51 protein-coding genes, 1 tRNA gene and 1 pseudogene (1 of these 53 only partly in view) are annotated in these 57,258 nt (G+C 74.1%); 29 read left to right on the top strand and 24 right to left on the bottom strand.

Translation table 11 applies throughout. The features are described 5' to 3' along the window. The 7 genes from BMZ50_RS22830 to BMZ50_RS22800 form a co-directional block, all read left to right on the top strand. Positions 1-300 carry the 3' end of an ABC transporter permease gene (locus BMZ50_RS22830; RefSeq protein ID WP_091329868.1) on the top strand. Its footprint begins 642 nt before the window's first position, so only the last 300 of its 942 coding nucleotides appear in the window; the start codon falls outside the window, past its left edge; its stop codon occupies positions 298-300. Continuing rightward, the gene (locus tag BMZ50_RS22825; RefSeq protein WP_091329847.1) at positions 297-1,217 is read left to right on the top strand and encodes an ABC transporter permease; all 921 of its coding nucleotides are present in this window, start codon (positions 297-299) and stop codon (positions 1,215-1,217) included. Before BMZ50_RS22830 ends, BMZ50_RS22825 begins: the two co-directional genes overlap by 4 nt. Next, a complete protein-coding gene (locus BMZ50_RS22820) occupies positions 1,214-2,212 on the top strand; it encodes an ABC transporter ATP-binding protein (RefSeq protein ID WP_091329845.1) in 999 nt (332 codons plus the stop codon). Before BMZ50_RS22825 ends, BMZ50_RS22820 begins: the two co-directional genes overlap by 4 nt. Position 2,213: 1 nt before the next feature. Then, positions 2,214-3,239 (top strand): ABC transporter ATP-binding protein, encoded by a 1,026-nt coding sequence (locus tag BMZ50_RS22815; protein ID WP_245753818.1) that lies wholly within the window; start codon positions 2,214-2,216, stop codon positions 3,237-3,239. A gap of 172 nt (positions 3,240-3,411) precedes the next feature. Then, positions 3,412-3,499, top strand: a tRNA-Ser gene (locus tag BMZ50_RS22810). A 73-nt stretch (positions 3,500-3,572) separates the two neighbouring features. Next, on the top strand, positions 3,573-4,553 hold the full coding sequence (locus BMZ50_RS22805; protein ID WP_091329841.1) for a magnesium transporter CorA family protein: 981 nt from the start codon (positions 3,573-3,575) through the stop codon (positions 4,551-4,553). A 49-nt stretch (positions 4,554-4,602) separates the two neighbouring features. Further along, positions 4,603-4,806: a hypothetical protein gene (locus tag BMZ50_RS22800; protein WP_091329839.1), complete on the top strand. Its 204-nt coding sequence runs from the start codon at positions 4,603-4,605 to the stop codon at positions 4,804-4,806. 5 nt (positions 4,807-4,811) lie between these two features. Here BMZ50_RS22800 and BMZ50_RS22795 read toward each other — a convergent pair whose 3' ends face one another. Both BMZ50_RS22795 and BMZ50_RS22790 read right to left on the bottom strand, forming a co-directional pair. Then, entirely contained in the window at positions 4,812-5,081 is a 270-nt protein-coding gene (locus BMZ50_RS22795) for an STAS domain-containing protein (protein ID WP_091329837.1), read from the bottom strand. Further along, a complete protein-coding gene (locus BMZ50_RS22790; protein WP_245753816.1) occupies positions 5,078-5,425 on the bottom strand; it encodes an STAS domain-containing protein in 348 nt (115 codons plus the stop codon). The genes BMZ50_RS22795 and BMZ50_RS22790 overlap by 4 nt, the downstream gene beginning before the upstream one ends. A 143-nt stretch (positions 5,426-5,568) precedes the next feature. Here BMZ50_RS22790 and BMZ50_RS22785 point away from each other — a divergent pair, with 143 nt between their 5' ends. From BMZ50_RS22785 to BMZ50_RS22775, 3 genes are read left to right on the top strand one after another with little or no spacing between them, the layout of a single operon-like run. Next, entirely contained in the window at positions 5,569-6,288 is a 720-nt protein-coding gene (locus BMZ50_RS22785) for a response regulator transcription factor (protein ID WP_091329835.1), read from the top strand. After that, positions 6,285-7,703: a sensor histidine kinase gene (locus tag BMZ50_RS22780; protein WP_091329833.1), complete on the top strand. Its 1,419-nt coding sequence runs from the start codon at positions 6,285-6,287 to the stop codon at positions 7,701-7,703. Before BMZ50_RS22785 ends, BMZ50_RS22780 begins: the two co-directional genes overlap by 4 nt. Further along, positions 7,700-8,329: a GerMN domain-containing protein gene (locus BMZ50_RS22775; protein WP_091329831.1), complete on the top strand. Its 630-nt coding sequence runs from the start codon at positions 7,700-7,702 to the stop codon at positions 8,327-8,329. The genes BMZ50_RS22780 and BMZ50_RS22775 overlap by 4 nt, the downstream gene beginning before the upstream one ends. An 18-nt stretch (positions 8,330-8,347) precedes the next feature. Here the strand turns inward: BMZ50_RS22775 and BMZ50_RS22770 are convergent, their stop codons facing one another. Next, positions 8,348-9,466 carry an NAD(P)/FAD-dependent oxidoreductase gene (locus tag BMZ50_RS22770; protein WP_091329830.1) on the bottom strand — a complete coding sequence of 373 codons (1,119 nt, stop codon included), beginning with the start codon at positions 9,464-9,466 and terminating at the stop codon, positions 8,348-8,350. Positions 9,467-9,526: 60 nt separating this feature from the next. After that, complete coding sequence (locus BMZ50_RS22765) at positions 9,527-10,096, bottom strand: LOG family protein (protein WP_091329828.1); 570 nt, start codon at positions 10,094-10,096, stop codon at positions 9,527-9,529. Positions 10,097-10,149: 53 nt separating this feature from the next. On the opposite strand from BMZ50_RS22765, the gene BMZ50_RS22760 reads away from it, so the two are divergent. Continuing rightward, entirely contained in the window at positions 10,150-10,614 is a 465-nt protein-coding gene (locus BMZ50_RS22760; protein WP_091329826.1) for an NUDIX domain-containing protein, read from the top strand. Positions 10,615-10,640: 26 nt separating this feature from the next. Here the strand turns inward: BMZ50_RS22760 and BMZ50_RS22755 are convergent, their stop codons facing one another. Further along, complete coding sequence (locus BMZ50_RS22755; protein ID WP_245753815.1) at positions 10,641-11,447, bottom strand: endonuclease/exonuclease/phosphatase family protein; 807 nt, start codon at positions 11,445-11,447, stop codon at positions 10,641-10,643. 317 nt (positions 11,448-11,764) lie between these two features. On the opposite strand from BMZ50_RS22755, the gene BMZ50_RS22750 reads away from it, so the two are divergent. From BMZ50_RS22750 to BMZ50_RS22735, 4 genes are all read left to right on the top strand, one after another. Next, a complete protein-coding gene (locus BMZ50_RS22750) occupies positions 11,765-12,352 on the top strand; it encodes a hypothetical protein (RefSeq protein ID WP_143087262.1) in 588 nt (195 codons plus the stop codon). Between the two features lie 34 nt (positions 12,353-12,386). Next, positions 12,387-13,274, top strand: coding sequence for a 1,4-dihydroxy-2-naphthoyl-CoA synthase (locus BMZ50_RS22745; RefSeq protein ID WP_091329822.1), 888 nt, complete (start codon positions 12,387-12,389; stop codon positions 13,272-13,274). 85 nt (positions 13,275-13,359) lie between these two features. Continuing rightward, positions 13,360-13,692 (top strand): hypothetical protein, encoded by a 333-nt coding sequence (locus BMZ50_RS22740; RefSeq protein WP_091329820.1) that lies wholly within the window; start codon positions 13,360-13,362, stop codon positions 13,690-13,692. Positions 13,693-13,814: 122 nt separating this feature from the next. Next, positions 13,815-14,408 (top strand): TetR-like C-terminal domain-containing protein, encoded by a 594-nt coding sequence (locus BMZ50_RS22735; RefSeq protein WP_091329818.1) that lies wholly within the window; start codon positions 13,815-13,817, stop codon positions 14,406-14,408. Positions 14,409-14,419: 11 nt separating this feature from the next. On the opposite strand, the gene BMZ50_RS22730 is transcribed toward BMZ50_RS22735, so the two are convergent. Continuing rightward, positions 14,420-15,127 carry a TetR/AcrR family transcriptional regulator gene (locus BMZ50_RS22730; RefSeq protein WP_091329816.1) on the bottom strand — a complete coding sequence of 236 codons (708 nt, stop codon included), beginning with the start codon at positions 15,125-15,127 and terminating at the stop codon, positions 14,420-14,422. A 334-nt stretch (positions 15,128-15,461) separates the two neighbouring features. Here BMZ50_RS22730 and BMZ50_RS22725 point away from each other — a divergent pair, with 334 nt between their 5' ends. After that, entirely contained in the window at positions 15,462-16,424 is a 963-nt protein-coding gene (locus BMZ50_RS22725; RefSeq protein ID WP_091329813.1) for a Gfo/Idh/MocA family protein, read from the top strand. Beyond that, entirely contained in the window at positions 16,424-17,512 is a 1,089-nt protein-coding gene (locus BMZ50_RS22720) for a zinc-dependent alcohol dehydrogenase (RefSeq protein ID WP_091329811.1), read from the top strand. Before BMZ50_RS22725 ends, BMZ50_RS22720 begins: the two co-directional genes overlap by 1 nt. Here BMZ50_RS22720 and BMZ50_RS22715 read toward each other — a convergent pair. The 6 genes from BMZ50_RS22715 to BMZ50_RS22690 form a co-directional block, all read right to left on the bottom strand. After that, positions 17,457-18,674 carry a glycosyltransferase gene (locus BMZ50_RS22715; protein WP_091329862.1) on the bottom strand — a complete coding sequence of 406 codons (1,218 nt, stop codon included), beginning with the start codon at positions 18,672-18,674 and terminating at the stop codon, positions 17,457-17,459. The two genes, BMZ50_RS22720 and BMZ50_RS22715, sit on opposite strands and share 56 nt — an antisense overlap. Further along, positions 18,671-19,633, bottom strand: a complete 963-nt coding sequence (locus tag BMZ50_RS22710) for a glucosyl-3-phosphoglycerate synthase (protein WP_091329809.1) — start codon at positions 19,631-19,633, stop codon at positions 18,671-18,673. The genes BMZ50_RS22715 and BMZ50_RS22710 overlap by 4 nt, the downstream gene beginning before the upstream one ends. A 110-nt stretch (positions 19,634-19,743) precedes the next feature. Further along, on the bottom strand, positions 19,744-20,721 hold the full coding sequence (locus tag BMZ50_RS22705; RefSeq protein ID WP_091329807.1) for a glucosyl-3-phosphoglycerate synthase: 978 nt from the start codon (positions 20,719-20,721) through the stop codon (positions 19,744-19,746). Positions 20,722-20,784: 63 nt separating this feature from the next. Then, positions 20,785-22,923, bottom strand: a complete 2,139-nt coding sequence (locus tag BMZ50_RS22700) for a phage holin family protein (protein WP_091329805.1) — start codon at positions 22,921-22,923, stop codon at positions 20,785-20,787. Next, the gene (locus BMZ50_RS22695; protein WP_091329803.1) at positions 22,920-23,546 is read right to left on the bottom strand and encodes a DedA family protein; all 627 of its coding nucleotides are present in this window, start codon (positions 23,544-23,546) and stop codon (positions 22,920-22,922) included. Before BMZ50_RS22695 ends, BMZ50_RS22700 begins: the two co-directional genes overlap by 4 nt. Beyond that, positions 23,543-24,352, bottom strand: coding sequence for an MBL fold metallo-hydrolase (locus BMZ50_RS22690; RefSeq protein WP_245753814.1), 810 nt, complete (start codon positions 24,350-24,352; stop codon positions 23,543-23,545). The genes BMZ50_RS22695 and BMZ50_RS22690 overlap by 4 nt, the downstream gene beginning before the upstream one ends. 328 nt (positions 24,353-24,680) lie before the next feature. Here BMZ50_RS22690 and BMZ50_RS25350 point away from each other — a divergent pair, with 328 nt between their 5' ends. The 4 genes and pseudogenes from BMZ50_RS25350 to nrfD all read left to right on the top strand — a co-directional run bounded on the left by BMZ50_RS25350 (position 24,681) and on the right by nrfD (position 30,029). Beyond that, positions 24,681-25,241: a dehydrogenase gene (locus BMZ50_RS25350; protein WP_091329801.1), complete on the top strand. Its 561-nt coding sequence runs from the start codon at positions 24,681-24,683 to the stop codon at positions 25,239-25,241. A 12-nt stretch (positions 25,242-25,253) separates the two neighbouring features. Then, positions 25,254-27,974 (top strand): annotated as a pseudogene (gene fdh, locus BMZ50_RS22680) (formate dehydrogenase); the annotation flags it as partial. Between the two features lie 22 nt (positions 27,975-27,996). Then, positions 27,997-29,007: a 4Fe-4S dicluster domain-containing protein gene (locus tag BMZ50_RS22675; RefSeq protein WP_091329797.1), complete on the top strand. Its 1,011-nt coding sequence runs from the start codon at positions 27,997-27,999 to the stop codon at positions 29,005-29,007. After that, complete coding sequence (gene nrfD, locus BMZ50_RS22670; RefSeq protein WP_091329794.1) at positions 29,004-30,029, top strand: NrfD/PsrC family molybdoenzyme membrane anchor subunit; 1,026 nt, start codon at positions 29,004-29,006, stop codon at positions 30,027-30,029. The genes BMZ50_RS22675 and nrfD overlap by 4 nt, the downstream gene beginning before the upstream one ends. A gap of 82 nt (positions 30,030-30,111) precedes the next feature. Here nrfD and BMZ50_RS22665 read toward each other — a convergent pair whose 3' ends face one another. Both BMZ50_RS22665 and BMZ50_RS22660 read right to left on the bottom strand, forming a co-directional pair. Further along, positions 30,112-31,257 (bottom strand): glycoside hydrolase family 26 protein, encoded by a 1,146-nt coding sequence (locus BMZ50_RS22665; RefSeq protein WP_143087260.1) that lies wholly within the window; start codon positions 31,255-31,257, stop codon positions 30,112-30,114. Beyond that, positions 31,254-33,242, bottom strand: coding sequence for a glycosyltransferase (locus tag BMZ50_RS22660; RefSeq protein WP_091329790.1), 1,989 nt, complete (start codon positions 33,240-33,242; stop codon positions 31,254-31,256). Before BMZ50_RS22660 ends, BMZ50_RS22665 begins: the two co-directional genes overlap by 4 nt. Before the next feature lie 168 nt (positions 33,243-33,410). Between BMZ50_RS22660 and BMZ50_RS22655 the strand changes: the two genes are divergently transcribed. From BMZ50_RS22655 to BMZ50_RS22635, 5 genes are all read left to right on the top strand, one after another. After that, positions 33,411-33,842: a DUF4190 domain-containing protein gene (locus tag BMZ50_RS22655; protein ID WP_091329788.1), complete on the top strand. Its 432-nt coding sequence runs from the start codon at positions 33,411-33,413 to the stop codon at positions 33,840-33,842. 599 nt (positions 33,843-34,441) lie between these two features. Continuing rightward, positions 34,442-36,121, top strand: a complete 1,680-nt coding sequence (locus BMZ50_RS22650) for a polysaccharide deacetylase family protein (RefSeq protein ID WP_091329786.1) — start codon at positions 34,442-34,444, stop codon at positions 36,119-36,121. A gap of 53 nt (positions 36,122-36,174) precedes the next feature. After that, the gene (locus tag BMZ50_RS22645) at positions 36,175-37,362 is read left to right on the top strand and encodes a glycoside hydrolase family 5 protein (protein WP_091329784.1); all 1,188 of its coding nucleotides are present in this window, start codon (positions 36,175-36,177) and stop codon (positions 37,360-37,362) included. 220 nt (positions 37,363-37,582) lie between these two features. Beyond that, entirely contained in the window at positions 37,583-38,461 is an 879-nt protein-coding gene (locus BMZ50_RS22640) for a hypothetical protein (protein ID WP_143087259.1), read from the top strand. Positions 38,462-38,574: 113 nt separating this feature from the next. Further along, entirely contained in the window at positions 38,575-39,822 is a 1,248-nt protein-coding gene (locus BMZ50_RS22635; protein ID WP_177212950.1) for a glycosyltransferase, read from the top strand. A 41-nt stretch (positions 39,823-39,863) separates the two neighbouring features. Here the strand turns inward: BMZ50_RS22635 and BMZ50_RS22630 are convergent, their stop codons facing one another. The 9 genes from BMZ50_RS22630 to BMZ50_RS22590 form a co-directional block, all read right to left on the bottom strand. Next, on the bottom strand, positions 39,864-40,664 hold the full coding sequence (locus BMZ50_RS22630; protein ID WP_091329778.1) for a phosphatidylserine decarboxylase: 801 nt from the start codon (positions 40,662-40,664) through the stop codon (positions 39,864-39,866). Between the two features lie 2 nt (positions 40,665-40,666). Further along, positions 40,667-43,381 carry a hypothetical protein gene (locus BMZ50_RS24590; RefSeq protein ID WP_218146395.1) on the bottom strand — a complete coding sequence of 905 codons (2,715 nt, stop codon included), beginning with the start codon at positions 43,379-43,381 and terminating at the stop codon, positions 40,667-40,669. An 11-nt stretch (positions 43,382-43,392) separates the two neighbouring features. Further along, positions 43,393-44,769 (bottom strand): AAA family ATPase, encoded by a 1,377-nt coding sequence (locus BMZ50_RS22620; protein ID WP_177212949.1) that lies wholly within the window; start codon positions 44,767-44,769, stop codon positions 43,393-43,395. 89 nt (positions 44,770-44,858) lie between these two features. After that, positions 44,859-46,382 carry a hypothetical protein gene (locus tag BMZ50_RS22615; RefSeq protein ID WP_143087258.1) on the bottom strand — a complete coding sequence of 508 codons (1,524 nt, stop codon included), beginning with the start codon at positions 46,380-46,382 and terminating at the stop codon, positions 44,859-44,861. Continuing rightward, positions 46,379-47,980, bottom strand: a complete 1,602-nt coding sequence (gene murJ / locus BMZ50_RS22610) for a murein biosynthesis integral membrane protein MurJ (protein ID WP_177212948.1) — start codon at positions 47,978-47,980, stop codon at positions 46,379-46,381. Before murJ ends, BMZ50_RS22615 begins: the two co-directional genes overlap by 4 nt. An 80-nt stretch (positions 47,981-48,060) precedes the next feature. After that, on the bottom strand, positions 48,061-48,798 hold the full coding sequence (locus tag BMZ50_RS22605) for a sugar transferase (RefSeq protein WP_091329771.1): 738 nt from the start codon (positions 48,796-48,798) through the stop codon (positions 48,061-48,063). Continuing rightward, positions 48,789-49,364 carry a DapH/DapD/GlmU-related protein gene (locus BMZ50_RS22600; RefSeq protein ID WP_218146394.1) on the bottom strand — a complete coding sequence of 192 codons (576 nt, stop codon included), beginning with the start codon at positions 49,362-49,364 and terminating at the stop codon, positions 48,789-48,791. The genes BMZ50_RS22605 and BMZ50_RS22600 overlap by 10 nt, the downstream gene beginning before the upstream one ends. A 67-nt stretch (positions 49,365-49,431) precedes the next feature. After that, positions 49,432-50,610, bottom strand: coding sequence for a DegT/DnrJ/EryC1/StrS family aminotransferase (locus BMZ50_RS22595; protein WP_177212947.1), 1,179 nt, complete (start codon positions 50,608-50,610; stop codon positions 49,432-49,434). 195 nt (positions 50,611-50,805) lie between these two features. Continuing rightward, the gene (locus BMZ50_RS22590; RefSeq protein WP_177212946.1) at positions 50,806-51,471 is read right to left on the bottom strand and encodes a histidine phosphatase family protein; all 666 of its coding nucleotides are present in this window, start codon (positions 51,469-51,471) and stop codon (positions 50,806-50,808) included. A 283-nt stretch (positions 51,472-51,754) separates the two neighbouring features. Here BMZ50_RS22590 and BMZ50_RS22585 point away from each other — a divergent pair, with 283 nt between their 5' ends. Genes BMZ50_RS22585 through BMZ50_RS22575 form a run of 3 tightly spaced genes read left to right on the top strand, consistent with a single transcriptional unit; the run spans position 51,755 to position 54,543 of the window. Beyond that, entirely contained in the window at positions 51,755-53,098 is a 1,344-nt protein-coding gene (locus BMZ50_RS22585; protein ID WP_091329765.1) for a cation:proton antiporter, read from the top strand. A 37-nt stretch (positions 53,099-53,135) separates the two neighbouring features. After that, positions 53,136-54,332 (top strand): sulfate adenylyltransferase, encoded by a 1,197-nt coding sequence (gene sat, locus BMZ50_RS22580; RefSeq protein WP_091329763.1) that lies wholly within the window; start codon positions 53,136-53,138, stop codon positions 54,330-54,332. Further along, positions 54,307-54,543, top strand: coding sequence for a hypothetical protein (locus BMZ50_RS22575; protein ID WP_091329761.1), 237 nt, complete (start codon positions 54,307-54,309; stop codon positions 54,541-54,543). Before sat ends, BMZ50_RS22575 begins: the two co-directional genes overlap by 26 nt. Before the next feature lie 207 nt (positions 54,544-54,750). Here the strand turns inward: BMZ50_RS22575 and BMZ50_RS22570 are convergent, their stop codons facing one another. Then, positions 54,751-55,905, bottom strand: coding sequence for a Gfo/Idh/MocA family protein (locus BMZ50_RS22570; protein ID WP_091329760.1), 1,155 nt, complete (start codon positions 55,903-55,905; stop codon positions 54,751-54,753). Positions 55,906-57,258 lie beyond the last annotated feature (1,353 nt).

The following is a 57,258-nucleotide window of genomic DNA, read 5'->3' as shown; positions in this document are numbered from 1 at the left end:
ACGGCGCAGGCCAAGGGGCTGCCCGGGCGGCAGGTGCTCACCTGGCACGTGCTGCGCAACGCGCTGCTCCCCCTGGTCACGGTGACCGGCGTGCAATTGGCCTACCTGCTCTCCGGCGTGGTCGTCGTGGAGATCGTCTTCTCCTGGCCGGGGCTGGGGCAGCTGGCGCTGCAGGCGGTCCAGGCCCGCGACTACCCCGTGCTGCAGGGGGCGATCCTGCTCTTCGCCCTCGTCTTCCTCGTGATCAACCTGGTGGTGGACCTGCTCTACACCGCCATCGACCCGCGGATCCGCCGATGACCGTCCCCGCTCAGAAGGCCCCCGAGGCGGGGGCGCCCGCGTCGCTGCGGCCGGCCCGGCCGCGCTGGCGGGAGACCCTCGGGCTGCTGGTCCGCAACCCCACCGCGGCGGTCGCCGGGCTGGTGCTGCTCGCGATCGTGCTGGTCGCGGTCTTCGACGAGGCCCTCGCCCCGAGCGGCCCCAACGAGATCGCGGTCGAGGACCGGCTGCGGCCGCCCAGCTGGGCGCACCCGTTCGGCACCGACGACCTCGGCCGGGACATTCTCAGCCGGGTCGTCCTGGGCGCCGCCGTGTCGCTGCGGGTGGGCTTCCTCGCGGTGGGCATCGCGCTGGTGGTCGGCAGCGTCATCGGCCTGCTCGCGGGTTTCTACGGCCGGTGGGTGGACGACGTCCTCATGCGGGTCATGGACGTGCTCTTCGCCTTCCCGGCGGTGCTGCTGGCCATCGCCGTGCTCGCCGTCCGGGGCCCGGGGCCGGGCAACACCGCGCTGGCCATCGGCATCGTCTACGTGCCGATCTTCGCCCGGGTGACCCGCGCCAGCGTGCTCGGCGTCCGGGAGGAGGTCTACGTGCGGGCCTCCCGCTCGGTCGGGGCCTCGGACTGGCGGCTGCTCACCCGGCACGTGCTGCCCAACGCCGCACCGCCGATCATCGTGCAGACCTCGATCAGCCTCGCCTTCGCCGTTCTGGCCGAGGCGGCGCTGTCCTTCCTCGGCCTGGGCACCCAGCCGCCCGATCCCTCCTGGGGGCTGATGCTGGCCGAGGGGCGCGGCTTCATCGACCTGGCCTGGTGGCTGGCCTTCTTCCCGGGGATGGCGATCTTCGTGACCGTGCTCTGCTTCAACCTGCTCGGCGACGGGCTGCGGGACGTCCTCGACCCGCGCCAGCGCACCCTGATGGCCGGGGGCGGCCGGTGACCGCGCCGGTCTTGGAGGTGGAGGACCTCCGCGTGCAGCTGCGCACCCCGCGCGGGACGGCGCACGTGGTCAACGGGCTCAGCTACAGCGTCGGGCCGGGCGAGACGGTCGCGGTGGTGGGCGAGTCCGGCAGCGGCAAGAGCGTGTCGGTGCTGGCCCTGCTCGGCCTGCTGCCGGCCCGGACGGCGACGGTGTCCGGGCGGGCGCTGCTGCACGGGGAGGACCTGCTCGCGATGCCCGCCGACCGGCTGCGGGAGGTCCGCGGTCCCGGGGTCGGCATGGTGTTCCAGGACCCGATGACCTCGCTGAACCCGATGCTCACCGTGGGCCGGCAGCTGGTCGAGGGCATCCGGGCGCACGGGGAGGTGCCCAAGACCGAGGCCCGCCGGCGGGCGGTGGAGCTGCTCGGCGAGGTGGGCCTGCCCGACCCGGGGCGGGCGGTGGACCGCTACCCGCACGAGCTCTCCGGGGGGATGCGGCAGCGGGTGATGATCGCGATCGCGCTGTCGAACTCGCCGGCGCTGCTGATCGCCGACGAGGCCACCACCGCGCTGGATGTCACCGTGCAGGCGCAGATCATCGACCTGGTCGAGAAGCTGCAGGCCGACCACGGCACCGGCGTCGTCTGGATCACCCATGATCTAGGCGTCGTCGCCGGCATCGCCGACCGGGTGCTGGTCATGTACGGCGGGCGGTGCGTGGAGGACGGCACGGTGGACGACGTCCTGGAACGCCCCGCGCACCCCTACACCCGCGGGCTGCTCGGCGCGCTGCCGGACCTGACCGCTCCGGCGGACGAGCTCGCCACCGTGCCAGGGGTACCGCCCGCGCCCACCGCCCTGCCGTCTGGCTGCGTGTTCTGGCCGCGCTGCCCGGTGCGCGCCGACCCGCGGTGCGAGACCGAGCAACCCCCGCTGGCCGTCGTCGGGGCGTCGGGCGGATCCCTACCGCACCGGGCGGCGACGTGGTGTGCGGAGGAGGTGTCTCTTGTCTGACGTGCTGGTCTCCGCGCGCGGGCTGGAGGTGCACTTCCCGGTCCGGTCCGGCGGGGCGCTGCGGCGGACCGCGGGCGTGCTGCGCGCCGTCGACGGCGTGGACCTCGACATCCACCGCGGGGAGACGCTGGGGCTGGTCGGGGAGTCCGGCTGCGGCAAGTCGACGTTGGGCAACGCGCTGCTGCGGCTGGTGGAACCCACCGGTGGGCGGGTGACCTTCGACGGCACCGATGTGACCGGGCTGGGCCGGCGGGCGCTGCGCGACCTGCGCCGGCGAGCCGGGATGGTGTTCCAGGACCCGTTCGCCTCCCTGGACCCGCGGCGGACGGTGGCCCAGACCGTGGCCGAGCCGCTGGAGGTGCACGGCCTGCGGTCCGGGCGGCGGGAGCGGGCCGCGCGGGTCGGCGAGCTGCTGGAGCTGGTCGGGCTGGACCCGGCGGTGGCCGGGCGCTACCCGCACGAGTTCTCCGGCGGCCAGCGGCAGCGGGTGGGCATCGCCCGGGCCCTGGCCGGTGAGCCGGACTTCCTGGTCTGCGACGAGGCGATCGCCTCCCTGGACGTCAGCGTGCAGGCCCAGGTGCTCAACCTGCTGCGCCGGCTGCAGCGGAAGCTCGGGCTGACCCTGCTGTTCATCTCCCACGACCTGTCCGCCGTCCGGCACATCTCCGACCGGATCGCGGTCATGTACCTGGGGCGGGTGGTCGAGGTCGGGCCGGCGTCGGCGGTCGGCGCGGAGCCGCAGATGCCCTACACGCAGGCGCTGCTGTCCGCCGTCCCGGTCCCGCACCCGGCGCTGGAGCGCTCCCGGCAGCGGATCGTGCTGCGCGGCGACGTCCCCTCGCCGGCCGACGTGCCCAGCGGCTGCCGGTTCCGGACCCGCTGCCCGCACGCCTTCGAGCCCTGCCCCGGCGTCGACCCGGCGCTGCAGCCGGTCGGCGCGGCGCCCGGTCACGTCGCCGCATGCCACCTGCACGGCGTGGTCGGCGGCCCGGTCGAGCGGGAGGGGACTGTCGCCTCGGCCAGGTGAGCGCCCCGTCGTCATCGTCGGGCCGTGATCATGGGGTTGTTGCGCGCGGACACGCGGGGGCACGGCGTGTCCCGCGGCGACACCCCCATGCTCAACGGGAGCAGGAGGCCCGGGACCGGCGTCAGATGCAGGCGCGGCAAGGCGCGGGCCGCGGGATAGCCTCGACCCGCCAGGAGGGCTCGCCTAGTGGCCGATGGCGGCGGTCTTGAAAACCGCTAAGAGGTAACCCCTCTTCGTGGGTTCGAATCCCACGCCCTCCGCGACGCACGGGGCCGCGGCCCCCGGCGGGATCCCTCGAGCAGTAGGTTGCCCATCTGCGAGGGCAGGTGGGCCATGGAGGTTCGCGTCGTGACGCCCGACGGCGTCGAGCGGCACAAGCCCGGCGACCTCCCGGACCTGGTGACCCGTGGGGACGGCGTCCTGTGGGTGGACGTCCCCGAGGCCGATCCGGACGCGGCCAGGGTGCTGGGCGAGGTGTTCGGCTTCCACCCCCGGGCCGTGCAGGACTGCCTGCAGCGCAACGCCGTGCCCAAGGTGCACCTCTACGGCGACCACGTCTTCGTCGTGCTGCACGCACCCGAGGCGGGGCGGGGCGGGCACATCCACTACGTCGAGCTCGACCAGTTCGTGGGGCCGCGGTATCTGGTCACCGTCCACGGCCCGGTCAACCCGGCGGTCGATCCCGCGGTGGCCCGGCGCGAGACCGACGCGGTCGCCGCGCGGACCGACGGAGGGCGCTTCCGGCCCGCGTCGGGCCCCGAGCTGTCCGCGGCCGTCGTCTCGGCGCTGAGCGGGCGCATGCGCGATCACCTGAGCACCCAGACGCGTGAGGTCTGGCGCTACGAACAGCAGGTGACCGGCGGCCAGCTGGGGGACCCGGAGCGCTTCCTCGACGGCATGTTCCGGGTGCGGCACGGGCTGCTGGCGGTGCGCACCATGGCCTCGCTGAGCCACGAGGTCTACGGCCGGATGCACGCCCTCGCCGTCTTCGGGCCGGAGGGGCAGCGGCTGCTGGAGAACACCGTGGACCAGTTCCAGCGGCTGGCCACCATGGCCCGCACCCAGGAGGACTACCTGCAGGGCGTCATGGACTTCTACCAGACCCGCGCCAACACGAAGATGATGATCGCGGCCGAGCGGCTGGCGGTCATCGCCGCCGTCACGCTGCCGGTCACCGCCCTCTCCTCGGTGCTGGGGATGAACGTCATCGTCAACTCCGCCACCGATCCCGCGCTGCTCACCGAGCTGCTCATCGTGATGGTGGCCATGTCGATCACCCTGCTGATCTGGGCCAAGCGCCAGGGCTGGTGGTGACCCCGCCCCGGCGCCGGAATTCGCTCGACTGCGCCCCGATGCTGGGGCCGTGCGGCTGACCTTCGAGCGGATGACCGACCGGCGTCCGGTGGAGACCCGCGTCGAGCGGGACGACGGCGTCGCGTTCCGCATGCACGCCGCCGCCCTGGCCGGGGCCGCGGACCGCTGGGCCGCGCTCGCGCCGGGGGCGACGTGGACGGTCGAGTGGCTGGTGCCCGCCGGCCGTCGGGACGCGCGCAGAGGGGCGCGCTGACCGGGTCAGGACCGGATCAGCAGCTCCCCTCCGGCCAGGGCGAACTCGCTGTGCAGCTCGCGCAGGATGCGCAGCGCGTCGTCGTCGGCGCCCCGCACCCCGCGCAGGTCGAGCACCACCCGCCGGTGCCCGCTGTCGCGCAGCCGGTCGGCGGTGCCGCGCACCAGGTCTGCGCCCAGCGAGGTGAGGTGGCCGCGGGCGCAGATCAGCCCGGCGTCGCCGACGACCACCTCGGTGCGCGCCGTGCCGGCCGGGGGCGGCGTCACGGCGGTCATGCCGCGGCGCGGTGGGCTGCGGGCTCCAGCTCGATCACGCGCCACAGCCCGGTGCGGTGCAGCAGGTCCTCGGTCCGGCGGTTGGCGCCCCGCAGCACCACCGCGCCGCCGCGGGCCCGGCAGGTGCGGTGCGCCCACAGGAAGCTGGCCACCACCGAGCTGGACAGGTGCTGGACGCGGGTGAGATCGACGACCAGCCGCCGGGCGCCGGCCAGCAGCGCGTCGTGCAGCAGCCAGCGGACGTCGGCCAGACCGTGGGCGAGCAGGTCGTCGTCCAGGTGGATCGTCACCTCGTCGGCGCGCCGCCCGGCGTCCCTGGCCGGGTGCACCCGAGGCATCGTCATCACCGTCCCCCTCCGTCAGCGGTCGCGCTCGTGCAGGCGTCCACCGCCAGCGTCCTGCGCGCACTTTGCGATCCCGCGGGGAACTGCTTTGCGATCGTGTGACGGAACGCCGACGCGCCGGTGACCGGTGGCAGCATGGGCCGGTGCCGCCGCGCCTCCTGCTCGTCGAGGACGACGACCCGATCCGGACCGCGCTGCGCTGGGCGCTGGAGGACGAGGGCTACGAGGTCGCGGAGGCGGTCAGCGGGGAGGACGCGATCGCCCAGGTGGCGCTGCACACCCCGGACCTGATGGTCGTGGACCTGATGCTCGGCCCCACCGACGGGTTCGCCGTCATCCGCGAGGTCCGCCGCGACCACGACCTGCCGATCATCGTGGTCAGCGCGCGGGCCGACACCCACGACGTGGTCGCCGCGCTGGAGGCCGGCGCCGACGACTACGTGACCAAGCCGTTCCAGGTCAAGGAGATCACCGCGCGGCTGCGGGCGCTGCGCCGGCGGGCGGGGAGCGGTTCCGGTGCCACGGGGGCACCGGAACCGCGGCCCGACGAGGTCGTCCTCGACCGGCACCCGGAGGCGCCGCTGGTGCTGCGGGAGATGGCCGGCACCGTGCACCGCGGTGCCGACCAGGTGCCGCTGACCCTGACCGAGTTCCGCCTGCTGTGCGAGCTGGCGGCCGCGCCCGGCCGTGTCTTCAGCCGCCAGGCGCTGCTCGAGCGGGTGTGGGAGCACGGGTTCTTCGGCGACGAGCGGATCGTCGACGTCCACATCCGCCGGCTGCGCACCAAGATCGAGCACGATCCCGGTGCGCCGCGGCTGGTCGTGACCGTCCGGGGGCTGGGTTACCGGCTGGACCCGCAGTGAGGGAGGCCCTCGGATCGCGGGGGCTCCGGGCGCGGATCGTGCTGGGCTTCGCCGCGGGCACGCTGCTGGTCTCGGCGGTGCTCGTCGTCACGACGTTCCTGCTCGCCCGCGGCTACCTGCTCGACCAGCGGGAGCGCTCGCTGACCCGGCAGGCCTTCGCCGACGCCAACGTGTTGAGCAGCCGGTTGTCCACCGCGGGGACCGAGGTCGGGGACGTGGTCGGCGAGCTGATCCCCTCGGGCGGGGCGGCCGTCGTCGTCCGCAGCGGCAGCTCCTGGTACTCCTCGAGCCTGGACGTCGGCGCGCGGGACGTGCCCGCCGGCCTGCAGGAGATCGTCGCCGGGGGCGCGGCCGGCAGCGTCCGCGTCGACACCCCGGGCGGCCCGGCCCTGCTGGTCGGCGTCCCGGTGGCCAGCGCGGGCGTGGAGTTCTACGAGCTCTCCCCGCTGACCGAGCTGCAGATGGTGCTGCGCACGCTGGCCGTCGTCCTCGGGGCCGGTGCGCTGGCCGCCACCGCGGCGGGGGCGGCGTTCGGCGTCTGGGCCAGCCGGCGCGCGATCTCGCCGCTGGAGCAGGTCGCCGCCGCCGCCACCAGGATCGCCGGCGGCGAGCTGACCACCCGGCTGCCGCCCACCGACGACCCCGACCTGCTGGCGATCGTGGCCGGCTTCAACAGCATGGTCGATGCGCTGGCCGCCCGGATCGACCGGGACGCCCGCTTCGTCGGCGACGTCAGCCACGAGCTGCGCAGCCCGCTGACCAGCGTCGTCACCAGCGTCGAGGTGCTCGCGGCCCGCCGGCACGAGCTGTCCCCGCGGGCCGACCAGGCGCTCACCCTGGTCGAGCGGGAGCTGGGCCGGTTCCGCCGGATGCTCGACGACCTGCTGGAGCTCGCCCGCATCGACGGCGCCCCGTCCTCGGCGCGCGCCACGGCGGTGTCGATGGCCGTGCTGGTCCGGGAGGTGCTGAGCGCGGGCGGGCGGGACGCCGGTCTGCTGGACGCCGACGGCGAGGCGGAGACGACGGTGCTGGGAGACAAGACGAGCCTCGAGCGGGCGGTGCGCAACCTGCTCGACAACGCCGACCGGCACGCCGGCGGGCCGTCGGCCGTGCAGGTGCGGCGGCGCGACGGAACGGTGGTGCTCAGCGTGGACGACGCCGGCCCGGGTGTCCCCGTCGAGGACCGGGAACGGGTGTTCGAGCGGTTCGCCCGGGGGCCGCGGGCGGCCCGCCGGTCACTGCCCGGCGCCGGCCTGGGGCTGGCCATCGTGGCCGAGACCGCCGCCCGGCAGCAGGGGGCCGCCTGGTGCAGCGAGGCGCCCGGGGGCGGCGCCCGGTTCAGCCTCTCGCTGCCGGCGGCCCGGGCCATCGACGAGCTGCCGTCGGTCGACGCGCTCCCGGGGGCCGGGCGATGACCCGCGGGATCCGCGCACTGGTCGCGCTCGCCCTGCTGTGCGCGCTCGCCGCGTGCGGGGTGCCCACCGGCGGTCAGGCGCAGACCATCCCGGCGTCGGACGTCCCCTACGGGCTCACCACGCCCAGCCCCGAGCCGGCGACGGCCACCGCCCCGAGCCCGATGCTCACCTCCACGCTGGTCTACCTGGTCGCGGGCGACGACGGTCTGGTCGGGCGCGGGCGGGACGTGACCGGGGCGTCGTCGCGCGACCGGCTCGACGCGCTGCTCGACGAGCTCGCGGAGGGGCCCACGGCGCGGGAGCGCGACGAGCAGCTGTCGACCGCGCTGCCACCCGAGGTGGAGCTCACGGTGACCGGGGTGTCCGACGGCACGGCGACCATCGACCTCAGCGGCGCGGAGCAGGCGCCGTCGGGCGGGGCCGGCCGGCGGGCGGTCGCGCAGCTCGTGCTCACCGCGACGAGCGTTCCCGGGGTGGATGCGGTCGTGCTGACCCTCGACGGCCAGCGGGTGGACGCACCGCTGCCCTCGGGGGAGCTCACGCCGGTCCCGCTCACCGCCGCCGACTACCAGAGCTTCCTGTCCCCGGCCCCGACGGCGAGCGCGCTCCCCGCCCCGCCGACCTGACCGCCGGCGGGGTCGCGGTCAGCCCCTCCTGGCGGCCAGCCGGCGGGCCGCGGCGGCCAGCGTGCGCGCGGTCAGGGCGCCGTCGGCCAGGCCGAGGGCGACGACGTCGTCGAAGACCCGCTGGTCGGCGTCGGCCGCGCGGAACGCCGCGTCCATGAGGGCCGGCCAGCGGGAGAGCCGCGCCGCGATGCCCGAGGACGGCAGATGCCGGGCCAGCCGCCGGCGCATCGCCGCCCGGTACCGCGCGCCCGCACCGGCGCCGGCGGCGGCCGCCTGCCCGGCCAGGGCGCCGGACAGGACCGCGTAGTAGATCCCCTCCCCGGTGAGCGGGTTGACCAGCGAGGCCGCGTCGCCGGCCAGCAGCACCCGACCGTCGGGCAGCCGCGGCCGGCCGGTGGACAGCGGCAGCCGGTGCGCGCGCAGCGGCCCCGGTGCGACGCCGGGCAGCAGCCGGTACAGCCCCGCCACCAGCGCCGCCCGGGTGGCCCCGCCCGAGACCAGCTCGCCGTAGCCGACGTTCGCCCGGCCGTCGCCGAGCGGGAAGGACCACGCGTAGGCCGGCCACCGCTGCTCCGTCGTCACCAGGAGCTGTGTGCCGGCCCGGCCGGGCAGCTCGGGGGCGTAGCCGCGGATCGCCACGGCCAGCCGGTCGGCCCGGTTGCTCCCCAGCCGCAGGGCCCGCCGGACCACCGACTCCGCGCCGTCGGCCCCGACCAGCACCCCCGCCCGGATCCCGTCGACCACCACGCCGTCCGGGCCGGCGTGCACGCCGCGGACGGTGTGCCGGCGGAACTGCGCGCCACCGGCCCGGGCCGCCGCGAGCAACCGCTCGTCCAGCACCCGGCGCGGCACGACGAACGAGGGCCGGGCGGTCGCCCGGTCGACGGTCGCGCCGCCGGGGGAGCGCAGCGCGAGGCGGGGGACCGGCGGGTACCCGGCGACCACGGCGGCCGGGTCGACGCCCAGGCCCGCGAGGACGTCGAGCGTCTCGGCGGCGATCCCGTCGCCGCACACCTTGTCGCGGGGGAAATCGGCGCGGTCGAGCACGAGCACCGACGCGCCGGTGCGCCGCGCGGCCAGCGCCGTGGCCGTCCCGGCGGGGCCGCCGCCGACCACGAGGACGTCCCAGCGCTCCACCGCGCCGACGCTAGGGGCCGCCCGGGCTTTCCGCGCGGAAACTCCGCTCTCCGGGCGGGGTCACGGCGGGGTGGGCGTCCACTTGCGGGCCGGGTGCTCGTAGCCGGCGACGAAGTCGAGCAGCCCGGCCGCGTCGGTGACCACGCCCAGCGCGTCGAGCCGGCGCCGGTCGAGGTAGCCGTCGCCGACCATGCGGTGCAGCTGCTCCAGCAGCGGCTGCCAGAACCCCTCGACGTCGACCAGCACCGTCGGCTTGGTGTGCAGGCCGAGCATCCCCCAGGTCCAGGCCTCGAACAGCTCCTCGAGGGTGCCGGCCGCGCCGGGCAGGGCGACGAAGGCGTCGGCGAGCTCGGCCATCCGGGACTTGCGCTCGTGCATCGACCCGACGATCTCCAGCTTGGGCAGGCCGGGGTGCGCCAGCTCGTCGTCCACCAGGTGCTGGGGGATCACGCCGACGACCTCACCCCCGGCGGCCAGGGCGGCGTCGGCCACCACGCCCATCAGGCCGACGTGGCCGCCGCCGTAGACGATGCCCACCCCGGCGCGGGCCAGGCCCGCGGCGAGGTCGGCGGCGGCGGAACGGTGGGACGGCGGTCCGCTCTGGGACCCGGTGAAGATCGCGACGCGCACGTTCTGAGCCTGACACGCGCCGACGGGCGGGCCGCGCGCGGTTCACTGGAGGCGTGTTCTCCTCCACCGACGGCTGGGTGCACTGCTCGCTCGGCCACCGGCACTGGGGTGTGGTCGGCGCCGCCGGACTGCTGGTGCACCGGGACGGCGGCGACGGTCCCGAGCTGCTGCTGCAGCACCGGGCCGGCTGGTCGCACCACGGCGGCACCTGGGGCACGCCGGGCGGGGCGCTGCACGCCGGTGAGACGCCCGAGCACGGCGCGCTGCGCGAGGTCCGCGAGGAGCTGGGCCTGCTCGCCGACGACCTGGTGCTCGGGGCGAGCTCGGTGGACGACCACGGCGGCTGGTCGTACACGACGGTCCTGGCGCGGCCGCTGCGCAGCATCGAGCCCGGTGACCTGCGGCTGGACGGCGAGAGCGACGGCGTCGCGTGGATCCCGCTGGGCGAGCTGGCGTCGGTGCCGCTGCACCCCGGGTTCGAGGCCTCGCTGGGCCGCCTGCACGCGCTGCTCTTCTGACGGTCGTCGCGCGAACCGCCCCGGGGTCAGCGCCGGGAGACGGTGACGGTCAGGGCGCGGTGGTCGCCCACCGGCAGCTCGGTGGCCGCGGCGTGGCGGGCGGCCAGGCCGTCGCCCACCGCCAGGACGTGGTCCAGCTGCACCCGCGGGTCGGGGGCGGGAAAGCTCGCGGCACGCACCAGCGGGGTCGCGCCCAGCACCCGCGCCGGCACCCGGCCCGGCAGGTTGAGGTCACCGGCGAGCACCACCGGGCCCGGGAGGCCGGCCGCCCAGCGGCCCAGCCGCAGCAGCTGGCGCACCGCGGTGTGCGGCGCGAACGACAGGTGCGTGGCGATCACGGTGAGGTCCTCGAGCCGGGCGGCGACCGCGACCCGCGGCTCGTCGGGAAACCAGGACCAGCGGGGCCGGCCGGTGCGCGGGTCGTGCCCCTTGACCGGCAGCCGGGCGCGCCCGGTGCCGAGGCCGAGCACCGACCACTCGACCACCGGCAGCCGGCTGATCAGCGCGATCCCGTAGACCGGCCCCTCGGCGGGGCGCCGCGCGGCGCGCAGCGCCGGCTCGACCGGCTGCCAGCTGCCGAACCGGTCCGGGGTGCCGGCGACGGTCGCCGCCCCCCGCCAGTGGCCCGCGCCCAGCCCGTCGGCCAGGACGGCGGCCTGGTCGGTGCCGTGCGACCGCGGCTGCCCGCAGTCGACCTCCTGGACGGCGAGGACGTCGACGTCCAGGCCGGCGAACACCGCCCGCAGCTGCGCTGCGGTCAGCACGGTGCCGGTGCGGTCGCGCCCCGAGGCGATGTTGACGGTCCCGATGCGCAGTCCGGGGACATCGGGCACTTCCCCGACGCTACCGGCGCGTTCCCGCGACGGCCCGATCCCGATCTCGGCATGCCGTTCGGTGCCGGGGCACTTACCGTGAGTGCGCCCCGACGTCGCCCGCACCCGAGGAGCCGGTCCTGTCCGCCCCACGCCACCGCGCCGCCGACACCGGCCGCCCCGCGGCGGGCCGGCTGCGCGACGCGGCGCACGCCCGCGGACCGCTCGCCCTGCTGTTCCTCGCCGGTGTCCTCGCCGCCGCGTCGCTGGTGATGCTGGCGCTGGGCCCGGCGCAGCAGGCGACCGTGAGTGAGGGACCGGTCCGCACGGAGCGGCCCGTGGACGATCGGGACGAGGGCCTCAGCACCGCGGGCCGCCGCACACCGACCCCGCCCGCCACCGACGCGCCGGCCGAGCCCGCGCCGGGGACGCCGGTGGGCGACCCGGCCGGGCACCCGGAGCCGGGGAGCGGTGGGGAGGGCCCCGCGCCCTCCGGCGGGGGAGCGGCCCCGGCCGCGGGCGAGCCGGCCTCCGCGCAGCGCGGCACTCCTCCGGGCCCCGGCGCGGCGACGGGCGGCACGGCCGCGGGCAGCCGAGCCCCCGGAGCCCCGACCGGCGGCGGCTCGACCGGCGGTGGCTCTACGGGCGGCGGCTCCACGGGTGGTGGTTCCACCGGCGGGTCCGCCCCGGCTGCGCCGTCGCCGGGCGGCCGCTCCGAGGGCGGCGGCGGCTCCGGCGAGGCCGGCTCCGGCGGGTCGGACGGTGGCCCCGGGGGCGGTAGCGGTTCCGGCGGCGACTGCGGCTGCGAGGGCGGCGTCGTCGGCGGCGTCACCGACGGGGTCGGTGAGGTCGTCGGCGGGCTCGGCGGCGCGGTGGGCGGCCTCGGTGGCGCCGTCGGTGGAGTCGTGGGTGGGCTCGCCCCCTGACAGCCCGTTCCCGGGGCGCACTAGGTTCGGGTCCATGAGCGCCCGCGACGACGTCTCCGAGATCTTCGACAGCGCGGCGTGGCGGCCGGTGGAGGGGTTCGACTTCGCCGACCTCACCTACCACCGCGCCGTGGACGCCGGCGTCGTCCGCATCGCCTTCGACCGGCCCGAGGTGCGCAACGCCTTCCGCCCGCAGACCGTCGACGAGCTGATCACCGCACTCGAGCACGCCCGGCTGACCACCGATGTCGGCTGCGTGATCCTCACCGGCAACGGCCCGAGCCCGAAGGACGGCGGCTGGGCGTTCTGCTCCGGTGGCGACCAGCGGGTCCGGGGGAAGTACGGCTACCAGCACTCGGCCGACAGCAGCGGCCGGTTGCACATCCTGGAGGCGCAGCGGCTGATCCGCTTCATGCCGAAGGTCGTCCTGTGCGTCGTCCCGGGCTGGGCCGCGGGCGGCGGGCACAGCCTGCACGTGGTCTCCGACCTGACCCTCGCCTCGGCCGAGCACGCACGGTTCAAGCAGACCGACGCCGACGTCGGGAGCTTCGACGGCGGCTTCGGCTCGGCCTACCTGGCCCGCCAGGTGGGGCAGAAGTTCGCCCGCGAGATCTTCTTCCTCGGCGACGAGTACACCGCCGAGGACGCCCACCGCATGGGCATGGTGAACCGGGTGGTCCCGCACGCGGAGCTGGAGGCGACCGCGCTGGACTGGGGACGGCGGATCGTCGCCAAGAGCCCGACCGCCCAGCGGATGCTGAAGTACTCGTTCAACCTCATCGACGACGGGCTGGTCGGCCAGCAGCTGTTCGCCGGCGAGACGACCCGGCTGGCCTACATGGCGGAGGAGGCCGTCGAGGGGCGCGACTCGTTCCTGGAGAAGCGGCCGGCCGACTTCTCCCAGTTCCCCTGGCACGTATGAACGGGCCCTCCTGCCCCCACCACTCGCAGGCTCGTGGCGGGGCCCTGCAGGAGGGCCGCGGATCGAGACCTACGAGGAGGCCGCAGTGATCGTCGAGGTGGTCGGTGGCGCCGACGAGCGGCCGGAGGTGCGGGTGGTCGACGTCGACGACCTGACCCGGCTGCACCTGGCGCTGGGGGCGGTGACCGACGGGGAGGCCGACCGGGTGCTGCGCGAGGCCGGGCTGGGTCGGGTGCAGGACGCCGAGACGGGGATCCTCGACGTCGCGGCGCTGCGCTCGGCGGCCGCCGCGCAGGCGTCCACGGAGGACTGGGACCGCCGGTGGGACGGCATGCTCGAGTACGCCGGCAGCAAGGGCTGGCTGGTCGATGACGGTGCCGGCCTGCAGGTTCACGTGGAGAGCGCCGCGGGAGCCTGATCTCGCGCCGCCCATGGCCCGTTTCTTGACGGTTGCAAGAAAAAGTTCGCCGCGGTCATTGTGGTGACTCCAATGAACGTCCACGATGACGCGGTGATGACCAGTCGTGAGGGGGCCGCGGCGTGACCGGCACCCCGGGGCGCCCGCTGAGCGCCGAACTGTCGGAGCAGCTCCTGGCCGTCGCCGTGGACATCCTCGCTGAGGAGGGCTGGGGCAAGCTCAACAGCGATCGCGTCGCGGCCCGGGCGCACGCGGGCAAGGCCGGCATCTACCGCCGCTGGCCCACGATGGCCGCCATGGCCCGGCACGCGATCCGCCGGTTCACCCTCGTCACCGTCCCGTCGGACACCGGCTCCCTGCGGGACGACCTCGCCGCGCTCGTCGAGCGCTGGCGGCGGCCGCTGAACCGGGAGGAGCGGGCCGCGGCGAGCCTGGTCGGCGCCGCCCGCAACGACGAGGACCTGCAGGCCGGGCTGGACGAGGCGCTCGTCCGCCCGCTGGCCGCGGCGGTCGCGGAGCTGGGGGAGCGGGCGGCCGCGCGCGGGGAGGTCGTCGCCGAGGAGCGCCTGGCACTGCTGGCCTCGGTGCTGGAGGCCTTCTGGTGGCGGCGCTTCACCTCGCCCGCCGGCGTGCTCTCGGCCGAGCAGCTGGATCGGCTGATCGACGACGTGCTCGTCCCCGTCGTGCAGCCGGCGCGGGAGACGGCCGCGGCCTGAGGCGGGGCCGGTCAGCCGGCCTGCCGCACCCCCCGGGGGGAGCCGGCGTCGGGCGACCGGGGCGGCGCACCGTGCAGCGGGCGCAGCCCCTGTTCCAGCTGGATCAGCATCATCTCGGTCAGCGGCACGATCGCGGCGTCGTCGGTGTCGTTCGCGGCCTCCGTGCGCCGGCCGGTCAGGAGGACCCGGGGCACCGCCAGCCACGTGGCGGCGGTGAGCGCTGCCGCGGTGGCCGGGTCGGTCGACGCGGGACCCGCGTCGACCGGGGCTGCGTCGGCGGACCACGCCTGGGCCAGCGCCTCGGCCAGCCGGCACTCCGCCTCGTGCACGAGCTCCCGCTCCCGGGCGAGCAGCGCCGGCGAGGCGCCTATGGTGGCGAGGTAGCACCGCTGCTCGGGATCGCCGTCCGCGCCGACCTGGCCGGCGACCAACTCGACCAGGTATCCCCGCAGCGCGGTCAGCGGCGGGACGGCGGGCGGCCGGGTGCGCACCGCCGCCGCGGCGCCCTCGACCCATGGCGTCCGGCCGTCGAAGAAGAGGTCTTCCTTCGTGGCGAAGTGGTTGAAGACGGTCTGCACGGCCACGTCGGCGGCGGCCGCGACGTCGGCGATGGTGACCGCCTCGAAGCCGCGCTCGGCGAACAGGTCCTGGGCAGTCCGGCGGATCAGCTCGCGGGTCTGCGCCTTCTTCCGGGCCCGCCGGTCACTGAGCTCACCCACAGTATCAGTCTAACTCCGGTGCGTAATGATCATCGACGGGTCCCGGGCGGTTCGGTGCTCCGGCCGGCCAGTCCTCCGCCGCGGCGCGGGTCCGCGTCTGACCAGCGCGGTCAGGTCGACCACGTCGAGGTAGGGGGCGACGTCGGCGATCCTGGCCTGCCGGGCCACCGGCAACGGGGTGGGCGGACTGCGACATGAGCCGATCGTGCCGGAGCGCGGCGGAACGCGCGGGTCCGCGCGGCCGGGGCCGGAGCGGTCGCTGGTTTCCTCGGCCGTGGCCTGGGCAGATGCTCGGCATGCGCGCAGCAGTCGGCGTCCCACGCAGGCCGCCGTCATGACCGTCCGGGTCGGGCTCGTGGGCGCCGGTGGGGTGGGCGCGCGGCACGGGCGGACGCTGGCGGGCTTCCCCGACGTGGAGCTGGTCGGGATCACCGACGCGGTCCCCGGCGCCGCCGACGCGCTGGCCGTGGAGCTCGGCATCCCGGTCGTGGACGGCGTCGACCGGCTGCTGGCGCAGGCGCCCGACGGTGTCTGGCTCTGCGTGCCGCCCTTCGCGCACGGCGAGCTGGAGCTGGCCGCCGTGCGTGCCGGGGTGCCGTTCTTCGTGGAGAAGCCGCTGGCCACCGGGCCGGCGCCGGTCGAGGAGGTGGCCGGTGCCGTGGCCGCGGCCGGGCTGCCCACCGCGACCGGCTACCACTGGCGGCACCTGGACACCGTCGCCGCGGCCCGCGCCCTCTGTGCCGACCGCCCGCCCCGGCTGGTGGACGTCACCTGGCTGGACAAGGTGCCGCCCCCGGCGTGGTGGTCCGACCGCGCGCGCTCCGGTGGCCAGGTGGTGGAGCAGGTGACGCACGTGCTCGACCTGGCCCGGCTGCTCGCCGGCGAGGTGGTCGAGGTCCGGGCGCTGGCCGCCCCCTCGAGCGCGGCCGGGCGGGACGTCGACGACGCCACCGCCGCGCTGCTCACCTTCGAGTCCGGCGCGGTCGGGACGGTCACCGCCGCCTGCCTCCCAGCCGCAAAGGTCCGCGCCGGCGTGGGGGTCGTCTGCACGGGCGTGGCCCTGGAGCTGACCGAGACGGAGCTGACCGTGACCACGGCCGGGGGCACCGAGCGCCGCACGCCCGCGGTGCACGCCCGCACCGCCGTCGACCGGGCGTTCGTCGACGTGCTGGCCGGTGCCGCCCCGCCCGAGGCGCTGGTCGACTACGCCGAGGCGGCGCGCACCCACCGGCTCGCGGTGGCGATCGCGGAGGCGGTGCGCACCGGCGCCGCCGTCCGGCCGGACGGCGGCGCGTGATGAGCACGGTCCGCACGCTGGTGGTGCCCCGCCCCGGTGAGCTGGACGTCGTCGAGACCGAGGAGCCGGCCCTGGCCGAGGGGCGTTTCCGCGCCGCGACGCTGTTCACCGGGCTCTCGGCCGGCACGGAGCTGACCTGGTACCGCGGCACCAGCCCCTGGTTCGCCGCCGGCTGGGACGCCGAGCTGGGCCTGTTCGACCCCGGCCGCCCGGCGGCGCACTTCCCGGTCGAGCGGCTGGGCTACATGGAGGTCGCCCGGGTCACCGGCAGCCGGACGCCGGCGGTCCCCGAGGGCGCGCTGGTGGCGATGGCCTACGGGCACACCACCGTCCACCACGGCGACCCGCGCACCGAGCACGTCGTCCCGCTGCCCGACGAGCTGGACCCGGTCCTCGGCGTCTACGTCGCCCACCTGGGCCCCATCTGCGCCAACGGGCTGTTGCACGCCGCGGCCGAGGCCGGCGGGAGCACCCTGGACGCCGGCGTCCGCGGCCGGCTGGTCGTGGTCACCGGCGCCGGGGCGATCGGGCTGCTCGTCGGCCTGCTCGCCCGCCGGCACGGGGCGGCCGAGGTCGTGGTGGTCGACGCGACCGCCGAACGCCTGGCGGCCGCGGCGCGGCTCGGGCTCGGCGCCGTCGAGGACACCCCCGACCTCGCCGCCGAGTTGAAGCTGCGCTGGCGACACGGGCCGGCCGACCACGGCGCCGACATCGTCTTCCAGTGCCGCGGGCAGGACGCGGCGCTGGCCACCGCGCTGCGCGTGCTGCGGCCGCAGGGCACCGTGGTGGACCTGGCCTACTACACCGGCGGAGCGGCCGGCGTGCACCTGGGCGAGGAGTTCCACCACAACGGCCTGGGCATCCGGTGCGCGCAGATCGGCCGGGTGCCGCGCGGCCTGGCGGGGACGTGGGACCGCCGCCGGCTGTCGGCGGCCACCCTCGAGCTGCTGGCCGCCGAGGGCGACGCCCTCCGCGCGCACCTGCTCACCGACGTCGTCCCCTTCGCCGACGCACCGACGGTGTTCGCCGAGCTCAGCGCGCGGCGACGTCGGGCCCTGTCGACCGTGTTCGCGGTGCCGGCACCGTGACCCGCCTGCGGACTGCCCGCCGGAGCACCTGCTCGTAGAGCCGCTCGTACCCGGCGGCCATCACCGCGGGGGCGAAGCGACGCCGGGCGTCGGCGGCGCAGGCGGCCGGGTCGATCTCGTCGAGGCGGCGCAGCGCGGCGGCGAACCCGGCCTCGTCGGTGGTGAGGAACCCGGTGCGGCCGTCGTCGACCAGCGTGGGCAGGCAGCCGCGGGCCATCGCCACCACCGGGGTGCCGGCGGCCAGCGCCTCGCAGACCGCGGTGCCGCCGGGCTCCTCCCAGCGGATCGGGAAGAGCACCGCCCGCGAGCAGCGGAGCAGGTCGGCCTTCGCCGCGCCGCCCACGCTGCCGATCCACCGGGCCTGTACGCCGTCCAGATGCGGGTCGACGTGCTCGAGGAACCAGGCGACGTCGGGGTGCGAGCGCGCGGGGTGACCCGGCACGGCCAGCGCGGCGGCCAGCGCGTTGCGGTCGGGCAGGCCGCCGACCGGACCGGCCAGCACCAGCGGCACCCCGGCCTCCTGGCAGGCCCGCAGCGCGGTGTCCACGCCCTTGAACTCGCACAGCCGCGCCAGCATCAGCACCGAGTCCGCCCGCTCCTCCCGCGGCACCGGCGGCCGGTCGTCGTCGGTGGGCACCGCGAGGGGGACGACGCCGATGACCTGCTCACGCAGCCGTTCCGGCGCCCGGGCCACCTGGGAGTCGGAGACGCCGGCGAAGAACACCCGGCCGGCGCCGTCGAAGGTCGCCCAGAACGCGGCGTTGCGCTGCGCGTCCCAGTGCAGGGTCGCCAGCGCCGGGGGGCCGGCGTCGCCCAGCGTGGCGAGCAGGGCCGGGCCGACCACCTCGACGTGGGTGTGCACCAGGTCGAAGGGCTCACCGGCCTGCGCGTGCTCGGCGAGCGTGGCGAGCACCACCTGCTCGTGGGCGTGCGCCGTCCCCACCACCGTCGGGTACGGGCCGCCGAGCTGCCCGAACTGGCCGGTGGGGAAGGCGCTCACCAGCCCGTCGACCGGCAGCGTGGATTCCCCCACCGACGCGAGGACGACGCTGTGCCCGCGGGCGCGCAGCTCGGTGGTGAGCGTGGCGACGACGTTCTCCAGGCCCCCGTAGCCCGGAGGTGGCACCGGCAGCCACGGGCCGGCGTCCATCAGGATCTTCATGCCTGCCGCCACGCGCGGGCCTCGGCGTCACGGAGGGTGCGCATCGGTGGCCGTTCGACGACCGTGACGTCCCAGCTGACCGCCTCCAGACCGTCGCCGGTGCGCAGGAACTGCAGCAGTTCGCCCTCCGGGCGGCCGGCCCCCGGCCGCCGGGCGAGGGCGGTCTGCAGGATCTGCCCGGCCATCCGGCCCAGGGCGGCGTCGTTCTGGTGGCTGTGCCGGCGGACGCCGAGGTCCACCTGGGCGAGGGCGTTGAGCCCGGCCCGCCGCAGCAGGTCGACCAGCAGCCCGAACTCCACGCCGTAGCCGGAGACGAACGGCACCTCCTCCAGCAGCGTCCGGCGGCCGGCGTACTCCCCCGACAGCGGTTGCACGAACCCGGCCAGCTGGGGCCAGAAGGCGTTGAGCAGCGGCCGGGCGACCAGCTCGGTGACCCGGCCGCCACCGGAGGGCACGATCCCCTCCGTCGTGCTCAGCGGCCGGTCGTAGAGCGCCTTGACGTAGCCGATCGTGGAGTCGGTGAGCAGCGGGCCGAGCAGGCCGATGACGAAGCGGTGGTCGAAGCGGATCAGGTCGGAGTCGAGGAAGACGACGAGCTCCCCCGTCGTGACGTGCAGCGACTTCCACAGGGCCTCGCCCTTGCCGGGGCGGCAGCCGTGGCCGGGCAGCACGGTGTCGACGTGGACCACGCGGGCGCCGGCCGCGGTGGCCACCTCGGCCGTGCGGTCGACGGACCCGCTGTCGATGACCACCAGCTCGTCGACCAGCGGGCACCGCTCGACGAGCCGCTCGCGGATGGTCGAGACGATCGTGCCCACGGTGCGCTCCTCGTCCAGCGCAGGCAGGACGACGCTGACCGTGGCGTTGCGCTCGGCCTTCGCGGCGAGCAGCTCGCTCGCATACCACGAGTCGGCGGAGAAGGTGCGCTGGTGGAGCCAGTCGCGGACGTCAGGGCGCACGGTGGGCTCCCTCAGGTCAGGTGCCGACACCGTTGTCGGCACGGACCCCCCGTCGGGTCAGGATGCCCGAAGATCACCGATTCCGCCCGGTTCGGCCGCGCCGCGATCGATCAGCCCACGCCCTCCGCGCGCAGCGCCCGGTACTCGGGCACGGTGCGCATCGGTGGGCGCTCGTCCACGGCCACCGGCGTGCTGTGCGGGACGAACGCGGCGCCGTCGTGGGCGAACTGGGTGAGCAGCCCGGCCGCCCCGGCGTGCCCGGCCCCCGCCCGGGAGAGCACGGTGGAGACCACCTGGCCGGCCATGCGCCCGAGCGCCTGCTCGCTCTGCGAGGTGTGCCGGCGGACGCCGAGGTCGACCTGCGCCAGCCCGGCCAGCCCGGTCACGCACAGCAGGTCGATGAGCAGTCCGATTTCCACCCCGTACCCGGAGACGAACGGCACCTGCTCCAGCACCGACCGGCGCCCGGCGTACTCCCCGCCGAGCGGCTGCACGAAGCCGGCGAGCTCCGGCCACAGCGCGTTGAGCAGAGGGCGGGCGGTCAGCTCGGTGACCCGCCCGCCGCCGGCCGGCCGGATCTCGCCGTCGACCTCCAGCGGCCGCGTGTAGCAGCCCTTCACGTAGTCGATCTGCGGATCGGTGAGCAGCGGCGCCAGCAGGCCGGGGACGTAGTGGCCGACGTTGCCGAGCAGGTCGGCGTCCAGGAACACCACGAGGTCGCCGGACGTGGCGGCCAGCGACTTCCACAGCGCCTCGCCCTTGCCGGGGCGGCTGCCGTGCGCGGGCAGGACGTCCGCGGTGGCCACCACCTCGGCGCCGGCCGCCCGGGCCACCTGCGCGGTGCGATCGGTGGAGTCCGAGTCCATCACCAGCAGCTCGTCGACCAGGGGCACGTCGAGCACCCAGCGCGCGCGCAGGTCGGCCACCAGCGCCCCGACCGTCGCCTGCTCGTCCCGCGCCGGCAGGACCACGCTGATCCGGTGCCGCCCGCGGCGCTTGGCGCGCAGCAGCCGCCCGAGGTCCAGCCGTTCCAGCGACGGCGCCGCGGTCGTGTGCTGGTCGAACCACGCGCGCGCGTCGGGCCTCATCGCTCCACCTTCCGGGAGCGGACCGGCGTGCCGCTACGGAGTGCGCCGGAGTTCACCTGTTCGTCACCGGCCGGCAGCGCTCCCCACCGAGCGCAGCGCCGTCGTGCTCTGCGGGCCCACGGCGGCGCCGTCCCCGGTCGGCTCGGGGTGGCCCAGATCGGTCAGCCAGCCCCGGAACACCCGGTGCAGGTGCTCGGCGCCGACGACCTCCCCGGGCGGGGTGAAGGACCGGGGGTGCAGCAGGAACCCGCGCTGCTGGGGGCCGCCGAGCCCGCCGTGGGAGCCGACGTGCGGTTCGAACGCCGAGGCCTCGTCGGTCTCGGGGTCGTACCGGCTGTTGATCACGACGTCGGCGCAGTGCGGGAACCCCGACACCCGGGCCACCAGCGCCGGCGCGTGCTCCCCGTACGGGGCCAGCGGGTCGGTCCCGAAGACCTCGCCGGTGGCCAGCCGGTGCACCCCGTCGCGGCCGAGCGCCACCGGCCCGTACTCCTCCGAGTGCACCAGCAGGAACCCGACGCCGTCGTGGTCGACCAGGCCGGGCAGCAGGTGCGGCCAGTGCGCCTCGATCTCCTCCAGCGAGACCCGGCCGGGGATGGCTGGGAACGACACCATCGCGGTGTGGCCCGAGACGGTGACGACCACGCCGGGGGCCACCCCGGGCACCTGCCCGCGGGCCTGCGGCTCGTGCTCGTGCGGCGCGCCGTCGGCCCGCTCCACCCGCTGCCGCAGCGCCCGGGCGATCGGGCCGCCCTCGGCGAGGGCGGCGCCCACCTGCCAGCCCTCGGTGAGCCGGCGGCTGTCGCGCGGGCCGGTCGAGGACTGCTCGCCCGCGGTCCCGCACAGCCGGCCGACCAGCTCCTCGATCGTCTCGCCGAACCGCTGGCTGAACGCCTCGCCCTGCGTCTGCCCGTGGTCGGAGAGGCACACCAGGTGGTACTCCCGGGGCGCCAGCTGGGCGGCCCGGTGCAGCCGGCCGATCTGCTGGTCGATGCTGCGCAGCACGGCGAGGCTGTCGGCCCGCTCCAGCCCGGCGTGGTGCGCGGCCTCGTCGTAGCCGAGGAAGTCGGCGTAGGCGACCGGCCGGCCGGCGAGCATGTCCTCGAGCAGCGCGAAGACGACGACGTCGCGGGAGATGACCGTCGTCCCCGGCCGGGCCAGCGGGTAGATGCCGCCGCGGGGCACCCGCGGCCGGACGTCGTCGCGCCGCTCCCGGGCGGCGGCGACCAGCTCGCGGTAGATGTCGACGGCGGAGACGGCGATCGTCCGCAGCGCGTTCACCGGGTTGGCGAAGTAGGCGTAGTAGCCCGAGCCGGCCCGGTCGCGGCGGCGATCCCGGCGGGCGCGGGCGGGCACCACGTGCGCCAGCGAGCTCATCGTCAGGCTCACGTGCTCGGCGTCGCCGGTGAACAGGTTGCCGCGGCTGGCGCCGCCGCCCGCGAGCAGCCCGCGGCCGTCGGAGATGCGCCGCTCGATGGCCGCTGCGTCACCCGGGTGCGACACCCGCACCACCCGGTTCTGGTCCTTGTCGTACCAGCGGAACCCGGGGATGTCGTGGTTGGAGCCGTGCAGGATGCCGCTGACCGCGGCGCCGGTCTGCGAGCTCCAGTCGGTGTGCCAGGAGGTCAGCACGTGGCTGCCCGAGCGCAGCCAGCGGGCGAGGGTGGGCATCGAGCCGTCGCGGACGGCGCGGCGGGCGGTGTCGTAGGACAGCGCATCGATCTGCAGGAACAGCACCCCGGGCGGGCGGGGACCCTCGCTCGCGGCGGAGCGGGCCCGGCGGCGGGCACGGCGGAAGAACAGCTCGTCCTCGTCGATGGCCAGCAGGCTGCTCACCAGGCCGGACACCGCCGCCATGCCGAGCGCCACCCACAGCGCGGTGCCCAGGTCGGCGATGACCACGCCGGGGATGAGGAAGGACAGGCCGAGCACCGCGGCGCCCAGCAGCAGGAAGCTGCCCAGCCCGAGGGTGAAGAAGGCGATCGGCAGCGCCACCCGCATGACCAGCGGCCAGATCACCGCGGTGAGCAGGCCGAGCAGCAGGGCGGCCACCGGGGGCTGCCAGGCCGCGGGCATGGAGAAGGCGGCCAGCCATGCGTCGAGCGCGACCAGCGCGGCGGTGGAGGCCCCCCAGGTGAGCAGGACGCGGGCCGGCGTCCGGCCGCGTTGCAGGACCCGGCCGACCGGAGCGTGCCGGGTCATGCCGGTCGACAGGAGTCGGGCTCGGAGGCCTTCCCGGTCGGGACCCGCCGCCGGCGGGAGGTGACCAGGTTGAGCACCGCGCCCGCGAGCAGTACCAGCGCGGTGGCGATGAGCACGGCGGTGAGCGGGGAGTCGAAGACGCCGCCGCTGATCACGCCGAGGGAGACGTAGGCCAGCGCCCAGAGGAAGGCGGCCAGCAGCGACGCCGGCAGCAGCCGCCGCCACGGGTAGCTCAGCGCCCCGGCGGCCAGCAGCACCGGGATCCGGCCGGCGGGCAGCAGCCGGCCGATCACGATGATCTGCCAGCCGTGCCGGCGGAACTGGTCGCGGACCTCCTCGAGCCGCTCGGCGTGCTGGCCGCGGGCGACCCAGCCCACGGCGTGGGGGCCGCCGAACCGGCAGACGGCGAAGGTGACCACGTCGCCGGTCCAGGCGGCGAGGGTGGCGACCACCAGCACCAGCGGCAGGTTCAGCGCGTCGGCGGTCATCGCGAACGCGGCGGCGGCGCCCACCACGGCACCGGTCGGGACGACGGGGACGATCGAGCCCAGCAGCACGCCGCCGAACAGCACCGGGTAGCCGATGACCGACCCGTCGGAGAGGCCGGCGAGCGCGCTGCTCATGCGATCTCCGTCGCGGCCGGCAGCAGCACCGGCCGGCCGGGCTCGGTCACCGCCACGTGGGTGTCGAGCCCGAGCGCGGCCACCTCGGCGGCGTAGGTGTGCGGCGGCTCGGTGAGCAGCGAGCGCATCCGCCCGCGCAGACCCGGCAGCACGGTGGTGCCGCGGACGGCGAGGGTGCCCCAGTGGACCGGGACGGCGACCCGCGGCCGCAGCCGGGCGGTGGCCGCGGCGGCGCGGGCCGGGTCGAGGTGGCCGGGGCCGAGGGTGGGTCCCCACCCCCACACCGGCAGCAGCGCGACGTCGATGCCGCGCGCGCCCAGCAGGTGCATCCCGTCGAAGAGGTCGGTGTCGCCGCTGACGTAGACGGTGCGCCCGGCGCCCTCCACGAGGTGGCCGACGGCGTCGGTGTCGGGGCCGTGGGTGAGCCGGGGCCCCCAGCGGTGACCGCTGTGCTCGGCGGGGACGGCGGTGATCCGCAGCTCGCCGTGCCGGAACGACTCGCCCGGCATCAGCTCCTCGACGTACCGGAACCCGCGGGCGCGCAGCCACGCCCCGGCGCCCCGGGGGACGGCGATCCGGACGTCGGGGTCGAGCATCCGCAGCGAGGGCAGGTGCAGGTGGTCACCGTGCAGGTGGCTGACGAGGACCAGGTCGACGCCCGACCAGCTCGCCGGGGGCGGGGCCGGCACGACCCGGCGCAGCAGCCCGACGTGCGGGGCGAGCAGTGGATCGGTGAGCACCGTGTGCCCGGCCAGCTCGACGCGGACCGTCGAGTGCCCGAGGAAGTGCATCTCCGGATCGCTCACGGGCCCAGTATCGGCCTCCCCGCTGACGAGACGACCGGATTCGGACCGGGCCGTGATCATGCCGAGTCCTGCCCGTGATCATGGGGAGTCCTGCCGTGATCATGGGGTTGTTGCGGGCAACACGCGACGACGCGCCGCAGCGGCGGGCAGGAAGCCCATGATCACGGAAGAGCGCGGGCCGGGGCGGTCAGCTGGCTGGCCTCCACCGGGTGGGAGAGCGCGAAGCCCTGCGCGCCCGGGCGGAGTGGGCCGTATACCAGCCCCGACGGGGGAGCGCTACGCCGGGTTCGACAGGTCGGGCCCGGCAGCAGATGGCAAGGTGGGGCGCGTGAAGACCTGGCTCGATTCGTGGCCGGTGTTCCGGCAGTTGACCGGCCCGGACCCGCTCGGCCGCGGCCGGGCCGCGCGCAGCAGGGCGACCGAGAACGTGGTCAGCCGCACGGCCACCGCCGACCGCGTCGTGCAGAGCGTCTGCCCCTACTGCGCGGTCGGCTGCGGGCAGCGGATCTTCGTCAAGGACGAGCAGATCATCCAGATCGAGGGCGACCCGGACTCGCCGATCAGCCGCGGCCGGCTGTGTCCGAAGGGCAGCGCGAGCAAGCAGCTGGTCACCAGCCCGACCCGGGTCACCACGGTCAAGTACCGGCGTCCGTACGGGACGGAGTGGGAGGACCTCGACCTCGACACGGCGATGGAGATGATCGCCGACCGCGTCCTCGACGCCCGCCGCAAGGGCTGGCAGGACGAGCACGAGGGCCGGCGGGTCAACCGCACCATGGGGATAGCGAGCCTCGGAGGGGCGACCCTCGACAACGAGGAGAACTACCTCATGAAGAAGCTCTACAGCGCCATGGGCGCGATCCAGATCGAGAACCAGGCCCGCATATAGCACTCCGCCACGGTCCCCGGTCTGGGGACCACGTTCGGTCGTGGCGGTGCCACGAACACCCTGGAAGACCTCGCGAACTCCGACTGCATCGTCATCGAGGGTTCGAACATGGCCGAGTGCCACCCGGTCGGCTTCCAGTGGGTCGGTGAGGCGAAGGCGCGCGGGGCGAAGGTCGTGCACATCGACCCGCGGTTCACGCGGACCAGCGCGCTGGCCGACCTGCACGTGCCGCTGCGCATCGGCACCGACATCGCCTTCCTCGGCGGCCTGATCAAGTACGTGCTCGACAACGAGCTGTACTTCAAGGAGTACGTGGTCGCCTACACCAACGCCGCGGCGCTGGTGGGCGAGGAGTTCGTCGACGCCGAGGACCTCGACGGCCTCTTCTCCGGCTTCGACCCGGAGAACCGCACCTACGACGAGGCCAGCTGGCAGTACGAGCCGGAGGAGCCGCCGCACACCAACGGCGACGACCCGGCCAAGGCGGCCGAGCAGGAGCGCTCGGAGCAGCACCCGGACGTGAAGCGGTCCGACCGTGCCCAGGCCGCCGGCAGCGGCGGGCCGCCGATCCCGGCCAAGCCGAAGCGGGACGAGACGCTGCAGCACCCGCGCACCGTGTTCCAGGTCCTCAAGCGACACTTCGCCCGCTACACGCCGGAGATGGTGGCCGAGGTCTGCGGCATCGAGCCGGAGGTGTTCCTGCAGGTCGCCCGGTGGGTGACGGAGAACAGCGGCCGCGACCGGACGACGGCCTGGGTGTACTCGGTGGGCTGGACGCAGCACAGCGTCGGCGCGCAGTACATCCGGACGGCGTCGATCCTGCAGACGCTGCTGGGCAACATCGGCCGCCCCGGCGGGGGGATCATGGCGCTGCGTGGGCACGCGAGCATCCAGGGCTCGACCGACGTCCCGACGCTGTTCAACCTGCTGCCCGGCTACCTGCCCATGCCGCACGTGCTGCAGCACGACACGCTCGAGGACTACGTCGCCGACGCCGCCGGCAAGGCCGGCTTCTGGGGGAACAAGCGGGCCTACACGGTCAGCCTGCTCAAGGCCTGGTTCGGGGACGCCGCGACGGCGGAGAACGACTTCTGCTTCGACCACCTGCCGAAGATCAGCGGTGACCACAGCTCGTACCAGACGATCGCCGCGATGATCCGGGGCGAGGTCTCCGGCTACTTCCTCGTGGGCGAGAACCCGGCGGTCGGCCACCCGAACAGCCGGATGAACCGGTTCGGGCTGGCGAACCTCGACTGGCTCGTCGTCCGCGACCTGCAGATGATCGAGTCGGCGACCTTCTGGAAGGAGGCCCCGGAGATCGAGACGGGGGAACTGGCCCCCGAGTCGATCGCCACCGAGGTCTTCTTCGTGCCCGCGGCCTCGCACGCGGAGAAGGAGGGCACCTTCACCCAGACCCAGCGGGTGCTGCAGTGGCGGCACAAGGCGGTCGACCCGCCGGGTGAGGCGCGCAGCGACCTGTGGTTCTACTACCACCTGGGCCGCATCCTGCGGGAACGGCTGAAGGACTCCACCGACCCGCGGGACCGCCCGCTGCTGGACCTCACCTGGGACTACCCGACGCACGGCCCCGAGGCCGAGCCGAGCGCCGAGGCCGTGCTGCGGGAGATCAACGGCACCGGGCCGGACGGGCGGGCGTTGTCGTCCTACCTGCAGATGCAGGACGACGGCTCGACCGCCGGTGGCTGCTGGATCTACTGCGGCGTCTACGCCGACGAGGTCAACCAGGCCGCGCGCCGCAAGCCCGGCCGCGAGCAGGGGCAGGTCGCCTCCGAGTGGGGCTGGGCCTGGCCGCTGAACCGCCGGGTGCTCTACAACCGCGCGTCGGCCGACCCGTCCGGCAAGCCGTGGAGCGAGCGGAAGAAGTACGTCTGGTGGGACGAGGAGGCCGGCCGCTGGACCGGTCTCGACGTCCCCGACTTCGAGGCGCAGAAGCGGCCGGACTACGTGCCCCCGGAGGGCGCGCGGGCGCAGGACGCGATCGCCGGCATCGACCCGTTCGTCATGCAGGGCGACGGCAAGGCGTGGCTGTTCGCGCCCGCGGGGCTGGTCGACGGCCCGCTGCCGGCGCACTACGAGCCGGCGGAGTCGGTCGTCGAGAACGGGTTCTACAAGCAGCAGGCCAACCCGACGCTCGAGATGATCGACGGGCCCTGGAACCGCGCCAACCCGACGCGCAGCGAGGTCTACCCGTTCGCCGTCACCACCTACCGGCTCACCGAGCACCACACGGCCGGCGGGATGAGCCGCACGCTGCCCTACCTGGCCGAGCTCCAGCCGGAGTTCTTCGTGGAGGTCAGCCCCGAGCTGGCCGAGCTGCGCGGGCTCACCAACGGAGAGTTCGCCACGCTGGTCAGCGCGCGCACGGCGATCGAGGCCAAGGTGCTGGTGACCGAGCGGGTCCGGCCGATCCGGCTGCGCGACGGCCGGGTCGTGCACCAGATCGGCATGCCGTACCACTGGGCCTATGCCGGCATCTCCACCGGGGACTCGGCCAACGACCTGCTGGGGATCGTGCTGGACGCGAACACCCACATCCAGGAGTCGAAGGTCAGCACGTGCGACATCGTCCCCGGACCGCGGCCGCGCGGGCCCGAGCTGCTGGAGTTCGTGGAGTCCTACCGCCGGCGGGCCGGGGTGGCCTCCGGGAAGGTCGGGTTGAACGGGCGCGACCCGGTCGAGGCGGTCGCCGGAGAGGGATCCACCGCATCGTGAGCACGGCAGAGAGGAGGCCGGCATGACCTCGATCAGCTCGGCGAGCCCGGCCTTCACCGGGCGGGATCCGGAGAACCGGCTGTTCGGGCCGCTGCCCGACGTCCAGGGCGAGGCCGGCTACGACGCCGACCACCCGGCGCGGGTCGGGTTCTTCACCGACACCTCGGTGTGCATCGGCTGCAAGGCGTGCGAGGTGGCCTGCAAGGAGTGGAACCTCCTGCCGATGGACGACGCGCACGGCACGCGTGACGTCATCGGCCTGACCGGGATGTCCTACGACAACACCGGCCAGCTGGGCGCCAACTCCTGGCGGCACGTGGCGTTCATCGAGCAGAGCCGCACCGTCGACCTGCCGATGCCGGCCGTCGGCCTGCCCGGCGCCGACCGGCCGGCGAACGTGCTCAACACCGAGGCGCTGACCGAGTTCGACCCGCAGGCGGCGACCTCCGGCGCGGACAAGCAGATCCGCTGGCTGATGAGCTCGGATGTGTGCAAGCACTGCACGCACGCCGGCTGCCTGGACGTCTGCCCGACCGGGGCGCTGTTCCGCACCGAGTTCGGCACCGTCGTCGTCCAGCAGGACATCTGCAACGGCTGCGGCTACTGCGTGCCCTCCTGCCCGTACGGCGTCATCGACCAGCGCAAGGACGACGGCCGGGTGTTCAAGTGCACCCTCTGCTACGACCGGCTGACCGACGGGCTGCAGCCGGCGTGCGCGACCGCCTGCCCCACCCAGTCGATCCAGTTCGGCAACCTCGACGAGCTGCAGGCCCGCGCCGACGCCCGGCTGGCGACGCTGCAGGCGCAGGGCGTGGAGGGCGCGCGGCTCTACGGCCGGGACGAGAACGACGGCGTCGGCGGCAACGGGGCGTTCTTCCTGCTGCTCGACGAGCCGGAGGTCTACGGCCTGCCGCCGGACCCGGTGGTCACCACCCGGGACCTGCCCGCGATGTGGCGGGCCGCGGCCAAGGGCGCAGCGATGATCGTCGGGGTGGCGCTGTCGGCGGTCCTCGGCTCACGGAGGAAGCGGTGACGGAGGGGATCACCCAGCCGGGCGGCGGCTGGCGCCGGGCGGACCGGTGGGCCGGCAACGGCAAGCGCCGGCGCAGGGGCGGCGGACGGCGCAACGCCGAGATGCCGATGGTGGACGACGTCGAGTTCACCTCGTACTACGGCCGGCCGATCATCAAGCCCCCGGTGTGGAAGACGCCGGACGTGCCGCTGTATCTGTTCCTCGGTGGCGCCGCGGGCTCGTCGGCGGTGCTCGGCGCGCTGGCCGACGTCACCGGCCGGCCGCACCTGAGCCGGGTCGCCCGGTTCATCGCCGGCGGCGGCTCGATGGCCTCGGTGGGCTTCCTGGTCCACGACCTGGGCCGGCCCGAGCGGTTCCTGCACATGCTGCGGATCTTCAAGCCGACGTCCCCGCTGTCGGTGGGCACCTACATCCTGTCGCCGTTCAGCGCGGCGGCCGGGGCGACGGCGGCGGTGGAGCTGCTGGGCTGGTTCCCGCGGCTCAAGCGCTTCGGCGGGGCGGTGTCGGCGCTGTTCGGCGGGCCGATGGCCACCTACACCGCGGTGCTGCTGTCCAACACCGCCGTCCCGTCGTGGCACGCGGCGCACGAGCAGTTGCCGTTCGTCTTCGGCGGCTCGGCCATGGCCGCCGGCGGCGGTCTCACGATGGCCCTGACGCCGGTCGAGGAGGCCGGCCCGTCGCGGAAGATGGCCGTGGCCGGGGCGGCGATCGAGCTGGCCGCGATGCACCGGGTCGAGCACGACCACGGCATCGTCAGCGAGCCCTACCACGAGGGCCGGGCCGGGAGGCTGCTGCGCGCGGCCAAGGCCTGCACCGCGGCCGGCGCGGCGCTCACCGTCGTCGCCGGGCGGCGGCGGCCTGGTGCGGTGCTGTCCGGCGTGCTGCTGGCCGCCGGGTCGCTGCTCACCCGGTTCGGGGTGTTCGACGCCGGCATGGCCAGCGCGAAGGACCCGAAGTACATCGTCGTCCCGCAGCGGGAGCGGATCGAGGCGGGGAAGGGCTCGGGCGCGGTCACCCGCTGAGGCCCGGCAGCTGCAGTCGATCATGGAGTTGTCATCGCCCGACCCGCTGGCAACGTCGTGTCCTGCGGCAACGACCCCATGATCACGGGGAGGGGGGAGACCCGCAGCGGGGGACGGCGTCGGCCCAGCGCGCCCAGCCGGGCAGGTCGGCGCCGTAGGCCTTCCCGATCGTGCCGGTGGTCGCCGTCCAGTCGACGCGGCCGCCGATCTCGGGCTCGTCCTTGTCCCACTCGAACCAGTTGACCATCGCCAGCCGGGGCAGCTGCACGGCGATCGCCGGGTCGTAGACCTGCCGCCACCACGCCTGCTTGAGCTCCAGCTCGGCGGCGCCGCGGCGGCCGGGCGCGTACAGCGCCGCGGTCTCCGGGACGGCGACCGGCTTGCCGTGCTGCTCGCCGTAGACGCCGTAGAAGTCCGGCAGCCCCCGGTCGTCGCCGGCCAGCCCGGCGTAGGTGCCGGTCAGCTGGGCGACGAACTTGCCCGGCTCGGGTACCTCGTTCTCGCCCCAGGGCCAGGCGCTGCCCCAGTGGTAGAGGGACATGCCCACCCAGTCGACGGCGTCCTCCCCCGGCCAGTAGGGGGCGTACGGGTCGTCGGCGCCGGTGACGGTGCCGTCCCCGTCGGTGTCCAGCGCGGAATCGTCGCCCTGGTGCTCCCCGCCGGCGAACGGGTAGCCGCCGCCGTAGTTGGGCGCCCACATCATCGCCGAGCCGGGTGCGCCGGCGTGGACGGCGTCGGCGACCCGGCGGAACGCGGCCACGTACTCGGCCGGCTGCTGCCCCCAGGCGTACCAGGAGCCGTTCATCTCGTGCGCGAAGCGGACGATCACCGGCACGCCGCGGCGGTTCCAGCCGTCCAGCCGCTCGGCCAGGTCGCCGGAGGCGGGCCCCGTGACGGCGGGCAGCCCGTCGTGCGGCTCGAGGGTGAGCAGCAGCATCCCGCCCGCGGCCGCCAGCTGGTCGACCGCGAGGTCGAGGTTGCGCTCCTCGCCGGGGGCGAACGGGAAGTGCGCGAAGCTCACCGCGACGGCCGGCTGCTCGCCGAGGTCGGCGGCGTACTCGGCCAGGGTCTGCCGGCCCCACTCGAGGTTGACGCCGAGGTAGGCGCCCGACGCCGGGACGAGGTCGGCGGCCGGGGTCGGGGCGCACGTCGAGCGCTCGGCCTGCTCCTCCGCGGGCGCGCAGCCGGCGAGGGCCAGCACCAGCGCCGCGGCCAGGGCGCGCTTCACGCCGGCTCCAGCACGCGTGCCCCGGGGCGGACGGCGGTACCGGCGGCGGCGGGGGCCCACTTCAGCGCGGCCACGCCCATGGCGGCCGCGGAGAGGGCGGCCAGCGCGCGCCAGTCCCGGGAGCGGAACTGCAGCCGGTGCCGGTCGCCCTGCACCGAGCGGACGACGACCTCGAAGATGATCGGTTCGCGCCGGTCGGGCACCCACATGGCCAGCAGGGTCTCGGTGCCGACCGCAAGCGCGTGACGGGGCAGGCGCACCTGGGCCCCGCCGAGGGAGACGTCGACCATCCCCCCGGGCAGCCCGTCGAGCGTGGCCGGGACGGTGAGGGGGAAGCGGTGCCCGTCCCGCCGCTCGGTGCCGAACCGGGAGCTGCGGATGCGCGCGATCGCCGTCCCGACGAAGCCGGCGGTCACGGCCAGCCACAGCAGCGGCACCGCGGCGGTCACGGTGGCCGGGTAGCGGGTGGGGGTCAGCCCGGCCAGGGAGAGTCCGGCGTAGCCGACGGCGGAGACGAGCACGAGCGCCAGGGCCCAGAGCACCCACGGCACCCGGGCGCGGGCCCGGTCCTCGCCGGTGCGGCCCTTGGCGGTCACCGCGAAGGTGCCGGTGCCCGGCAGCAGCAGCGACAGGGTGGCCGCCAGGTTGGAGGGCAGCCGCAGCACGTCGAACAGCAGCGAGAAGTCCGCCCGGGCGAAGCCGCGGCCGAGCAGCGTGATCGCCGCCTGCTGCAGCACGAACGCCGAGCCGGCGAAGAACAGGAACGCCCACGGGTCGGTGCTGACCGGGAACAGCCCGGTGGCCAGCACCGCGACCGGCAGCAGCGCCAGGCCGAGGGTGCGCCAGGAGTCGAACCAGGCCGACAGCGAGTAGGCGTAGCTCAGCCGCTGGGCGAGGGTGAGCCCGGGGGTGGTCAGCGGGTTGTCGACGCGCAGCACCTGCATGGCGCCGCGGCCCCAGCGGCGGCGCTGGGCGTAGAAGGCGTCCGGGGTGCCGGCGGCCAGGCCGCTGGCGAGGACCTCGTTGTGGTACGCGGTCCGCCAGCCGGCGGCGTGCAGCCGCATGGTGGTGTGGAAGTCCTCGGTCAGGGTCTCGGTGGCCACCCCGCCGACGCTGCGCAGCGCCGACACCCGCAGCACGGCGTTGGTGCCGCACCAGAACGCCGCCCCGGCGTTGTGCTTGCCGGCCTGGATGACCCGGTAGAACAGCGACTCCTCGTGCAGCGCCGAGCCGGGGTGGTGGTGCTCGAAGGAGGACTGGTTGTAGAAGTCCTGCGGGGTCTGCACCAGCGCCAGCTGCGGGTCGGCGAAGTAGGGCACGGTGCGGATGAGGAAGTCCGGCTCGGGCACGTGGTCGGCGTCGAACACCGCGATCAGGTCGGTGGTGACCATCCGCAGCGCGTGGTTGAGGTTGCCCGCCTTGGCGTGGTCGTGCACCGGGCGGGTCACGTAGCGGGCGCCGAGCGCGAGAGCCATCTCGGCGACCTCGGGGCGGTCGCCGTCGTCGAGGATCCAGGTCTCGTGGTCGCCGTCCATGGCGAGCACGGCGGTGACGGTGGGCAGCAGCACCTCGAGCTGCTCGTTGTAGGTCGCGATCAGCACGGTGACGCTGGGCTGCGGGCCGGCCTTGGGCGGGGTCCGGAGCCGCTCGCGGGTGGGCGTGACGTCCCAGGTGGTCACGACGAACAGGACGAGCGCGACGAAGCCGTGCAGCTCCAGCAGCAGGAACGGGATGCCGAGCCAGAGCGCGTCGCCGGAGGGCATCGTCCAGCCGATCCGCCAGACGAGGTAGACCACCGTGCAGGCGATCGCGCCGACGGCGACCGCGTGCAGGAGGGCGCGGCGCGCGGTGCTCTCCGGGGCGGGCAGCTCGCCGCCCGGCCGCGGACGCCGGCGGACGGCGGCCGGGCGCGCCGGGGCGGGCCGCAAGCCGGCGGAGGCACGGGTCGCCCGGTGGCGGCCGCGCGCGGGGGCGGACCGGCTCACGGGCGTCTGCCCAGGTCGCACTGCATGCGGAACCCATCGGTCCCCGGCGGACTCCGCGCGAGGCGAGGACGGCGGGGATCACCCCTCGGGGGGAGACCCGCGGGCCGCCGGCCGGACCACGGCGCAGACTGGCCGGGTCCCACCGGCCGCCCGAAGGACGACGACGCCGTGAGCAACCCCCAGGAACCGACCTGGCCGCAGGGTCAGGGTCCCCACCAGTTGCCGGTGGATCCGCGCGGCCCGCAGTACCCGCCGCCGCCCGGTTACGGGCAGGACCCGTACGGCGGTCAGCCGTACGGCGCGCCCGTGCCGCCGGGGTACGGCTACCCGCCGCCGTTCCCGGGCCAGCCGGTGCCGGGCAACGGGCTGGGGATCGCCGGGTTCGTCACCGGCCTGCTCGGGCTGCTGTTGTTCTGGGTGCCGGGCCTGGGGCTGGTGCTCGCGATCGTCGGCATCGCGCTGAGCGGGGTCGGCATGTCCCAGATCAAGCGGGCCGGCGGCAGCGCGGGCCTGGCGACCGCGGGCCTGGTCTGCGGGATCATCGGCGCGCTCGCGTTCTTCACGATCCTCCTCGCCGCAGCCGTCGGCTCGGGGTTCTGAGCGGCCCCGGCCGTCGGCTCGGGGTTTCTGAGCGCACCCACGGTGAGAGCGCGCCGTCGCGCCCGCTCGGTGCGCCTGCGGTCGACGCCCGTCCGGCGGTGCGCCCCGTGGTCTGCGCGCACCAGGATTCGGTCTCGTTTCGAGATGACCTGCGGGGCGGACCGCTGGAGGCGGCGCTGTCCGCCGTCCTCGGCTCGCGGAGGCCCTGATGAGAGGGCAGAAATCGCCATTTCTGCCCTGGAGGGGGCCGCGGGTCGCTGCTGACCCGGTTCGGGGTGTTCGACGTCGGCATGGCCAGCGCGAAACCATTTGTGAGCACCGCAGCAGGACGCCTGCCAACTGGTGTATTTCGGCGTGCGCGAAGAGTGATCGCTCTCCGAGACCATTTCTTGCCGTGTACGTCAATGGGTGTCGGTGCGCCCGGACAATTGGGGACGCCTTGCTTCGAGGCCTTCCGAGGCGGCGCGGAGCCTCGGTATCGTCCAGACCGCACGGGGACCCGTCCATGACGAACCATTCGGGTTGCTGACGGCCCGCCGGGCGATTCGGGCCCGCGTGTAGGCCACCTGTTCTGCGGTGATCCGCCAGGAGACAGTGGCATGACCCCTTCCCGACGACCCCGCCGCCCCGGTTCACGGCTGCGGTGGGCCATCCTGCTCGTCCTCGTCCCGTGCGTCGTGGCCGCCTCCGTGTGGGCCCTCGCCCGGACCACCAGCGAGGATCCCTCGTCGGGGGCGGCCCCGGGCGGACCGCGGGGCACCGTGGTCTCCCTGACGTTCGACGGCGGGAAGGCGAGCCAGTACCGCTACGCCCGGCCCCTGCTGCGCCAGTACGGCATGAGCGGCACCTTCTACGTGCCCACCGGTCCGATCGACGCCAACGGCCCCTGTTGCATGAGCTGGCAGCAGGCCCAGCAGCTCTATCGCGAGGGAGACGAGATCGGGGGCTCCACCCAGGATGCTCGCGACCTCACCATCCCCTTGCCCGATCCCGCCCAGGACTACGCCGACAAGCAGAAGCAGGTCTGCGGGGCTCGCGACAGACTCGCCGGGCTCGGCTTGGACCCGCGCAGCTTCGCCTATCCCGCCGGCAAGCACACGTACGACTTCTCCACCGTTCACCGCTCGCTGGCCGACCTCGTCGCCTCGTGCGGGTACTCGTCCGGCCGCGTCATCGGTGGGCTGTTCGCCGATCAAGGCCCGGCCGCGGCCGCCATCCCGCTGCCTCCGGAAGAACCCTTCGTGGTGCGGAACCCCGATCGGACCTCCCCGTCCCCGCTCACCCTGGAGGAGTTGCAGCGCGCGGTGACGGCGGGCGCGGGGAACCGGCACTGGATCCCGCTGGTCTTCAACGAGGTGTGCCACTCCACGGACCCGGCGTACGAGGACTGCATGTCCAGCGTGAAGCCCGTCGACGACGCCGTGCTGTCGGCCTTCCTGCGCTGGCTGCACGACGCCGGGACCGCGGACGGAGCCCCGGCGGGCACGACCGTGCGGACGGTGCGCGAGGTGATGGGGGCGCCGCCGCAGCCTCCGCTCCCCGCACCGAGGACGGTCGTGTCGCTCACGTTCGACGGCGGCCACGCCAGCCAGGAACTGGCGGGGGATGCGCTGCGCGCCCACCGGATGCACGGGACCTTCTTCGTCAACACCGGGCTGATCGACGGGGAGAACCCCTTCGCCGGGAGCAACCCGAACCACCTGAGCTGGGAGGCGATCTTCCGCCTGCTCATGCAGGGCAACGAGATCGGCGGCCACACGTCGACCTACGTCGATCTCACCGATCCCGGGATACCGGAATCCGTCAAACGCGACGAGATCTGCCGGGACCGCACCCGCTTGTGGCAGATGGGACTGGACCCGCAGAGCTTCGCCTACCCGTACGGCAAGGCGGACGCGGCGGCCCGGCAGTTGGTGGAGTCCTGCGGCTACCGGTCGGCCCGGTCGACCCAGAGCGTCTCCCCGGATGGGGTGGTCGTCCCCGACACCATCCCGCCGGTCGACCCGTTCTCCACGCGGGCGGTCGGCGTCTCCGGCAACAGCCCCCTCACCCTCGACCGCCTCCAGCGGGCCATCGTGACGGCGGCCGACTCAGGTGGCGGCTGGGTGCAGGTGGTCTTCCACAGCATCTGCAGGCCGAGCGATCCCGAGTTCGCGGCCTGCATGGCCGACGGTGTGGAGGAGAGCGCCCTCACCGCCTTCCTGGACTGGCTGCAGCACGACGCGCCCCCCGGGACGACGGTGAAGACGGTCCGGGAAGTCGTGGCCAACGGCCCCTGAGCCGCTGTGCTCCGCCCCCGTCGTGGCCGTCGTCCGGGTGAGAGGAACAGCCGATGTCCCACCGCACGCGCTGGACGGCCGTGGCGGTCGGGGTCCTGCTGATCCTCGTGGTCGTCGGCCGAGCGTCCGGGACGAGATCGTTCGTCGACTCCGCACAGTCCCCGAGCTCGTCACCGGCGGCCGTGACCGGTGCCCGGGGCCACATCACCGCCCTCAACGTCCGGGGCAACCAACTCGTCGACCAGGATGGCGCTCCGGTCCGCTTGCTCGGCTTCAACAACTCCGGCGCCGAGTACGCCTGCGCCCAGGGCTGGGGCATCTTCGACAGCCACGCGGCTCGGAACACTCGCATGTCGGCATCGACGGTGGCCGCGATGATGACCTGGAGGGGCGCGAACACCGTACGCGTCCCCCTCAACGAGCAGTGCTGGCTCGGACCGGGCGTGCAGCGGGCCTACGGGGGAGCCGCGTACCAGAAGGCCATCCGCCACTTCGTGAGCCTCCTGCGTAGCCACGGCTTCGTCGTGGTCCTGGACCTGCATCGCTCGGCACCGGGTCGGGCCCGCGCGCTGGAGCAGGAGCAGATGCCGAGTCGGAGCCACAGCCCGGACTTCTGGCGCGGGGTCGCCACCACCTTCAAGGACGACACCGCAGTGGTGTTCGACGTGTTCAACGAACCGTTCCCGTTCGACGAGGCGGACAGCCGCCGCGCCTGGTCGTGCTGGCGCGACGGTGGCTGCCGGCTGCCGTCGCGCAACGCCTCGCAGACCTACACCGCGGCCGGTATGAACGAGCTCATCACGACCATCCGCGCCACCGGTGCACGCAACGTGATCGCCGTGGGCGGCATCGACTGGGCGGCTGCTCTGGACCGGTGGCTGGAGTACCAGCCCGTCGACCCCCTCCACAACCTCGTCGCCTCGTTCCACGCCTACCCGCACAACCGGTGCGCGGACGAATCGTGTTTCGACACGGTGCTGGCCAGGGTCGCATCGGTCGTGCCGCTCTACGCCGGGGAGGTGGGCCCCGACCTGGACGAGAACTGCACGCCGGCGAACGTGGCCGAGGCCGGTTTCTCCGAGCGGGCCTTCGACTGGCTGGACGCGCACGGAGCCAGCTACACAGCGTGGACATGGAACGTCTGGAATGACTGCGCCTCGCTCATCTCCGACTACGAGGGGACCCCGACTCCGTTCTGGGGCAGAGAGGTCCGGGAGCGGCTGGCCGGGAACAGCGAGTGAAGGTGGCAGCCGGCTTCTTCACGCAGGGCGAGTACTCGGGCGTCCTGCGTGCGGACTGCGCCGGGGAACGGGATGCCGGCGAAGAACCGAACCGGGACGGCCCCGATCCCGTGCCGGCCGCCCCTAGTGTCCCCGCACGACCAGACGGCCGCCGTCGCCATGTCCCCGCCGGCTCGGTGAACGAGCCGGAGCATGGCGCCTCCGAACCCAGGAGCAACTCGTGAACACCCGCGCCGCGAAACGTTCGGGCATGCCCGAACTCCACGTGCACCACAGACGGGTGCCGCACCGGCCGAGGACTCCGCTCTCGAGACGTCCCAGCGCATGGGGGCGTGCTCGGCATGTCGCGCGCACCTGGTTGAGCGAGCGGCCGGCGCTGTACCTGCCGCTCGCCCGCAGGCGCTACCCCGGGCCGACACCTGAGGTGATCGGACCGGACACCGAGCTGGTCATCGACGGATACACCCGTGCGGCGAGCACCTATCTGGTCTACGCCTTCCAGCTCGCCCAGGAGCGTCCGATTCGGCTGGCCCATCACCTGCATGCTCCCGCGCAGATCATCGAAGCCGCTCGACGTGCGCTGCCGACGCTCGTGCTGGTGCGGGATCCTGACGAGTCCGCCCTGTCGCAAGCGGTGCAGGAGCCGCACGTCACGGTGCGGGATGCGCTGTTCGCGTATGCCCGCTTCCACGAGCGGCTGCTTCCGTACCGGGACTCGTTCGTCGTCGCCGACTTCGAGGAGGTGACCCGCGACATCAAGCCCGCTGTACACCGGCTGAACGACCGCTTCGGGACGGTGTTCCGGCTGCCGGACGCCGAGGACGAACCACTGGTGACCGAACTGGTCCGGCTGCGTCCGACCGATTGGCCGATGATCGCCTTCGAGTCGGGCCGCGTCTCCCGGGCAGAGGTCCTCGCGGCACTCGCCGATCCGAAGCGGCGGCCGGCACCGGCCGCGGATCCCGACGAGTGGGTGCCGTCGGAACGGCGGCGCCTGGCCAAGCAGGCCCGTCGCGCTGAGTTGGAACGGCCGCAGGTGAGGGCGGTGCGCCGGCGCGCGTGGGCGGCGTACGGGGCGATGTTCGAGGCGGCCGGCTAGCGGATCCGGAGGCAGGTCAGGTCATGCGTCTTTTCACGCTCGGCCGCAGGGAGACCCGGCAGGTGCGGCGATCGCGGGGGAGGGCGATTGCCGACGTCCGTGATGGGCCGCGGATGTCGGCGCGGGGGACGTCCCCGGCCGGCCGGGTCTGCCTGGTGCGCCATTGCGCCTACTATGAGCTGGACATCCGCCGGGAGGCGGAGGCACTGCGGGACGCGGGGCTCGACGTCGACATCGTGTGCCTGCGGGAGCCCGGCAAGCCGGCCGTCGAGACCGACAACGGGGTCACCCTCCACCGGCTGCCCCTGGCCCGCCGGCGGGGCGGTCCGCTGAGCTACGTGCGGGACTACCTCGCGTTCTTCGTGGGGGCATCGGTCACGGTCGCGCGGCTGCACCGGCAGCGTCCCTTCCGGGTGGTGCAGACCCACTCCATGCCCGACTTCCTGGTCTTCACCGCGCTGCTCCCGCGCTTGCGGGGCGCCAAGGTGGTTGCGTTCCTGCAGGAACCCACCCCGGAACTCGGGAAGACCAAGTACGGGTCTGCCCTGCTGGTGCGGCTCCTGCGGTTCATCGAGCAGGCCGCGATCCGCTTCGCGGACCTCGTCGTCACGGTGACCGACGACCTCAAGGAGACGTACGTGGCGCGGGGCGCGGACCCGGACAAGATCGTGGTGGTGCTCAACGGCCCGGACGCCCGGCACCTCCTCGAGCACAGGACCGATGCGCCCCCCGACCCCGCGTGGTTCACCGCTGTGTGCCATGGCTTCGTGGACGAGCGGTACGGCCACGACACGATGGTGCGGGCGGTGCGGCTGGCCGCGGACCGCATCCCGAACCTCCGTCTCCGCATCATGGGGACCGGGGAGTACCTGCCCGAAGTGCAGCGGCTCATCGACGAGGAGGGGGTGCGGGACCGCGTCCAGTACCTCGGGTGGTTGGAGATGCCCGAGCTGGTGGCGGAACTGTGCGCGGCCGACGTGGGGATCGTCGCCCAGAAGTCGTCCCCGTACTCGAACCTGGTCCACACCAACAAGATGTACGAGTACATGCTGCTGGACGTCCCGGTGGTGGCGAGCCGGTTGCGGTCGACGGCCCGGTACTTCGGGGACGACGCCGTGCAGTACTTCGAGCCGGGTTCCGCAGAGAGCCTCGCGGACGCGCTCGTCGGTCTCCACGAGAACCCCGATCGCCGGCGGGCCCTGGTGGCCGCGGCCCGGGAGCGGTGCCGCGCCTTCGGCTGGACCGCGCAGAAGGAGATCTACCTGGCCGCCTACGCCGCTCTGCTCGGCGGCGAACTGCCCGGCCGGCGGGAGGTCGGCGCGGAGGACGCCGGCCGGCCGTCGCGTGCCGTCGCGGGCTGACCGGGTCGAAGGGGCTGCCCACCGCCGCTCAGGGCTGTCGCTCAGGGCTTCGGGGGCGACAGCCGCGCGACGACGGTCTCGCCCGCGCGGACCCGCTGCCCCGGCGTGACCAGCACCTCGACGTCCCCGTGGGCCGGGAGGACGAGATCGACCTGCGAGCCGAAGCGGATGGCGCCGATGCGCTGGCCGATCGCCACGTCGTCACCCTCCTTGACGAACGAGATGATCCGGCGCACGAGCCGCGAGGCGATGAGCACGACCGCGAGCTGCGTCCCACGGTGCTCGAGCAGCGTGGTCGACCGCTCGTTGACGAAGACGGCGGACGGGTCCTTCAGTGACCTGAACGGGCCGGGGAACCTCCGCTGCGCGACGACCCGGGCCCCGACCGGCGCCCGGTTGACGTGGACGTCGAGGAAGCTCAGCGCGATCCCGACGATGATCGCCTCGCCGACGTCGAGCGGAGTGCGGACGAGCTCGTCCAACCGGTACGAATGCCCCAGCTTCTCGGACACCGGGACCTGCCCGTCCGCCGAGCGCTTGACGTAGATCACCTGGCCCTCGGCCGGGCTGACGACGATGTCCTCGCCCTCGGGCGCCGTGCGCTCGGGGTCGCGGAAGAAGCGCCAGAGCACCAGCGCGGTGGCGAGCGCGAGCGTCAGCGCCGCCGTGAAGGCGCCGCCGAGCAGGCCGTCCGCGCCGGTGAGGGCGACGAGCCCCCCGGAGATGACCGCCAGCACGGCGAGCGCGACGGCTGCGCGCGCGACACCCAGCTCCCACTTCCAGGCGAGCGGCAGTCCGAGGGCGAGGGCGAGGAGCCCCCCGATGAGCGTGATCTCGAGCATGGTCAGTAACCCCGCGTTGCGGACAGGTACGGCAGGACCGCCAGCTCCGCGATCGCGGGCAGCGGATCGTCGCGGCTGAAGGCCGCCTCGGCGGACAGGCGGCGCAGCGAGCGCAGGTAGTCGCGCGGGGCCAGGGCGCCGTGCCGGATCTCGCGCATCGCCGTCGGCGTGTCGGTCAGCAGGCGGATCCAGCGCACCCCCGGCCGCCCGCGGCCCACCTCGACCGGCAGGCCGACCTGGTCGGCGTAGAGGATCCACGGGAAGTCCACGCCCGCCGGCGGGCCGATGGAGTGGTAGCCCCAGGTGCGTGCGTTGACGTCCAGGAGCTTGTGGCGCCCGTCGCGCTCGTCGAGCATGAACTCGGCCTCGACGAGCCCGTAGAAGTCCAGCGACTTGAGGAAGCGCGTCGCGTGCTCCTCGACCTCGGGCGCGTCCGTCGTCTCGACGTACGTGCTGTGCCGGCCGAAGTCCGGCGGGTGCTGGCGCCAGCGCCGCGAGACGAGCGCCGCGGGCGCCTCGCCGTCCTTGAAGAATGCGCAGAAGGCCAGGCGGTGGCGTCCGTCGCCGGGCAGCAGCTCCTGGACCATGACCTCGCCCTCGCCGGCGATCGCCGTGGCCGCCTGCCAGCGGGCGACGAGCTCGTCACGGGTGTCTGCCCGCCAGGCCTTGTCGCCGGTCGCGTAGAGGAAGTGCTCCTTGATCGAGGGCTTGAGAACCACGGGCAGGTCCGCGCGCCCGGTGACCTCGTCGAGCTCGGCCCGGTCGTGTGGCCACCACGTCCGGGCGGTCGGGACGCCGACACGCTCGGCATGTTCCTGCATGAGGCGCTTGTCCCACGCCCAGCGCACGACATCCCAGGGCGGCGTGGGCACACGGAAGACCTGGCCGAGCTCGTCGCGGTGGCGGGAGCACGCGGCGACCGTCTCCTCGCGCGTGGGGAAGACCACCCACCCGTCCAGGCCGTGCCGCCGGCCGATCTGGAGGAGCGCGTCCACCGTCCGGCCCTCGTCGCGCAGGTCGGCCGTGCGCACCGCCTTGGTCGTGTAGCGCGACAGAGGCGCGATCGAGAGCTCGCTGTCGACGACGCACACCCGCACGCCGCGCCGGCCCAGGCTCCGCACGATCCCGAGCCCCTGGTAGTCCCCTCCGATGACCAGGGCCCCAGGGGCGTCGGACGGCAGCCCGGTCATGCGGCCAGTGTGTTCACCACGGTGTTGGGGCAGTAGGTGTTCCGGTACGGCTGCGTCTTGCGGTACCGCTCCGGCCGGCGGAGCCGTGAAGGAGATCGCCGCCTCACCCGCCGCGGCACCCACCACCCGCCACGCCGATCCGTCCCGGTCCAGCGACGATGCCGCCCGCCGGCGCCACCAGTCGCTCACCTCCGCCGGAAGGGGCCGCCACACACCGGGGTCGGCCGCGAAGTGCGCGAGCAGCTGCTCGTAGGCCGCCAGCACGGGCCCCTCGAAGGCGTAGTCCGGATGGGTGATCAGCAGCGCCAGCCCCCCGCGGGCCCGGATGTGCTCGGCCTTGTCGATCCACGGCTGCCCGTCGCGGGCGCGGAGGATCACATACAGCGTGTGGTCCTGGGGCAGCGTGATGGGCAACTCGACGACGGAGCCGTTGACGAACGGCAGGCAGCTGCAGCATCCCCCGGCGTGTGGCTCGAAGGGATCGCTGTCGGGGGAGGAGGAGTCGTACTCGAACGGCAGCGTGGACATGACGTCCCAGTCGCGATGGGTCGCCGGGGAACGGAAGCCCACGGCACCCCAGCGCTGCGCCCATCGGCGCATCTCGGGCAGCCGGCGCGGGAGTTCCCGGGGATCGAGGTCCCGTCCGTCGTGGAGGAGCCCGTGGACGCCGACCTCCTGCCCGCTGTTCTGCAGGTCGGCGACGAGCGCGTCGTCGACCGGGTAGCGACCGGGGACGAGATTCCACGAGGCCCGGTGACCGGCCCGCCGGTCGACGTCCCGGAGGACCGGGATCTGGCGCACACCCACCTCGGTCTCCACGTCGTGGGTCAGCACCAGCGCCCACGACCGCCCCGCGGGCCAGGGAGCGATCCACGGCACCGGACGCCCGGCGAGCGCGGCGGCCCACTGCAGGACCAGGTCGAAGAAGCCGTGCAGCGACTCCTCGACCGGCCACCGGGGGAAGGTTCTGCGCCGCTGGATCCGGCTGGCCGCCCGCCGAAGTGCGATCTGCAGCGGCCGCGGCAGCACGGGCCGCACGAGGTAGTAGGTGCGCAGCGCGACCGCCATCGCCCCGGATCCGGCCCCGGTGTCGGCGGGATCGACGTACCGCTCGCTCCAGAAGCGGGTGACGATCTCGTCCGGGTCGAAGGGCAGGGTGATGTCCCCGTCGGATGAACGCCGGACCGATCCCAGCACGGATCCGTCCTCGGCGCGCAGCTCCTCGGCACGGCGCCACGACCGGCCGGAACCGGTCAGCGCCGCGTCCAGGAGGTGGTCCGGGAGCACGCGCCCGTGCAGGACGAGGTCGCCCATCCGGAACCGGACGACCCGCCCGGCGACCGCCGGCTGCGATCCCTGGAGGACCGGCCACACCAGGGCCGGGCGGCCGGTGCCCGGGGACGGGGTGAGCCGGGCCCAGCGGACCCCCGTCATGTCCGGACCGCGGGAGGTCTCCGGGTGGGGGTCGACGTCGTAGGGGACGCGGAAGTAGTCGAAGACGAGAAAGGGCTGCGCGGACCTGAACACTTCCGGACCTCTCACTCGGGGTGGCGCGCACCGGGCTGCCCGGCGCGGGGTACGCGGGTGTGGTCCTCCGGCGGGCGTGCGCCGTTCCCCCCGCCTCCGGGGGGTGCGCCGTTCGGGCCGGCGTCCGCCGAGGGAGCCGGGCCGGACGCGTCGAGGTCGCCGCGGTGGCGGCGCCCGCGGTCGAGCTGGCAGAGAACCCCACCGAGGAGGCGCGGCGGGAGGTCGGCCAGCTCCCTCGTCGCGGCGCGGACGTCCTCGCGCCTGGTGCTCCCCGTGCTCACCACGAGGACGACCAGCTGCGCGTGTGCGGCGACGGCGGAGGTCTCCGCGGCGCGGAGCACGGGTGGCGCCACGACGACGACGTGATCCACATCGGCGGGCACTGCGCTCAGGAACGCCTGCACGGCTTCCTCGTCGAACAGCTCCCCCGGAGCCGAGGGGATGTCGGTGCTCGCCGGCAGCACCAGCAGGTTCGGGACCCGGGTGGTCCGCACCGCATCGGCCACGGCCACGCGACCGGCCAGGACCGCGCCGAGGCCCCCGTCGGCCGGAACGGCGAACATCTCCGCCCATCGCGGACTCCGCAGGTCCGCCTCGACGAGGAGGACCTTGTCACCGGCGAGGGCGAGCGCCGCCGCGGTGTTGGCAGCCACGTGGGCCGCCCCGTCGTCCCGAGCCGGGCTGCAGATCAGGACGACGGAGGGGCCGGCGTCCCCGCCCTGCGCGGCACGGTGGATCTTGCCGCGGAGCATGCGATACGCCTCCGCGGTCCCGGACCGGGGGGCCGCGAGGACCACGGGCTGATCGTCGGCGGAGGCAGCGTCGGCCGCGGTCAGCGGGACCGTGGCCAGCAGCGGCAGATCGGTGCGCTGGACGAGATCACGTGGGCCCCGGACGCGATCGTCCAGCCGATCCCGGAGCAGCGCGCTGCCGATCCCCAGCAGCAACCCGACGGCGAGCCCGGCCGCGCCGTTGAGCACGTAGTTCGGCTGGATCGCGGAGGGAGGCATCGTCGCGGCGGAGACGATCGCCGCCTGCGGGGCCCGGTACGAGGCATAGGCCTCGGCGAGCGCCTGGGCGGCGCGCTGCGCCCCGGAAGCCGTCGTGCTCGTGTGATCGATGACCAGCACCGTGCTGTCCGGGGGGATCGTGACGCTCGTGTTCTGCTGCAGCTGTGCCACGGACGTCCCGGTCGCCTCCGCCGCGGACGAGGTGACCACGCCGGAGAGGACGACCTCCTGCTCCGACTCCATGTTCGGCAGCACCGCTGTTCCGCCGCTGGTCACCGACGGGTTCACCAGGACCTGGGCCTGCGATCGGTAGACGGGGTGGTGAAGGGCCCAGGTGAGGACGCACGCGCTCGCCGCCGTCAGGAGCGCGATCGCCACGATCCAGCGAAGGTGCACCCTGAGCAGCGAGCCGTCGCGTCGGACGCCTACGGAGAGTCGGTCGGCCGGTAGATCCGCCATCGGCGTTCTCACACCCCTGCCATCTGTCCTCGACGATCGCGCCCCCGAGATCGCTCCTCGCGCCGGGCGACGTCCGGCGGTCGGTCGGTCGACCGGGAACGGCGGCGTCCGACCACTGCCGTGAGCGCGAGCAGCGCGAACAGCTCCTCCGCCGAGCCTCGATAGGTCACGTGCGGGTCGAAGACCATGAGCACGGTGACGACCACGACGCCGACGAAGGCGGCGGTGGCCGCGGCACCCACCGCGTCATCGCGACTCCGGGCGACGGCCCAGGTGCGCGCCGCCGCGGCGTAGACCAAGAAGACGAAGCCGGCCAGGAGGGGGATGCCCCCACCCCACAGCAGCCAGGTGTAGCCGCTCTCGATCCACACCCACCCGCTGAACTGCGTGGGTGCCGGCACGCGGGCGCTCGGCCGGACGCCGAGCAGGACGTTGCCGTGCGAGAACAGCTCGGGCCAGAAGTAGGCGTGCAGGTTGTGCAGCCGGGCCAGCCAGCTCTCCGGCAGCCCGGAGGCGAGGGAGAAGCCCTCGAGGCGGACGGCGATGACCGGCCAGACCACCACCGCCCCGCCCGCGGCGAACAGGCCGAAGACGCCCAGCAGCGCGAACCGGGCGGTCACCAGGGCCAGCGCGACCATGCCCACGACCAGGCCGAGGATGCTCGCGAACTGGCCGGCTGCCAGGGTCCCGAAGACGAAGAGGCCGGCGGCGGCGCTGGAGAGGGCCGTGAACCGCCGGTCGCGGAGCCACAGCCCGGTGACGATCGCGAGGTTGAGGATCATCAGGTCGGCGGTCGCCGCCGGCAACGTCAGCGTGGAGCCGCCCCGGGCCTCGCTCGAGACACCGACCTCGCTGTAGTAGACCGCCAGGAAACCGCGCACGCCGAACAGGTCCAGGCCCTGCAGGATCCCGATGACCGCGACGATGCAGGCAGCGGCCACGGACACGATCAGGCAGGTGCGCACCTCCCGGTCGCTGCGGACGCTCCCCCGGACGATGAGGTAGAACGCGGCGAGCTTCCACATGACCAGGCTGTAGGACAGGTCGTCGCCGCTGATCTCCCGTCCCCGCACGACCATCATCGCCAACGGCAGGACCGAGTTGGTGACCGCCATGAGCAGGATGGCGACCTCCACGGCATCCATCCGTAACCGCTGGACCTGGCCGGACCGGAGCCGGATCAGCCACCTGGCGGCCAGGGTGGCCCCGAAGACCGCCAGGAGCCCTTCGTGCGGCCGCAGCAGGGGGAGCACCACGCCCCGGTCGATCCCGACGACGAGCGGAGTCACGCCGACCAGCAGGTAGGCGGCCGTCGCCGGTCGCACCCAGACCAGCGCCGCGAGCCCGGTGACCGCGCAGGCGCCCAGGACCAGCAGCGGCTGGTACGCCACCACCAGGCCCGCGGCGCCGGCGGCGACGAGCACCGTGGGCTCGACCACGGCCCGCGGCCACGGGCGAGGGACGGCAGCCGCGGCCTGCGCGGAGGCCTTCCTCCCCGCGCTCCACGGCAGGACCAGGGTCCGGGCCGTCAACCGAGGTCACCTCCGGCTACATCCGCTCTCCGGCGCGCACGGCCGAGACTGCCGATGACCCAGGCCAACTCCGGCGCGCGCCACCAGGCCTGCACGAGGAGGAACACCGCCGCGCCGACGAGCGCCGCCGTGACCGCGGCGATCAGCCAGCCGGGCCGGCTGTCGATCCAGCGCGGCACGAGAAAGGCGACGGCCCACGCCGGCGGGATCATCAGCACCGTCCCGGCGGCCACCCGGCGCAGGCAGGGCACGAGCCGGCCGCCGACCTTCCCCGTGTCCCTGCGCAGGCGGACGCCCAGGTGCGCGGCGCCGACCAGCGTGGCCGTGCTGAAGGACAGGCCCACGACGGCGAGCACGTTCGTCGGGGCGACGAGGAACGCGCCGCTCGCCAGGACCACGAAGACGCCGGTCTGCACGGTCATCGACCGCAACGGGGTACGGGTGTCCTGGCGGGCGTAGCACGTGTACGAGAGCACGTGGAACAGTCCCTGACCGACGACCGCCGGCGCGAAGGCGGCGATCGCCGTGGCGACGAGGTGCACCCCCGCGGTCGAGCCCATCCGGCCGACCGAGAGGACCTCGGCCAGCGGCCGGGCGAGCACGACGTAGCCGACGGCTGCCGGCACGCTCACGAAGAGGATCAGGGCGACGCCCCTGGCGAAGGCGTCCTGGAACTGCCGACGGTTCCCGTCGGCGTGCAGTCGCGCCAACCGCGGCAGGAGGGCCAGGGCCACCGGGGCCGCGCCCAGCGCGACCACGACCTGGTAGAAGGTCATGCCCATCTCGGCGGCGACCACGCCCCCGGGCACCCGGTTGGCGAGCAGGAGCACGGCGAGCATCTGCAGGGCGGCCAGTGCCGCGACCCCCAGGGCCGGCATCGCCCGCCGCGCGAGCGCCCGCACCTCGGGGTCCCGCCAGCCCGCCCGCGGGCGAACGGTCACGCCGGCACGTCTGGCTCCCCACCACTGGACCGCGGCGTGCACGCCCACCGCCGCCGTCGCCCCGCAGCCCAGGAGCACCAGTTTCCCGCCGGGTACGCGATCGATCGGATCGATCGAGCCGTACAGCAGGGCGGTCAACCCGAGGATGACGAGGAGGACGACGTTCTCCAGGGCCGGTGCCGCGGCGGCGAGGGCGAACCGCCGCCGGGCGTTCATCACCGCCACCGCCGTCCCGGCCAGCGCGTAGAGCAGGACCTGAGGCATCAGCAGCAGGAGCAGCAGGCGGGCGACCCGCTCCTGCGCGGCGCCCGCGGTCCCGGCCTGCAGCCCGACGTCGCTGAGGCGGAGCAGCAGCGGGCCCACCAGGACCGCGGCGCAGGCGGCCAGTGCCAGTCCTGACAGGGCAACTCCGAGGAACCCCCCGGCGATCCGCGCGGCCGCGTGACGATCCCCGCGTTCCAGGGTGGTGACCAGGGGCGGCACCAGCAGGGACGAGAACAACGAGCCGGCGAGGAACCCGTAGTAGACGAGGTTCGGCAGGGAGTTGGCGAACTGGAAGGTGTTACCGAGGAGCGTCGGCCCCAGCACGGCGCCGATGACGGCGAGGCGCAGGAACCCGGTGAGGCGGCTGACCAGGGTCCACCCGGCGATCGTCACGGAGTCGCCGGCAGCGGCGACCGCGGTGGCTTCGCCCTCCCTCTCGCTCGGCTCCGGGGGAGCGGGCCGGCCCGGGAGGTTCACCCGACGCCCTCGTGGGTCAGGACGACCGGGATCGTGCGGAGGAGGATCGCGAGGTCGAGGCGGAGGGACCGCCGCCGCACGTACTCGACATCGAGGTCGAGAGCCTCGGTCATGGTCAGGCGGTTGCGACCGCTCGTCTGCCAGAGCCCGGTGATCCCCGGGGGGACCGCGAAGCGCCCGGCATGTCGGGGATCGAACAAGGCGGCCTCCCACGGCAGCACCGGACGCGGTCCCACCAGGGCCATGTCCCCGCGGAGGACGTTGACGAGCTGCGGCAGCTCGTCCAGGCTCGTCGTGCGCAGCCAACGACCCAGCCGGGTGATCCGCGGGTCGTCGACCAGCTTGAAGAGGCCACCGGCACCCTCAGGGGCCACGGCCGGGTCGGCCAGCAGCGCACGGACGTACTCGCGGTGTGGACCGTCGTCACAGTCGACGTGCATCGTGCGGAACTTGAGCATCACGAACGGGCGGCAGTGCTGGCCCAGGCGGACCTGCCGGAACAGCACCGGCCCGCGCGAGGTGAGCGCCACGAGAGCTGCGATCCCGGCCATGACCGGCGACAGGAGGACCAGGGCCACGCCGGCGACGACCAGGTCGAGCAGGCGCGCCACCGGCCGGCGCGGCGGCGGGAGGCCGGCCGGTGGGGTCGCCGCCGGGCGCGGTCCCACGGGGAACGGGGCGATGTGCACGGTGGCCGGGCGGACCGGAGACGAGTACTGAGCGTTCAGGACCATGGCGTCCTCCTCGCCAGCCGATAGGGGGATGCGGACCCGTCAGCGGCCCGCACCCTGAGGCCGATGTCCACCAGGTCGTCGACCGAGCCCCGGACGACGGCGGGGTTGCCGTACGCGACGCAGCGCTCCGGGAGGTCACGGGTCACGGTCGCCCCGGCGCCGACGAGGGCGCCGGCGCCGATCCGGACGAAGGGGAGGATCGTCGCGTTGACCCCGATGTGCGCGCCGGCGCCGATCGAGGGTCCGGACATGACGTGCTCGGACGCCGCATCGCCGGGATACAGGTCATTCGCGATGGTCACCCCGGGGGCCAGGAAGGCGCCCTCGCCGATCTCGGTGAACTGCGCGACGTAGCAGTTGCAGTGGATCTTGACGCCGTCGCCGAGGCGGCAGCCGTAGTCGATCACCGAGCCGGTCCAGATGCTGACGTCGTCCCCGATCCGGCACTGCTCCCGGATGACGACGTGGTGCCCGGTCTCGAGGTGCGCTCCGATGCGGGAGCCGCGGTAGAGGATGGTTCCGTTGCGCAGTCGCGCGTCCGAACCCAGCACGAGGGGCTCCTCCACCGGGCGTCCTGGGGGGTAGTCCAGCGTCACCCCCGGATCGGCGGACAACCGTGGACCGACCTGCGGCTCAGGCGACATCGGAGCTCGCCTCCGCGGGGACCAGCTCACGCAGCCGCGCGCAGACCGCGGTGACCTGGTCGTGGGTCATGTGCGGGAACAGGGGGAGGGACAGGATCTGCCCGGCGGAGTGCTCCGCGACGGGGAGCGGCTCCGCGCCGTATCTCCGGTAGGGCGCCATCAGATGGCACGGGGTCGGGTAGTGGAGGCCGGTCTCGACCCCCGCCCCGGCCAGGTCTCGACGGACCCGGTCGCGGTCGGGAACCCGGGCCACCAGGAGGTGGTAGGCGTGGCCGGCGCCGCAGGCCCTGCCGACGAGCCGCACCGGTCCGCCGGCGAGAAGGGCCTCGTACCGGGCAGCGGCGGCCCGCCGGGCCGCGATCCAGGCATCCAGCCGCGGCAGCTTCGCCGAGAGCACGACGGCCTGCAGCGCGTCCATGCGGCTGTTGGTGCCGAGGACCGGGTGGTCGTGGTGCGAGCCGTCCGAGCGACCGTGATTGCGCATGGACCGGATGTGGTCCGCCAGGTCTGCGTCGTCCGTGACCACCGCACCGGCGTCGCCGAAGGCACCGAGGTTCTTGCCGGGATAGAAGCTGAAGCAACCGGCCCGCCCCCAGGATCCGGCCGGCCGGCCCTCCCAGCTCCCGCCGTGCGCCTGGGCGGCGTCCTCGACGAGGGCGAGCCCCGCGGCGGCGGCAACTCCCGAGATGGCCTGCATGTCGGCCATCTGCCCGTACAGGTGGACGACGATCACGGCCCGGGTCCGCGGGGTGAGGGCAGCCTCGAGAGTGGCCGGGGTCAGCAGGAGGGTGTCCGGGCTGACGTCGGCGAAGCGGGGCACGGCGCCGGCGAGGACGACGGCTTCGGCGGTGGCGACGAACGTGTTGGTCGGGACGACGACCTCGTCCCCGGGACCGATCCCCATCGCGCGGAGGACGAGCTGGATGGCGTCCGTGCCGTTGGCCACCGCGACGGCGTGGGTGGTGCCGCAGTAGGCGGCCCACTGGTCCTCGAACCGCGCCACGGCCGCGCCACCGATGAAGCGGCCCGTGTCGAGCACCTGTGCGAACGAGGCATCGACCTCCTCCCGCACCTCCTGGGTCATCGCCGACAGGTCGGCGAACGGGATGGCCCCGGTCGGCGGCGACCGGAGGGCCGCCCCCTGCTGCTGCAGTGGTGTCGATTTCATGGCTGCTCCCCGGTGGCGTCGGACGCTCACTCGTCGGAGTGGCGGTGGGCTGGGCTCGGGACCGTCCGCCGAATTTTCCGGCCCATTTTTCGACCAATTCCGTCGATGTGCAGGAAATATCACGCCATGCATTCACGATATTGCGCAGGGTCCGCTCGGAATGCGGCTCCGGTCGTGTGGTCCCGGGCGCCGGGATCAGTCGACGTCGTCGCCTTCGGGCAGTTCGGCGATCGAGATCTCGCCGTCCTCGACGCGGAACTCGGTGAGGGAGCCGCGCCCCACGGGGATGCGCCATTCCTCGCCCTCGATGCCGGTCAGGCGGGCCACCGCGAGGCGGATCATCACCGCGTGGGTGACCGCCGCGACGATCTCGCCCGCGTGCCGGCTGCCGATGAGTCGGATCGCGTCGATCATGCGGGCCTGTGCGTCGCTGAGCCGCTCCCCCATGGGGCAGGCCGCGCGGCTCGGTGAGGTGCGGTAGAGCTCGAAGGCTTCGGGGTCGTACATGGCGGCCTCGCCGGAGGTCATCGCCTCCCACGCCCCGTAGTCGACGTTGTTCAGGCCGTGCAGGATCCGCAGATCCGGCACCCGTGCCTCGTCCGCGATGATCTGCGCGGTGGCGATGGTGCGCCGGAGGGGCCCGCAGTAGACGGCGGTGAGCCCCGCCCCGGAGAGCTGGCGCGCGGCATCCACGGCGTCCTGGTAGCCCTGTGCGTCCAGCGGCACGTCGCAGCGGCCGCGGTAGCGGTTCTCGACGTTCATGGTGGTCGTCCCGTGGCGGACGGCGAACAGCCGGCACGTGCCGGACGACGACGTGGTCGTCCCGTGCTGGGCCGGCTGGATCTGCTGCGGAGTGGTCACTCGACTCCCCCCATTTTGCCGCCAATGAGCACTGTTGGTAACAGAGCAGCCGCTTACGGTGCCTGGCGGACGACGTGTATTGGACGGTGCGGTGAGATTAGGGGGAGGAGCTTGATCACGAAACCACATCGAGCGCGGTTCGGTGCCGGATGGAGAAATTTGCCAGACGCGGCAGCTGATTGTGGGAATAGCTGGCGAGATGAGTCCGAGGTCCCTGCCCTGAGGCCCTGTGCCCCGCTATGTTGACGAGCCGCGTCCCTGTTCCGGACGCCTAGGGGGGCAGATGTCGACACAGGCCCTGGGCTCTCTCACGCTCGCGCTTCTCCTGCTGGTGGCGGGGGCCAACCTCTTCGGACAGCTCGCCGTCCGGCTCCGTCAGCCCAAGGTCGTGGGGGAGATCCTCGCGGGCATCCTCCTCGGACCGTCCCTGCTCGGGCTCCTGGCGCCCGGGGCGACCGCGCAGATCTTCGGCACGGGTGAGCGGGATCCGTCGACGGTGGTCCTGGGCTTCCTCTACCACCTGGGACTTCTGCTGCTGATGTTCGTCTCCGGCGCCGGCGTCCGGAACGTGCTCGGCAAGGACAACCGCAGGCCCACCGCCTGGATCCTCGGTCTGGGGACCGCGCTGCCCTTCCTCATCGCGCTGGGTGCCGCGCGGCTGCTGCCGCTCGACGCGTTCATGGGCGAGGCGGGAAGCGAGACCGCCGTCGTCCTGGTGTTCGCGATCGCGGCGGCCGTGACCTCGATCCCGGTGATCACCAAGATCTTCTACGACCTGGGCATCCTGCACACGCGGTTCGCGAGCCTGATGCTCGGCGTCGCGGTGCTCGAGGACATCATCCTCTGGGGGTTCCTCGCGCTGGCCACCGCCATCGCCTCCGCCACCGTCGCCGATACGGACGCGGGGGTGGCCGGGAGCGTGGCGGTCCACGTGGGCGTCAACGCCCTGTACGTCGTCCTGGCCATGACGGTGATGCCGGCGGTTCTCCGGCGCCTGAGCCGGGCGCGGTGGAACATCCTCGCCTCCCAGTCGCCCACCGCCTGGGTCGTCGTCGTCTTCCTCGGCTACGTGAGCGTGGCCGCTGCCCTCGACGTCACGCTGGCCTTCGCGGCCTTCCTCGCCGGGTTCGGGGTCGTGGGCGGCATGAGGAGCAGCGAGGAACATCGCTTCGGCGCACCGATCGACGCCATCAGTCACGTGTCGTCGGCGGTGTTCATCCCCATCTACTTCGCCCTCGTGGGCTACCGGCTCGACTTCACGCGCGGCTTCTCGGGCCTCATGGTGGTCGGGTTCCTGCTGGGCTCCACCGCCGTCGTCCTGGTCTCGGTCGGACTGGCCGCGCGCGTGGCCGGCTTCCGCGGGCTGGACATCCTGAACCTGGCCCTGACACACAACGCTCGCGGCGGCCCCGGCATCGTGCTGGCGAGCGTGGCCTTCGACGCGGGCATCATCAGCGCCCCGTTCTTCACCACCCTGGTGCTCACGGCCGTGATCACCTCCCAGGCCTGCGGCGTCTGGCTGGACGTCGTGCTCCGCAAGGGGTGGCCACTGCTGTCGAGCGAGGGGCCCGTGCAACCACGGCACGCGGTACCCGGATCGCTCTCCGCACCTGCGAACCGGGCCTGAGGGCCCAGGCGCCACGAGGACGGGGAGGGGAGAAGGGATGGGTCCACCTCCGCACGGCGGGGCACTCGTCGACCTTCGCGTCGAGCCGGATCGGGCCGGGGACCTCGCGGCGGTCGCGCGGGGCCTCCCCGCGTGGGAGCTGACCCGCCGGCAGCGCTGCGACCTCGAACTACTCGCCACCGGCGGGTTCTCACCGTTGCGGACCTTCCTCGACCGGGCCGATTACGAGGCGGTCTGCACCTCGATGCGCCTCGTCACGGGCGAGCTGTGGCCGATCCCGGTCACGCTGGACCTGCCGGAGAGCGTGGTGGAGGCCGCGAGCGCCACGGGTGGCCTCACCCTGCGCGCCCGAGGCGCGGACGTGGCGGTTCTCTGGTTGCAGTCGGCCTGGCGGCCGGACCCGGCGGCAGAGGCGCTGGCCGTCCTGGGGACCACGGACCCGACCCATCCTGCCGCGCAGGCGCTCCTGCACGAGAGTCATCCCTGGTACGTCAGCGGACCGCTCGAGGTGCTCGAGCTGCCCCGTCACCACGCGTTCCGCTCCCTGCGTCACACGCCCGGTGACGTCCGTGCCCTGCTGGCGCAGCGGGGGTGGGATCGGGTGGTCGCCTTTCAGACCCGCAACCCCATGCACCGTGCCCACCAGGAGCTCACGATCCGTGCGGCGCGTGAGCTCGACGCCAACCTGCTCCTGCACCCGGTCGTCGGGATGACCAAGCCGGGCGACGTCGATCCCTACGTGCGTGTGCGGTGCTACCAGGCGCTGCTCCCGACGTACCCGCCCGGGACCGCGCTGTTGTCCCTGCTACCGCTGGCCATGCGGATGGCGGGGCCGCGCGAGGCGCTCTGGCACGCGATCATCCGGAAGAACCACGGGGCCACGCATTTCATCGTCGGTCGCGACCACGCAGGTCCAGGGGTGGATCGGCAGGGCCGACCCTTCTACGAGCCCTATGCGGCGCAGGACCTGGTGCGGGAGCACGAGTCCGAGCTCGGCATCGGGGTGGTCCCGTTCCGGGCGATGGTCTATGTCGAGGAGTTGCAGCAGCACGTGCCCGAGGACGAGGTGCGGCCGGGCTACCACTGCCTGCGCATCTCCGGGACGGAGCAGCGCCGGCGCCTGGCCGAGGGCGAGGAGTTGCCCTCGTGGTTCACGCCTCCGGTGGTCGCTGCGGAACTGCGCCGGGCCTTTCCCGCCCGGTCCGAGCGTGGTGCCCGCCGAGCGGGTCGGTGACGCCGGGCCGCGACTCGCGCGGCGCGGCCTGGTCCTGGACGTCGTCGACGCCGTGGCGCAGGTCGGTCCGACGATCTCCGTGAGCGTGCCGGTCAGCGCGCGCGTGCAGGACGCCGGCGGCACGGATGCGGCGGTGGTCGGCGACATCGTGTGCCACCGGCTCGGGCAGCTGGGCTACGTCCGTCCCGGTCGTCCCGCCCCCCGGCCGTAGGAGCGCCGCGGCCGCCGGGGGGGCAGTGGGGCTGCCCCCCGGCAGGTCCGGGACCGTTGTCGTCGACCTGTCAGGCTCCCGTCCTCCCGCGGGCGAGCCGACGGGGCTCACCCCGGGGTGTCAGGGCGCGTCGGTGTCTCCATGTCTCTGCTGCGGTGTCTCTGCTGCGGTGCGATACCTCGCTTTCGGTGGTGACCCGGCTCGGGGTCACGAAGCGATCGGGGACGGGGTGAGCGGGGCGGGTCGGTCGGGCACCCGTCGGTCGCCGGTGGTGGCGACGTCCGGCAGGCCGTCGGACGATCCCGTGGGTGCGAGGACCTCGCGCCCGGCCGCCTGCAGCGCCCGATCCGTGGCCGCGAGCACGCGCACGACGTCGAGGCCTCGTTCCCCCGGCGTATCGGGTGTCGCGCCCGTCCTCACGCAGGTCAGGAAGTGCTGGTCCTGCACGAGGAGCGGCTCCTCGAAGGCGATGTACGGGGAGACGATGTCCCCGGTGCGGTACGACACGGGCAGCGCCTGGGTCTGCGGCGGGCCCTCGATCGCCTCCACGTCGACGCCGATGTCGTAGATCCGGATCCGTTCGTTGTCCGACATGTCGTCGTACACCGCCATCTTCTTCTCCCCCACGACCGTCACCTGCCGGACCTTGTTGGGGGTCAGCCAGCTGACGTGGACGTAGGCCCGCGTGTGCGAGCGGCAGAAGTCGAAGCGCAGGTGGGCCACGTCCGGGTGCTGGCTGGTGATGTGGCTGTGGGCCCACACCGCCGTGGACGAGGGCATCTCGTCGAGGACGTACGACACGATGGAGATGTCATGCGGGGCGAGGTCCCAGATGACGTTCACATCGCTCTGGTAGCGGCCGAGGCTCAGCCGCGCGGTGTCGACGTAGAGGATCTGGCCCAGTGCCCCCGAGCGGACGAGTTCCCGGAGCTTGCGGACAGCGGGGTTGTACTCGAAGGTGTGGCCGACCATCAGGCGGACGTCCTGCTCCCGCGCCATCCGGACGAGGCGTTCGCCGTCCTCCACGGATGTGGTGAACGGCTTCTCGACCAGAGTGTGCTTCCCCGCCCCCAGGGCCCGGTGCGCGATCGCTGCGTGACTGCCGGGCGGCGTCGCGATCACGACGGCATCGATGTCGTCGAGCACGTGGTCCAAGTGGGTGGCGAGGCGGGCGGCAGGGTGGTGCGCTGCCGCATCCGCCAGGCGGGGCGTGTGGCCGTCGACGATGGTGACCTCGACGCCGGGAATGCTGCTGAGGACGCGGACGTGCTTGGAACCCCAGTAGCCGTAGCCGACGACGGCGACACGATCGCAAGGGGGGTAGTGCGTCGCGGCGGTGCTGGGGGCGTGCTGTGGACTCATGACTTGGTCCTTGTCGGGCATGCGCTGACAGCGCGGGGAACCCCGGTGAGGGGCTGGGAAGAATTCGTGGACGGGACACCGGGCTGAAGCCGGTCTCCAGGCAGGGCGGCGGTGGCGCGCGGCCGGTGCGACCCGGCTGCACGGTGGCTCGTCAGCGCTCAGCCAGGGCGGTTCCCCGGGTCGTCGGGGCGCGTCAGGGTGGCGTCGTCGACACCACGGGCCGAGTGGGCCGACACCTGTGGGGGCGGGAGGCCCGGTTGTGCGACGGGTGTCGCGACCCCGCCGTCCACGTGGTTCCCGCTTCCGGCCGCCGAGGTGGACGAGCAGCCGGACGTTCCCGCAATTGGTGGCGGTGGCGGTGGCGGTGGCGGCGAAGAGAAGGGGTCCCCGAGGGGGAGGGGGGACAGCGGGGCGGCCGGCACATCCGTGGTCGTGGGAGCGATCGTGAGCGCACGCGTGCTCGGGCTTCCCCGTGCATCGTCGGTGCTCGTCAGGCGCTGGACGCTCGCGGTGGTCGCCTGCCGCCCGGATGTGGAGTGGTCCCCAGCCGTACCCGAACGGGCGCCCGGGCAGGAGGGCACGGCTGGTGCTGGCTCCGGTCCTAGCGCAAGGCCCCGACCCCGACCGGCCATCGTGAGGGTTGACTCAGAGGTGCCTGCGGGCAGGTCGGCAACTGGTGTCGCTCCGCCCTGGAGGACTGCTGGAGTGGGCGGTCTCGCAGTCGGCGCCAGAGCCGGGACGAGACCGGGGAGTCGGGAAACGGCCGGTCGGGGTGGAAGGGCAGCCGCCTGCGGAGAGACCTGCTGAGGCGCGACCGACGATTGGTCGACGCGCGCGGGGTTGGACGGTGGGCCGATCGCCGAGGCCGTCGGGATGCCTTCAGGGACAGCGGAATGCTCAGCCGGGGTGGCTTCCAGGGGCGGTGTTGCGGTGCCGGGGGGCTCGGGGTCCTCGCCCGGTTCGGCGCCGCGCGGTGGCGGAGTCGAGCCCGGCCCGGGGTCCGCGGAGGGCCCGGTGCCGACCGAGGGCGGTTGGCTGTCGGGGGGCTTGGTGTCGGCGGGTTCTGGAGCTGGGCCCGGCTCGGGGTCCGCGGGGGGCTTGGTGTCGGCCGGTTCTGGAGCTGGGCCCGGCTCGGGGTCCGCGGGGGGCTTGGTGTTGGCGGGTTCTGGAGCGGTGCCTGGTTCGGCGGCGCGCGGTGGCGGTGGGCTGCCGGGCGGCTTGGTGGCGGGGGATTCCGGGGTCGGGCCTGGCTGGGTGCCGGTCGGTGGTTCTGTGCCGCTGGAGGCTGGAGCCGCACCTGGGTCGGCCGGTGTGGGTTGGGTCGGTGGGGTGTCCGCTGGAGGAGGTTCTGCT

The organism is Geodermatophilus ruber (assembly GCF_900114385.1).
In the GTDB taxonomy this organism is placed as follows: Bacteria; Actinomycetota; Actinomycetes; order Mycobacteriales; family Geodermatophilaceae; genus Geodermatophilus; species Geodermatophilus ruber.
Note: the sequence above shows the minus strand (reverse complement) of the source record. Positions and strands in the feature narration are given on the sequence as shown.

Bases quoted from the DNA above. Each gene is read 5' to 3' on its own strand.
- BMZ50_RS22570 (WP_091329760.1), bottom strand. From the start codon at position 55,905: ATGAGTCCACAGCACGCCCCCAGCACCGCCGCGACGCACTACCCCCCT.
- BMZ50_RS22720 (WP_091329811.1), top strand. From the start codon at position 16,424: ATGAGCACGGTCCGCACGCTGGTGGTGCCCCGCCCCGGTGAGCTGGAC.
- BMZ50_RS22595 (WP_177212947.1), bottom strand. From the start codon at position 50,610: ATGAAATCGACACCACTGCAGCAGCAGGGGGCGGCCCTCCGGTCGCCG.
- BMZ50_RS22790 (WP_245753816.1), bottom strand. From the start codon at position 5,425: ATGACGATGCCTCGGGTGCACCCGGCCAGGGACGCCGGGCGGCGCGCC.
- BMZ50_RS22650 (WP_091329786.1), top strand. From the start codon at position 34,442: ATGACCCCTTCCCGACGACCCCGCCGCCCCGGTTCACGGCTGCGGTGG.
- BMZ50_RS22745 (WP_091329822.1), top strand. From the start codon at position 12,387: ATGAGCGCCCGCGACGACGTCTCCGAGATCTTCGACAGCGCGGCGTGG.
- BMZ50_RS22605 (WP_091329771.1), bottom strand. From the start codon at position 48,798: ATGGTCCTGAACGCTCAGTACTCGTCTCCGGTCCGCCCGGCCACCGTG.
- BMZ50_RS22725 (WP_091329813.1), top strand. From the start codon at position 15,462: ATGACCGTCCGGGTCGGGCTCGTGGGCGCCGGTGGGGTGGGCGCGCGG.
- BMZ50_RS22645 (WP_091329784.1), top strand. From the start codon at position 36,175: ATGTCCCACCGCACGCGCTGGACGGCCGTGGCGGTCGGGGTCCTGCTG.
- BMZ50_RS22630 (WP_091329778.1), bottom strand. From the start codon at position 40,664: ATGCTCGAGATCACGCTCATCGGGGGGCTCCTCGCCCTCGCCCTCGGA.
- BMZ50_RS22775 (WP_091329831.1), top strand. From the start codon at position 7,700: ATGACCCGCGGGATCCGCGCACTGGTCGCGCTCGCCCTGCTGTGCGCG.
- BMZ50_RS22585 (WP_091329765.1), top strand. From the start codon at position 51,755: ATGTCGACACAGGCCCTGGGCTCTCTCACGCTCGCGCTTCTCCTGCTG.
- BMZ50_RS22705 (WP_091329807.1), bottom strand. From the start codon at position 20,721: ATGAGGCCCGACGCGCGCGCGTGGTTCGACCAGCACACGACCGCGGCG.
- BMZ50_RS22825 (WP_091329847.1), top strand. From the start codon at position 297: ATGACCGTCCCCGCTCAGAAGGCCCCCGAGGCGGGGGCGCCCGCGTCG.
- BMZ50_RS22700 (WP_091329805.1), bottom strand. From the start codon at position 22,923: ATGACCCGGCACGCTCCGGTCGGCCGGGTCCTGCAACGCGGCCGGACG.
- BMZ50_RS22795 (WP_091329837.1), bottom strand. From the start codon at position 5,081: ATGACCGCCGTGACGCCGCCCCCGGCCGGCACGGCGCGCACCGAGGTG.
- BMZ50_RS22715 (WP_091329862.1), bottom strand. From the start codon at position 18,674: ATGAAGATCCTGATGGACGCCGGCCCGTGGCTGCCGGTGCCACCTCCG.
- BMZ50_RS22695 (WP_091329803.1), bottom strand. From the start codon at position 23,546: ATGAGCAGCGCGCTCGCCGGCCTCTCCGACGGGTCGGTCATCGGCTAC.
- sat (WP_091329763.1), top strand. From the start codon at position 53,136: ATGGGTCCACCTCCGCACGGCGGGGCACTCGTCGACCTTCGCGTCGAG.
- BMZ50_RS22675 (WP_091329797.1), top strand. From the start codon at position 27,997: ATGACCTCGATCAGCTCGGCGAGCCCGGCCTTCACCGGGCGGGATCCG.
- BMZ50_RS22805 (WP_091329841.1), top strand. From the start codon at position 3,573: ATGGAGGTTCGCGTCGTGACGCCCGACGGCGTCGAGCGGCACAAGCCC.
- BMZ50_RS22635 (WP_177212950.1), top strand. From the start codon at position 38,575: ATGTCGGCGCGGGGGACGTCCCCGGCCGGCCGGGTCTGCCTGGTGCGC.